Origin of the sequence: Bacteroides sp. 2201st1_D9_2201SCRN_220225 (assembly GCF_040928965.1) — a bacterium.
Classification (GTDB): Bacteria; Bacteroidota; Bacteroidia; order Bacteroidales; family Bacteroidaceae; genus Bacteroides; species Bacteroides stercoris.
Genome location: NZ_JBCODG010000002.1, coordinates 1 through 57,671, shown reverse-complemented (window position 1 = coordinate 57,671; position 57,671 = coordinate 1). Strand labels below are relative to the sequence as shown.

The window sequence follows — 57,671 nt, the reverse complement described above, 5'->3', positions numbered from 1 at the left end:
GTAAATTCGGTAAGACGGAATCCGGCAATATATGGCTCGATCCCCGCTATACATCTCCTTATAAGTTCTACCAGTTCTGGCTGAACGTAAGCGATGCCGATGCAGCCCGCTACATCAAGATATTCACTTCTTTGTCCAGGGAAGAAATCGAGGCTCTGACGGCCGAGCACGAAGCAGCTCCGCACTTGCGTGTCCTGCAGAAGCGTCTGGCCAAGGAAGTCACCATTATGGTACACTCCGAAGAGGACTACAACGCGGCTGTCGATGCGTCCAACATTCTTTTCGGCAATGCCACATCGGAGGCGTTGAAAAAGCTGGACGAAGATACTTTGCTGGCAGTGTTTGAGGGTGTTCCTCAGTTTGAGGTATCCCGTGATGCGCTGGCTGCCGGTGTAAAGGCAGTTGATCTGTTCGTAGACAATGCGGCTGTATTTGCATCGAAAGGCGAAATGCGCAAGCTGGTGCAGGGCGGCGGCGTCTCTTTGAACAAAGAAAAACTGGCTGCTTTCGATCAGGTTGTTACAACTGCTGATTTATTGGATGACAAGTATCTGCTGGTGCAACGCGGCAAGAAGAACTATTATCTGATTATTGCAAAATAATATAGGGATATGAAAAAATGTCCCGAAATATTTGCATATTTCGGGACATACTTCTATCTTTGCACCGCTTTTTAACAGAAAGCGCATATGTTTGGACTATGGTGTAATGGTAGCACAACAGGTTTTGGTTCTGTTTGTCCAAGTTCGAATCTTGGTAGTCCAACGAAAAAAGCTCCGACAGTCGATGATTGTCGGAGCTTTTTTCATTAGTATATGAGTTGTGCCAATATAGTGGCACAACTTTGTCTATTATATGGCACGGGTTTGCCATATAGATGGCACGGTTGGCAACTATAGGATTCTCTTTTATTTTTTCTTTTGATTTATTCATTCAATATTAGGACATTTCTGATGATTTTTCCTTTCTTTGTACAATATTGATAGATAATTAGGACAAAAAAGCAATGTTTTGCCGTTTTCTTTTGCTACATTTGCAATCGTGTACGTAAACGACGTACCGCTGGCTGTTAATTTTGAAAATTAAAGAAAGGTAATATAATCATGAGAACGAACTATGAGATCCGCTACGCTGCGCATCCGGAAGATGCGAAAAGTTATGATACGAAAAGAATTCGTCGTGATTTCCTTATAGAGAAAGTATTCTCCCCGAATGAAGTGAATATGGTATATTCCATGTACGACCGTATGGTGGTAGGTGGTGCCATGCCGGTGGGTGAGGTGTTGCAACTGGAGGCTATCGACCCGTTGAAAGCCCCTTATTTCCTGACCCGCCGCGAGATGGGTATTTTCAATGTAGGCGGACCGGGCGTGGTCAGAGCCGGCGACGCTGTGTTTGAAATGGATTATAAAGAAGCCCTCTACCTGGGTTCGGGCGACCGTGAAGTTACTTTTGAGAGCAAGGACGAGGCTCATCCGGCCAAGTTCTATTTTAATTCCGTAACGGCTCATCGCAACTATCCCGACAAGAAAGTGACGAAGAGAGATGCGGTAGTGGCTGAGATGGGTTCTTTGGAAGGCTCCAACCACCGTAATATCAACAAGATGCTGGTAAATCAGGTGCTGCCGACCTGCCAATTGCAAATGGGCATGACGGAACTTGCTCCGGGCAGTGTGTGGAATACAATGCCGGCACACGTCCACAGCCGCCGTATGGAAGCTTATTTTTACTTTGAGATTCCGGAAGACCATGCTATCTGCCACTTTATGGGCGAGGTGGACGAAACCCGCCATGTGTGGATGAAGGGCGACCAGGCTGTCCTTTCTCCCGAATGGTCTATCCACTCTGCCGCAGCTACGCACAATTATACCTTTATATGGGGGATGGGCGGCGAGAATCTGGATTACGGCGACCAGGATTTCTCCTTGATTACCGATTTGAAATAACACTATTTTTTCAACCTAAAATAAATAAACATCATGAATCAGTATTTGAATTTTTCTCTGGAAGGTAAAGTAGCCCTCGTAACAGGTGCTTCTTACGGTATCGGTTTTGCCATTGCTTCGGCTTTTGCAGAACAAGGTGCGAAAATCTGTTTCAACGACATCAACCAGGAGCTGGTAGACAAAGGTATGGCTGCTTATGCCGAAAAGGGTATCAAGGCACATGGTTATGTATGCGACGTAACCGATGAACCGGCTGTTCAGGCTATGGTGGCTACTATCGAAAAAGAAGTGGGCTCTGTTGATATTCTGGTTAACAACGCAGGTATCATCCGCCGTATCCCTATGCACGAAATGGAAGCTGCCGATTTCCGTCGCGTTATCGACATCGACCTGAATGCTCCGTTCATCGTTTCTAAGGCTGTTCTGCCTGCAATGATGAAGAAGGGTCACGGTAAGATCATCAACATCTGCTCCATGATGTCCGAACTGGGTCGTGAGACTGTATCTGCATACGCTGCCGCTAAGGGTGGTTTGAAGATGCTGACTCGTAACATCTGCTCCGAATACGGTGGATACAACATCCAATGTAATGGTATCGGCCCGGGTTACATCGCTACTCCGCAGACTGCTCCGTTGCGTGAAAAACAAGCTGACGGCAGCCGTCACCCGTTCGATTCATTCATTTGCGCTAAGACTCCGGCCGGTCGTTGGTTGGATCCGCAAGAACTCACAGGTCCTGCTGTGTTCTTGGCATCTGAGGCTTCCAACGCAGTGAACGGACATATTCTGTACGTTGACGGCGGTATCTTGGCTTACATCGGAAAACAACCGAAATAACAGGTAATAAGGTAGTGAGGCGGTAAGTGATAGAGGATATTGCTTTACCGCCTTATTTTTTATAATAAGGTTGCTTCATCACCTGCTGCATTATCGCATTACCATCCTGTTACATTACCACTTTATCACATTATTTATTCACTATGAAGAAACTTCTTTTATTAGGTATGACGGCCTTGTTTTGCTTCGCTTGCAACGACAGCAGGACGGTGACCGTTACGGTAACCAATCCGTTGGCCATGGAGCGCTCCAATGAAATGGTAGAGGTGTCTATGGAAACTGTTACAGACCGCCTGGGCTTGGCGGACACGGCACAGATTGTAGTATTGAATGCCGACGGGCAGCAAGTGCCTTATCAGATTACGTACGACGGCAAGGTTATATTCCCGGCTGCGATAGCTGCTGGCGGCACCGCTACGTACACCATACAAACCGGTACGCCTGAGGCTTTTGATGTAAAGGCCTGCGGCAGATGCTATCCCGAACGTATGGATGATATGGCTTGGGAGAATGATTTGGTGGCTTTCCGCGCTTACGGTCCTGCTTTGCAGGCTAAAGGAGAGCGTGGTTTCGGTTATGACCTGTTTACGAAGTATAACACTACCGAACCGATGCTGGAGGCCATGTACGCCAAAGAACTGGACAAGGAAACGCTTGCCAAGATTGCCGAACTGAAAAAGACCGACCCGAAGGCTGCTGCCGAGTTAAGCCGCGAGCGTTCTTATCACATCGACCACGGTTATGGGATGGACTGCTATGCGGTAGGTCCTACATTGGGAGCCGGTGTAGCCGCACTGATGGTAAACGATACGATTATCTATCCGTGGTGCTATAAGAACCAGGAGATTCTGGATAACGGCCCGTTACGTTTTACGGTGAAGCTGGAGTTTACTCCGCTGACTGTAAAGGGAGATTCGACCGTGGTAGAAACACGTTTGATTACACTTGATGCCGGCTCGCATTTGAACAAGACTGCCGTATCGTACAGTAATCTGAAAGAAACATTGCCTATCGTTGCAGGCATCGTATTGCATGAACCCGATGGAGCTGTCGTTGCCGATGCTGCTAACGGTTACATTACTTATGTAGACCCTACGACCGGTCCCGATAACGGTAAAATCTTTATGGGTGCTGCGGTTCCCGCTGTTGTCAAAGATGCGAAAACCGTACTTTTCTCTGAAAAGGAAAAGAAAGAACGCAACAATGCCGACGGTCATGTACTTGCTGTAAGCGACTACGAACCGGGTTCGGAATATGTATATTATTGGGGATTTGCATGGGATAAGGCAGATATCAAGACTGCCGATGCCTGGAACCGATATATGGCTGATTTCGCTCAGAAAGTGCGTAATCCGCTGACGGTAAAAGTAAACTGAAAAGAGTAGAGAGTTGAAAGTCAGGCTGCGCAATTGTGCTGCATGAAAACTTTCAACTCTCAACTTTATAACTCTATAATTCTATAACAGTCTGAACTCGTATCCCTCTTCTTTCAGAAATTCTATTGCCCGTGGCAGTGCATATTGCAGGTTGCCGTTGTTCCAGGACTTTAAGGAATCGTGAAATGTGATGATGGAGCCGTTGCGGGCGTATCTCATTACATTGGCAAGCACCTGTGGTCCGCGAAGTTTCTTACTGTAGTCACGGGTTACCAAATCCCACATTATTATCTTATAACGGCGTTTCAGTATCATGTACTGCGTCCATCCCATGTGGCCGTGCGGAGGGCGGAACAGGTCTGTTTTCATTACCTCGTTGGCTTTCTCGGCATTTGCCAGATAATCTTTGAAGTTGTATTCAAATCCTCTGAGATGGTTAAAGGTATGGTTACCGATGCGGTGTCCCCGCTCCACAACCATTTGGAATTCATCAGGGTGCTTACGGATATTGTCACCTACCATAAAGAAGGTGGCTTTTATGTCGTATTTGTCAAGCAAGTCGAGTACCCACGGAGTAACTTCGGGGATAGGTCCGTCATCGAAAGTCAGATAGACGGCTCTCTCGTCCGGGTCCATTCGCCATACGGCGCTGGGATATAACTTACGAACAAACTCGGGTGGCTGTTCTATAAACACGGTTAATCGGTGGTTAACGGTTATTGACTGATGCCGGGCATCCGGTGGCGAATGGGCAGGTTTACCGGCAGGATGTACCTGCGGTAATCCGCTCATTCGCTACCGTGTACCGGCATTATTTTTTTTCCATTTTTTGTAATCTTTCGTATCTTTCCGCATACAAGTTGTACAACTCTTCTACCTTCGGAGCGTAGATTTCCGCCAGTTTGGAATTGTATTTCCTCATAATCTTCACTTCAGCATCGAGCACTGCCCAGTGATATTCAAATTCACGGGTAGAGATGGAGAAGCGGTTGTCGTCCATGCTCAGATACCAGGTGAGGTATTCCACGGCTTTGTCGGCAAGGGCTTTCATCATGTCGTCGGCTTTTGTAGAATCGCCCAACTGGTAGTATGCTTCGGCCATCTGTACGGCGCCGTTCTGCCAGTCGTATGGCACGTTGAAGGCGGGAATCATCTTCTCGGCATAGTCCAGTGCGGCTTTAGCCTTATCCTTCTTGCCTTCGCGTATCAACTGCTGTGCAAGCTGGGAGAAGATACGGCGATGCGAGTGGCACATGCGCATGGCATTCTCATCAATGTAGATGCCCGGTTTGTCGATGCCGCCGAACTTGAACTTGTGCATCAGGTTGTCGTACATCTTTTCGCTGTCTATTTTCACACCCAGCTTATCGGTATCGAACGGAGTGAAACGGTAGGTGAGACCCTCCTGAATGAAGTGGTTGCCCATGTTCAGTTGGTTCTCCGGCCCTACGCTGACTGCGATGTAGATAGGACGCTCCCAATTGGCTTCCGCCAGCATTTCGAGCATCATCAGCTCACTCTTGTAGAGGGCGCGTTTGCCTTTCAGCGAGATGTGCATGTAGTCGGGGATGGAATCGCCCGGTATCATCATTCCGCTGCGGCGTACGGCTTCCTTATCCACTTTCATCACGATGCTGTCGGTAGGAATTACCTTCAGGTCCTCGTTCTTGCTGCGTATCCAGTATTTCAGTATGTTCTTGAGTTCGTAAGGATTCTCGCCGAATTCTTTCTTCACGTTTACCAGTGCTTCGGTGTTGCCGCTCAGGGCTTGTTTCTCTGCTTCGGCATACAGGGCATCGATGCTCTTCTTGTATTCGGGACGTACCGGAACATATTCGTTGGTACCTTCTACATACTCCATACGGTCCCACGTGATAGGCAGGGAAGGAGAGTCGTAGGCGGGACGCTTCATCTGGTCGATGTACCAGTCGGTCTGCAGGTAGCTGAGGTTGCAGGTACGGGCGTCGGTACGGAAGCCTTCCGTCTCTTGGTTGTACCACAGGGGGAAGGTATCGTTATCGCCGTTGGTGTATATAATCGGATTACCCGTTTCCTGCAATGACATCAGGTAGTTCTGCCCGAAATCGCGTGCCACATAACGGCCGCTGCGGTCATGGTCGTCCCACGTCTGGCTTGCCATCTGTATGGGAACGAAAAGGCAGGCCACTGAAACGATAGCGGCGGCGGGAAGTTCCTTCATCTTGGCATAATGCTGCAACAGGCGGATAATGCCTGCCACGCCCATACCAATCCAGATGGCGAAAGCATAGAACGAACCTGCATATGCGTAGTCGCGTTCGCGCGGCTGGCTCGGTGTCTGGTTCAGGTAGAGCACAATCGCTATACCGGTCATGAAGAAGAGGAAGAACACTACCCAGAACTGCTGGATACCCTTCTGTCCGCGATAGGCCTGCCACAACAGACCGATAATTCCGAGCAGCAACGGCAGGCAGTAGAATACGTTATGACCCTTGTTCTCTTTCAGCTCTTTCGGCAGCAAGTCCTGATTGCCTACAAGCATATTGTCGATAAACTTGATACCGGTAATCCAGTTGCCGTGTTCTATTTCTCCGCTACCCTGCAAGTCGTTCTGGCGTCCGGCGAAGTTCCACATGAAATAGCGCCAGTACATCCAGTTGAGCTGGTAGGAGAAGAAGAACTTAATGTTTTCCCACTGCGTAGGCATAGTCACCATAATCATTTCGCCGCATTTGTCGTAGGGTACGTCATATCCCTTGATGTCCTGCCATGCCTTATATTGGTTGGCATGAGCGCTGCTGTACATACGGGGGAAGAGCATATTCTGCGCATACTCGTATTCGATGCGTCCGGGGATTTCGATGTAGCTGTCTTTCTCGTCGTCAGTGGCCTTTTCCTTACGGATGTATTTGGTTCCGTTGTAGGAGATGCGCGGTTCGCAATATCCGTCTTTTACATCCAGGGCTACCTGTGAGGAGTAAGCCGGACCGTAGAACAGCGGGCGTGTACCGTACTGTTCGCGTCCCAGGTATTCGCCCAATGTGAAGATATCTTCCGGAGAATTCTGGTCCATCGGCGTATTGGCGGTGGAGCGGATTACGATAAGCGCGTAGGATGAATATCCGATAACAATCATCATGGTGCACAACAGTGATGTGTTCAGTGTGCGTGCCGATACGCGGTATCTCTCCTTAATCTTCTCCTGCGTGCCCGGTTTGAGATAGAGCCACAGCAACGCGATAACGATAATGCCGATAACGACGGAACTGCCGCCATGACCATAGAAAGGAATACCCAGCATGGCTATGGTCAGTATGAACGAGAGTGCCATACGCGACTTGCTCTTTTCATTGTAGCTTTCGTATACACCCCAGATGAGGCAAGCCGCCAGCAAGATGATATATACGATGACACCGCTGTTGAAAGACATGCCGAGCGTGTTGACAAAGAACAGCTCGAACCAGCCGCCCACTTTTACGATGCCCGGTACGATACCGTACAGCACAACCGCTACCAGCACCATAGATGCGAGAAGTGCTAACAGCGAACCTTTTGCGTTGGCATTGGGCACTTTCTTATAGTAGTATACCAGCACGATAGCCGGAAGACAGAGCAGGTTCAGCAAGTGAACACCGATACTCAATCCGGTGAGATAGGCGATAAGAATCAGCCAGCGGTCGGAATGCGGCTCGTCCGCCACATCTTCCCATTTCAATATCAGCCAGAACACTACTGCCGTGAACAGTGAGGAGAAAGCATACACCTCACCCTCTACGGCGCTGAACCAGAACGTATCACTGAATGTGTATGCCAATGCACCCACCAGACCGCTGCTCATGACAGTAATCAGTTGTCCTTTGGTGATGTTGTTTTCATCGGTAATAACCAGTTTGCGTACCAGGTGAGTGATGCTCCAGAATAAGAACAGGATACAAGCGCCGCTCATCAGTGCACTCATGTAGTTCACCATCTTGGCAACGGTAGAGGCATCGGAAGCAAACTGAGAAAACAGATTGGCTACTAACATAAAGAACGGTGCACCGGGCGGGTGTCCTACTTCCAGCTTATAGCCGGTGGTAATGAACTCCGGGCAGTCCCAAAAACTTGCAGTCGGCTCAATAGTCATGCAATAAACCGTTGCTGCAATGATAAAGGTAATCCAACCAATCAGGTTGTTTACGGTTTTGTACTGTTTCATTCGGATGAAATTCGTTATGGTTTTATTTTAATTTCGGCATATATGGGCGCAAAGATAATGATTTCAGTTCTAAATAAGTGACAATAAGGCGGATTATTAGGATTGGTTTAGAGATATAGGGGGAATTTTAAAATTGGAACTGATTGTAGTTTAGGGAAAATTGCACATTTAATTTAGATGAGGTGGAAATATATTAGAGAAAAAGTCAAGATTTGGACTATTAAGTGTTTTAATTGTGAAAATTGATGATAGAACAAGAAAAGAATAGAACATCAAATTATTGGATGACAGTTTTGTATATATTATATTTATAGTCTTTTGATTTCTCTATTGTCTCTTTTTTGCGTATTTTTGTATTCATATAAAATATAAAAAACTAATGAAAAACCGAATCATATTTTTATTGTTTTCATTCTTAAATATTCTTTCGGCAAATGCAGAGTATTTTCGTAATCTAAGTTTGCAAAATGGATTATCTCAACCGTCTGTTCTGAGTATAGCACAAGATGGTTTGGGAAGAATGTGGTTTGGAACTCAGGAAGGCATTAATATGTATGATGGAGAACAAATTACTTATGTAAAAGGTAATATAACTAACATACAAGGTGATAGCCTTTGGATAGGAAATTATATTTCTTTTATTGTACATGATGATGAAGGTAATATTTTTTTCATAGCAGATAATAATTTATTTGGTTATAATATTTTTTATTCTGATTATAAACAATATACGAAAGGTAATGTGACTACAGCTTTGGCTGCTTGTAGAAATGAAATTTGGTATACTTGTAATGACTCTCTTTTTTCTTATGATTGCCAAAAGAAACAGTTGCAGTTTGTTTTGAGGTTGCCTTCTCATACAGTAAATACATTGACGGTTAGTGATACCAATATTTATGTCGGCATGGTGGATGGGCTTTGTATTATTCCTCGTAAGTCTTTAGGATTATCCCATTTTATGTTGAGTGGTATAGATATATATAGTATTTTCGAAGCTTCGAATCAAGAGGTCTGGATTGGTACACGTATGCAGGGATTGTATCGTTTAAAAAATGATGTATTGCAAAAGGTACCTCACACTCCTACTAGTAATATCGGAATCCGTAATCCGCAGGTACGAGCTTTTGTGGAGGATAATGAACATAATATTTGGTTTGGTACTTTTGCAGGTTTACAAAAATATGATATTCAAAAGCAGACTTATACATTAATACAGATTCCCCAATATGTAGGAGGATTGAATCATCCTTCTATTTTCTCTCTTTATAAGGATCAGCAAGGAACTATTTGGATAGGGAGTTATTATGGAGGAGTTAATTACTTCAGTCCGGATCGTAATGGTGTTGTGCATTATGATTATCAGGCTGGCAATCGTTCTAATCTTTATTATTCTTACATAGGTGAGATGGTCGAAGATAAACATGGTAACCTTTGGATAAGTACAGATGGTGGAGGTATTAGCTGCGTTAATGAGAATTGGGAGTTAATACATCAATTTACTGCAGGTCATCAGAACTCTATTCCATATAATAATATCAAAAGTATTTGTTATGATGAGAAAAACGATTACTTATATATAGGGACCCATTTAGGTGGATTATCCCGTTATGACATCCAAAAGAATCAGTTTTATAATTATCAAGAACATAGTTCAAGAGGGAATCTGGCTCCACATAATTTTATTTATCAAGTAAAAATGTGGAATGGAAAACTTTATCTTTCTTCTCGTGAAGGTATTTTCTTACTTGATCCTGTGAGTAATCTTTTTACTTTTTTATTCAAACCCGATTCTTACTGTACAAACTTCGATATTGATGATGCTGGAAATTTATATGTTAATCAATCAGATGAGATTATAATTGTTTCTTTATATGATTTATCACAAAAAAGATCTGTTCCCATACAAAAAATGGGTTATCAAGGCGGAATAGCACGTATTCTTGCTGTGAAAGATGGTGCTTATGTTTGTACTTTAGGAAGTGGATTGTTGTTTTATAACAGACATACAAAGAAAATTATTGCTTATAATACATCAAACAGTGAATTATCCAGTAATTACTGTTATAATATGAAGAAAACCACTGATAATAAATTTATTCTTACTGGTGACCAAGGAATTACTCTATTTAATTCGTTAGAACAGACTTTTATAAGGTTGGTACAGAAAGAAATTTATCTTAAAGCACCTGTAATTCGTGATTGTGGCATTTATGTGTCTTCTGCTAATAGGATTTATATTGGTGATACAAAAGGTGTAACGTTGTTGAGTGAAGAAGAATTTCAAACGTCTCAAGTAGAAATTAATTCTCTTTATTTTTCTACTCTTTATATCGATAATGAACTAATACTTCCTTCTCCTAAAGAGAAGGTATTAACTGCTGCACTACCTTTCGTAAAAGAATTAAATTTGGGTTCAGACCAAAGCAATTTACTTGTCAGATTTGCCCGTTCTGATTATCGGAATGAGCATGCCCAACAAGGGTTTGAGTATAAACTGGATGGTTTGGATAAAACATGGACTTATACTTCTGTTTCAGAAGCTAGATATACAAATCTTGATCCTGGCACTTATACTCTATATGTGCGTATGGCACATGCTTCTAACCTGTCTCCAATCAGTTTGATTATTCATATTGCTACTCCTTGGTACTTGACTTGGTGGGCATGGATGTTTTATTTGATTACAATAGGTTCTGTCATTGCGTATTATGCGTGGAATCGAATAACCAAATTGGCTTTAGCACAATCGTTGGAAAAAGAGCGTATGGAAAAGCAGCATATTGAAGAGCTGAATCATGCCAAATTGGTCTTTTTTACTAATGTAAGTCATGAATTTCGTACTCCGTTGACATTAATTGTTAGCCATATAGATACTTTATTACAAAATCAATTGTTATCTCCACAGGTATATAATAAGATATTGAAGATAAAGCGGAGTGCTCAGCAAATGACAAACCTTGTATCTGAACTTTTGGATTTCAGACGCTTTACACTGAATTGTTTTAAGTTGCAGATAAGGAAACAAGATATAGGTAAATTTCTAAAGGAGATATACCTTTCGTTCAGTGATTATGCCCATCAATCCGATATTCACTATAATTTTATTTGTAATCCGGTAGAAATAATCTGTTGGTTTGATGCAAAACAATTGGAAAAAGTCTTTTTCAATCTCCTTTCAAATGCATTTAAATATACTCCTAAAGGTGGGGAGATAGGAATGACAATAGCAACGGATAGCGGAAGCGTAAAAATACAGATTTACGATACCGGTTGTGGCATTCCTGCTTCTGATTCAATTCATATCTTTGATCGATTCTATCAAGGAGAAAATCAGAAGGGAACCGAACAATCACCAGGAACAGGTATTGGATTGGCCCTTACAAAAAGTATAGTAGAAAAACATCATGGTACAATCAGCGTGAAAAGTGAAGTTGGTAAGGGAAGTATTTTTACAGTTACTTTATCGCTTAATATGAATGTTTATCAGAATGATGAACATGTTCAGTTTATGGATAATACTCCAGAAATTATTACTTCTGAATTACCATCGAAAGACGTGGTTGAATATCAGGTTAATACATCAATGCCAGAGGATAATTTATTGCATGAATCAGAGCGGGGGGATGGACGTAAGCTTCTTTTAGTAGAAGATAACAATGAGTTATTGCATATTTTGCAACAGCTCTTTGAGCCATTTTATCAAGTTTATTTAGCGAATAATGGTAAAGAAGGGCTTTCATTAGCTTATGAATATAAACCGGATTTAATCATATCGGATATTATGATGCCTGAAATGAGTGGTACTGAAATGTGTTTGCAGATAAAAAATCACATTGATTTGTGCCATATTCCAATTATTCTGTTAACAGCACTTAATACTACAGAGCAGAATATAGAGGGGTTAAATCGTGGTGCTGATGATTATATAAGTAAGCCTTTTAATGCACAGTTGCTTTTAGCAAGGGCCAATAATTTGGTAAGGAATCGTTTGTTGATACAGCATCAACTTCAAAAACAACCTTTGTCTGAAATTGATTTGACTAGTATAAATCCGCTTGATCAGGAAATATTGCGTAAAACTTCTCAAATAATAGAAGAACACATGGATGATCCAGACTTTAATATACCGGAATTATGCAAAGGGATAGGCATCGGGCGTTCATTGCTGTATTCCAAGTTTAAAGCATTGACTGGTATGACACCTAATAACTTTGTATTGAATTATCGTTTGAAATATGCAGCAACCCTTCTCCGACAATACCCGAATTTGCCCATATCTGAAGCGAGCGATAGGACTGGTTTCAGTTCTCCGGTATACTTCAGCCGTTGTTTTAAGAACCAATATGGATGTACCCCGCAGAATTATCAGAAAAGAGTTGTAGCAAATGAATCTTAGTTGTTATTCTTGTATATATCCGGCTGCTTGAGCAATTTTTGCAGGGATCTGTGTATTATCTATTCTATCTTGAAATAGTTCAGCTCCTACTCCGATTGCAAAAACAGGAACATAGCCTGCTGAATGTCCACCACTAATCCAACCTATTTGGGCAATTTCATTAATGATACGTTTGGCTTCTGCTGCGATAGGTTCGTCTTGGGAGTATTCGCTTTTTTCCAAATTAATTTTTTGATGTTGCAGGCTTTCATTATAAGTGGCTTTTAAGCGAGCTTCTTGTTTTTCTGTCAATTTTACTTTATCCCAAAATCCAAAATTTTCTTTTAGTGCTTGTTGGATAGCTTCCCAACTTACTTGATTATTGGTTCTTGTACGCATTTTATTTACAATTCTTGTAAAGCCGTTTTCACTTACTTTTTGATTTTTCAGAACTTGTAAGTTAAGGTTATAAGAACCTGTTCCTAGGACAAAACCACCGGTTTCATGGTCAGCAGTTACCACAATAAGGGTTTCATTAGGATGTTGTAAATAAAATTCATAAGCTATCTTGATAGCATTATCAAAATCTATGATTTCATGAAAGGTAGTTGCAGCATCATTGCTGTGGCAAGCCCAATCTATTCTTCCTCCTTCTACCATAAGGAAAAAACCTTTTGATATATCTTTGGATAAGAAATTGATGGCAGAGCGGGTAATATCTTGAAGTGTCATATCTCCCTTTTGACGGTCGATGGCATAAGGTATAGCAGCTATTTCATGTTTTGAAGCCTCTTCTGTTTGAAATAAAATCATTTTTCTAGTTTTTTTGCTCTTTTTCAAGTACTCTTTATAGCCACGAGCAATGATGTAACCATTTTTGTCGGCCATTGTATATAGGTTTTCAGCTGAAGGATTTTTAGGATTTGTGCTTTCTTTGAAGTCGGAACCTGCATAGAAATCAAACCCAGCTTTATATAAATCTTTACCAATCTCATGATAGAGTGTACGTGTGGCTGCATGTGCGTAGAAGGCGCTTGGGGTAGCATGGTTTACAGTTACACTGGTAGCTATACCTACTCGACACCCTTTGTTTCTAGCCCATACGGCTATACTGTTTATGGGAGTTTTCTGATCCTTTAATACGCCAATTGCACTATTTTGGGTTTTGTGTCCAGTTGCTAGTGCGGTACCGGCAGCTGCGGAATCAGTTACACGGTTGCTCGCTGAATAGGTGGTTGCAATAGTAGAGTAGGGAAATTGGGTAAATAATAAAGGGGAGATTCCCGTTTTTTTCTTTAGTTCAGCACGGTATATTTCTGTACCTTGTACTTGGTTAATTCCCATGCCATCACCGATGAAATAAAATACATATTTGGCTTGTTGTGCATAAATACTAACCGACCAGACCAATAGGATAGATAAGAGTAAATGTTTTCTCATGGTATTTTTTTGATATAATGTTTTTATTGTTAATTACGTAGAGAGTGATGTCCGTCAATAGGGAAAGATTTGCCACTCCATGCTTTTCGAGAAGTCCAGTCAGCAGCTGGTTCACTCCAAAATGGGTGGTTGGCGGGCAAGGCTAATGGCATAAAAACAAGCGATGTCATATACAAGCTTCCATTGTTGGTATAATAATTTGCCAATTCTGGTTGATGACCGACAAATCCTAATTTGAGAAAACTTTTGTCATCAAAATTACCTTCTATAGAGAACATATTATTCATGACACAAGTTAATGCACTTCGGACTTGTCCATTGCATAGTACTTTGGGTAATCCGTATTTCCAGGCAGCAAGTGACAGTGATTGAAAGGCTCCCAATCGATATACTACAGAACGTCCGAAGGCTGGGTATGTGCCTTCTGGTGAGATAAGTCTTTCAATAAAGATATTGAATCTTTGCATGCGTTGAATTGCAAGTTTGGGACTGATGGGAGTAGGGAAGCCCTTTGCTTGACAAATTTCCAGTATTTCCACAAACATAGGATGCATTACATAGGAATTATAATAGTCTAAAGCAAATTCTGGACCGTCAGAATACCAGCCGTCGCTAAGATACCATTCGTTGAGTTTATTCATGGCTACTGTGAGTGCAAAATGATCGGCCTCTTCATCTATGAAAAGTAGAAATGCTTCTGTCATAGCGCGAAATAAGAGCCAGTTATTATATGCCGGACGAATTGTGCGCAATTTTTTGAAGCGCTCGATATAGCGTTGTTGGGTTATTTTGTCCAGTTGTTCCCAAGTTGCTTGAGGAGCACGGAGAAAGCTTTCGGCAATATAGGCGGCGTCCACTAATATTTGGGTAGGACCTTCCCATAAAAGATAGTCTGGGCTTTCGGGATTTACAGCGTTTTTGTATGATTGGAGTGCCCATTTATGTAATTGACTGCGTTGCTTCCCTTCAGGTGTATTGTCATCAGATAGAGATAACCAAGGAGAAATTCCAGCCATCAAACGTCCGAAAGCTTCCATATAACTAACCCGTTTATCTCGTCCATCCCAAGTAGGACTAAGTTCTAACTGCATGTTTTTTTGTAATTCACCTTTGCTCATATTTTCTAGAATTGGTTGTGCTATTTTATAGCAAAGGTCACTCCATTGTTTCCTTTCGTTTATTGGTTGTTTTACTTTTTCTCCAGCAAATGCATTTTCAGACAGATAAAAAGAAAGGATAATTAAAAAAATAATTTTTGTTTTCATATTTCTATTAAAGATTTGATAAGTGTTGGCTGCTTTTGATATCTTCTAAAATTCTATTCAAATTCAGTTTTATAAATCGGATAGATTTAACACTGCAATATTAATTCATTTAGAAAAAAATGGATTGTACAATAATACAGAATATATGGGATTATTGTCGGACTGATTATTTTGATAGACTAAAAGTCTAAGTCTTTCTATTTTATGGTGGGAGTATTTAATGGTAGCAGGAGTGAAATCTGTATGACATGGAAATAGCAATGTAACATGAACTATGAAAATCTTCCTGAATTCTATTAAAAATGTCCATGGATAATTTTAATAGTGACTTTGGATAATTTGCATAATGAATATAAAGTAAAAAGATGTAAACTTGCAACGTTAAAAACAACAAATCTTTAAAATACTTATGAAAATGAATGTTAAACACTACGGCTCTCTTTCTAAAAGAATAGTATTGGGAGCATCCTTGGTCTTACTTGCTACTGGATCGTTATGGGCAGTAGAAACTGGATCTGTTTCTATATCACCCCATGCGGATATAGTAGAAAATATTATGCAGCAAAAGACAATCAAAGGTGCTGTCTTAGATGTATTTGGTGAACCGATTATTGGTGCTAATGTGATAGTAAAAGGCACAGTAAATGGCGTGATAACGGATATAGATGGAAACTTTACCCTTGTTGGTGTATCTACAGGTGATATACTTTTGATTTCATATATTGGATATATATCTCAGGAGATTAAAATTTCTGCTAATATTACAGATTTAAAAATAACTCTGAAAGAGGATGCACAAGCTTTGGATGAAGTTGTAGTTGTGGGCTATGGGTCGGAAAAGAAAGTAAATTTGACTGGTTCTGTAAATAATATTAATGTAGCAGATCTGGCGGAAAGCCGTCCGATTACGGATGTGTCACAAGGTTTGGCAGGTATGGCTGCCGGTGTGCAAGTAACTTCTAGTTCTAACAAACCGGGTGAAAATACTGCATCTATTATGGTTCGTGGTCAAGGAACATTGAATAATTCGGCTCCTTTGGTTATTATTGATGGAGTAGAAGGTTCTCTGAGTAGTGTTCAGCCCCAAGATATTGAAAGTCTTTCTGTTTTAAAAGATGCAGCTTCTGCTGCTATCTATGGTTCAAGAGCTGCTAATGGTGTTATCTTGATTACTACACGTACAGGTAAGCAAGGAAAGGTAAAGGTGGAATATAATGGTTATATTTCATGGGAATCTGTGGGGAAAACTTTTGACCTGGTTTCTAATTATGCGGATTATATGGAGTTAATAAATGAGGGACTTACTAATTCTAATCTTCCAACCACATATTCTACCAACTCTATAGACTTATGGCGTCAAAATGAAGGGAAAGATGCTTTGAAGTATCCGAATACAAATTTAATGGATGCTATGTTCGAGACTTCATTGAGTCATAATCATAACGTTTCTATTAGTGGTGGTTCAGATAAAATTCGTTTTTATACATCATTTGGCTTTTTAGATAATCCGGGAGTTATGGAGAACTCTGGTTATAAAAAATCACAGGCACGCATAAATTTAGATATGGATGTGGCTTCTTGGTTAAAATTGGGAGCTAATATAAATGGATATGTAGCTTTTACAGAACCTGGTACAGATAAGATGGAGGACATCTTTACATATGCTGCAGCTACTTCTCCTGGTATGGTATTCCGCGCATCTGATGGTAGATTTGGAGCTACTAACAATGGTGAAGATGATCCTCAGAATGCGGCCAACAATCCTCTATATCGTTTATATAAAACAGATGGCGAAAATCAAGACAGATACTTGAAGGCACGTTTTTATGGAACTTTAGTCCCGCTAAAAGGTTTGACATTAACGGGTTCATTTAACTATATGCTTCGTAATAAAACAAGTGATTCCAAGCCTGTTTTTATTGAACAATGGAATTTTCAGAATGAAACAGTGACTTCTACCGGAATAGGCAAAACTTCCTTTATGGATAGTGATTATAAATGGAATAATTATCTGATGGATGTAACTGCTACCTATCAGAATAAAGTTTCAAAGCTTGACTATAGTATAATGGCGGGAGCTAGTCAGGAACTTTTTCGCTATAAATGGTTCAAGACAACAAAACAAGATTTGATTGATCCGGGATTAGGTGCACTTGATGGAGCTGTTGGTGCAGCTACATCTTCTGGTAATATGGTAGAGTGGGTGATGCGCTCTTATTTTGGGCGTATTAAATTGAATTGGGATAATAAATATTTGGTTGAAGCAAACTTTCGTGCTGATGGTTCTTCGCGTTTCTTAAAAGGGAATCGTTGAGGATATTTCCCTTCAGCTTCTGCAGCATGGAGAATTAGTGAGGAACCTTTTATTAAAGATTTTGCAGAAAAAATAGCGTTAAGCAATCTTAAGTTACGTGCTTCTTATGGTATGTTAGGTAATAACACATTGAGAGCTATCAATTCAGATATTGAAGGTAATTATGATGCACAGGCTTTGTATGGTGCATCCAATTATGTTTTGAATAGCAATGTTATTACAGGTTTGGCTATGTTGGCTATTCCTAATGCTAATCTGACTTGGGAGAAAACTAAGATATTTAATGCCGGAATAGATTTTAGTTTTTTTGCGAATCGCTTAAGTGGTACTTTAGAGTATTTTCATAAGAAGACAGAAGATATTTTAATTGATCTTCCAGCTCCATTGGTAAATGGTAATGCGTCTATTCCTAGGCAAAATGCGGGTGTTGTAGTAAACAAAGGCGTGGAAGTCAGTTTAGGTTGGCATGACCAAATCAAAGATTTCTCGTATTTTATAAATGGGAATGTAACATTCATCAAGAATAAGGTTACTAAATTTAAAGGAAATGAGAGTGCTATTACGAATGCTGATATGATTAAGGAAGGTCATCCTATAAATGTGCAATATGGTTATGTTGTAGATCGTATTGTGCAGACTGAAGAAGACTTAGCTTATATTCAACAGCTGATAGATAATACTCCGATTGATCCAGCTACGGGGAAAGTCAAGAAAACTTTTCCTTCTAATACGCCGGAACTGGGAGACTTGCTTTATAAGGATATTAATGGCGATGGTGTTATTAATGATGATGACCGTACAGTGATAGGCAATGGTGCTACTCCAAAATGTACTTTTGGATTAAATTTAGGTGGTGCTTATAAAGGATTTGATTTCTCTGTTCTTTTGCAAGGAGTTACTGGAGTGGAAACTTATTGGCTAGATAATTATTTCCGTCCTTCTGTTCGTCATAGTTATCAGTTAAATAAGGAGATTGCCGATGGGCGTTGGCATGAAGGTATAATGCCAGGAACTGCTAAGTATCCTCGTCTTTTAGAGTTTAACGATAACCGGAATACTTTGATCAGCGATTTTTGGATTCAGAATAGGTCTTTCCTTAAAATCAAGAATATTCAATTGGGATACAGCTTTTCAAAATCTGCATTCCCTTCTTTACCAGTCGAACGTATCCGCATCTATGGCAGTTTAGAAAACTTCTTTACGTTTACAAAGTATGACGGTTTGGATCCTGAAGTAGATGGTGTTGATTATCCGGCAATGAAACAAGCTGTTATTGGTATTAATCTTTCATTTTAAATTAATGCTTTATGAAAAAATATAAATTATTGGCAGGTATATTATTAGCATCTTTAAGCTTGAACAGTTGTTATGATTTGGATAGATATCCATCCGATCAAGTGAGTGATGGAATTTTTTGGAAATCAGAGACGCATGCCAAACAAGGCATGATGGGGGTATATGCAGCAATGCAGGTAGATGATGCTTTTGGGTTGAAGTTTACTTTTGATAGTATGTCCGATATTGGTACTGGTTTTGGTAACGAGGCATACAGTGATGTTATCACAGGTATTTACAATGAACGTTCCAGTTTTGTGGAGAAAAAGTGGCAGTCACTTTTTGATGGTGTAATGAGAGCCAACTTGGTTATACGGAAAATAGCCGAAATAGAAAGTATGAGCGAAAGTCAGAAAGAGCAGTATGTGGCTGAGGCTAAGTTTATGCGTGCTCTGTTTTATTTTGAATTATACAATTTTTATGGAGCTTTGCCTTTATATGACGAGTCTGTTAATTTGAGTACAGACTATAACAATATGAAGAAACCTAGAAGTACAGAAGCAGATGTCTTAAAATTTATTCTTGATGATTTGGATTTTGCTATTACTCATAATTTACCGGTACATTGGGATGTAAGTGAGTATGGACGGGCTACTTTGGGAGCAGCTTATGCCTTGCGTGGAAAAGTGTATTTATATATGAAAGAGTATACAAAGGCAGTCGCTGATTTTGAAGAGATTATTTTGGATAAATCTGGTAAAGGGTATAATTATTCTTTATATGAGGATTATTCCAAATTGTTTACTCCTGAAGGAGATGAGAGCAATGAAATGATTTTCGCAATCCAAAACTCAGGTGGAGTAGGTAAGGATTATGGAATGCCGATTGCTTTTTATATGGGAAACCGCGCTACTTATGGCAGTGATTGGGCTTCTGCATTGCCTTCTACTAAACTAGTGGATATGTATGAATATCAAGATGGACGCCCTTTTGATTGGGAAGAAATTATTCCGGGTTTCACAACTAGTATAGAGGTAAAGGATAAAACTTATGTTTGTACACTGACTAAAGGAGGTAAGGCTATTGAAGCATATCCAGAAAATAGGGATAAGTTACTTGCTATGTATAAACAGCGTGATCCTAGGATGATGCAAACTATTATAATGCCTTATACTACTTATGATGGCTGGGTGAATGAGGCTCCGAAAACTTGTGAATTTGTGATTGCTCGTAATGAAACCCCTAATGAAGTAAATGGTTTTATTCGGGTAGGAACTAATAGAAGAGAGTCTTATATATTTAGAAAATTTGTTCCAGTAGGTAATATGAATGGAGAAATTAATAACCGCGAAGATACACCTATTAATTTTCCGTTGATTCGTTTAGCTGATGTATATTTGATGTATGCCGAATGCAAGAATGAATTAGATGATCAGACTACAGCTGTTGAGTACATCAATAAAGTACGCCAAAGACCTTCTACTAATATGCCTGCTATCAATAGTGGTGCTACTTGGCTAAAAGCAACAACAAAATCGGAAGTTTTTGAACGCATTAAACACGAGAGAGCTGTTGAGCTTATTGCTGAAGGTCATCGTTGGTTCGACCTTCGCCGTTGGAATATTGCTAAAGATGTACTTCCAGGAGATGTATATGGAGCGACTGGACGAAGAATGATGACTCGTACATTTCTTGATAGAGATATGTTGTGGCCTATACCTGGAGTCGAAATCGAGAGAAATCTTGCTCTGAAGCCAAATAATCCGGGATGGGATTGATAACCTAATTTAGTATTATTAAAATAATAATCTTTATGAAAAAGCAGAGCTTTATATTGAGCATGATATTGGGATTTATACTTTTCTCGTCATGCTCCTCTGATTTGCTGAATGTTAATAATGAGGTTCCGTTGACAAAGAGCAATTTTTGTCCTTATGCTTTGGGAGATGAAATGATATTAGGTGCACATAAATGTAATGATATTGTAAAGTTACGAGATGCTATTGATTATGGAATTACTAACTTTGAAGTAGATATTCATGTTTCTCGAGAAAATGGCAACCCTGTACTGATGATTGGGCATGAATTAGAAACTTCAACGGGAAAAACTTTTGAGGAATATATGGATGATCTTCTTCAGATGAAACCAGATTTTAATTTCTTGTGGCTTGATTTTAAAGATTTGAGTACCGATGAAAATGAAAAAATCATTCGTGAGACTTTATACCGTTTAGATAGTAAATATGACATTAAAGATCGTGTTTTGGTTGAAAGTCGTTATATCACTCATTTAACCTCATTTGCCAATGATGGATGGAATGTTAGTTTTTACTCGACTTGGAACAGCTTGGTAGGAAAAACAGAACAGCAACAAAGAGAGATTTGTGAAAATTGGTTGCAGTCTATGCAAGAGAATAATGTAGATGGGATAAGTTTTGATTCAGATGTTTATGAAGTTATAAAAGCTAATTTTGAGAATGCGCAAGTTAATAATAGGCCAGTAAAACAGTATGCCTGGAATTATAGGATATATTATAATGAGCCTGATATTCAGGAAAAGATAAAGAAATATAGCCATTTGGCCGTGCTTATTATAGGTTTCCCTAATGAAGAGATTCCAAAACTTGTGTTGGATGTGCAATTTGCAGATAGTGGTGTAGCGACAAATAAAGGTAAGGTTCTTTCTTCTTTACCAGTGGTTCAAGGTACAACAAATGCAATCGTAACCCGTTGGAATACTCTATATGCAAAATACGAAGCTGTTTTTGACGGAACTAATTTTTTTTATGTTCCATACACTAAAGAAGATGCTATTGGAAATGCAATGCAAGGAATGTTTTCAATGGAGATCTTATTTTCTCCTGATGGAGGAGTCAATCCATTCTCTTCGATGGAAAGTGGTGGATTAGGATATGAAATGACCAGTGATAATAAACTTGCATTCTACTATAGGGCAAATAATAAATGGGTGTTACCAAACAATAATTTTCAAATACCAATACAAGTGGGGCAGAATGCATATTATCACGCTGTTGTAACATATAATAAAACCACTTTTAGGATGTACCTTAACGGCAATAAGGTGAAAGAAATGAAAGTTTCTGGCTCATTTAATTTCCCCCAAAAAAATCAGGCACCGGATTATTTGATGGGAATTGGCGGAGATTATCGTGATGTGGTAATTCCTTCTATTCAAAATTCTTTTATTGGGAAAATTGTATATGCCAGATTGTATAAAGGAGTTTTGAGTGAATCGGATGTGAAAAAAATGAATTAATCAGATTGAGAGAGAAAAGTATAAGGTCTTTTTATATATTTTCTCTGTTTATGCGAGTGAAGAATCTGTAAACATTCAAGCTTTGTCTGCAGATTCTTCATTTCGTTTAGAATATTGTTGCTTTTTCGCAACAGATTTTTCCTTTGTTTTATGTAAAATGATTCGTTATGGATAGATTTATCAGGTTATTTATATATCTATGTTTTGTAGGAAGCGGTATAGTAGCACAAAATACTTCTCCGGTTATCAGGTTCGGATTATTTGCCGATACTCAATATGGAGATTGTCCACCAGGGAATACTCGATTTTATAGACAAGCATTGCAAAAATTGGATACTTGCATTGACTGTTTTAATCAACAAAATGTTCAGTTTACTGTTAATTTGGGAGATATTATTGATAGGAAGAATATGGATTTAGATTCGATAAAGTTCTATCTATCACACCTTGACAATGAAATTTATCATATTACAGGCAATCATGACTATAAGGAAGTGACAGATGATGCTATACTTTATGAACAGTTAGATATGCCATCAGCGTACTATTCTTTCAAAAAGCAGAATTGGGTATTCATTATGCTGAATACCAATGAAGTTTCGGCTTATGCCAATGTAAAAGGCACTGAAAAAGAGCAGGAATTAGCTGAGATGTTAGAGCATATAAAACAAATTGGAGGAAAGCAGGCTCATCGGTGGAATGGGGGAATCAGTAAAAAACAGATGACATGGCTCAATAACTTATTGGCTGAATGTGAAGAAAAAGGTTATAATGCCTTGATTTTTACACATCATCCCCTTTATCCCCAAAGTGAATTTACAGCTTTGAACAATATGGAAATACTGGATACAATTTCAAAATATTCTTGTGTAAAGGCAGTTTTTTCCGGACATCACCATGCTGGTGCATTTGGTTATTATAAAGGAATTCCGATGATAACACAAGAAGGGATGATTGAGACGAAAACTCAGAATGCATATTCTATTGTAGATATTACGGAGGATTCCATTCTTGTAAAAGGGCATGGAAGGGCTTCGTCACGTTCATTCAGATATTCGTCATTGCCTTATTGGAAAGATGTACTGGTTACTTCTGTGAATACAGAAAGTCCTCGCACTTCTTTTATGACATACTCTGACCGTTTACAAGCGTTAACAGGAAAATTTGAAAATAGTCCATATTATAAGCTTTTGAATGGCATTTGGGATTTTTATTATGTAGAATCTTATAAAGACCTTCCTGAAGATATAACTGATGTTTCAACTTCCATTACAAATTGGCATAAGATTAAAGTGCCGGGGAATTGGGAAATTCAAGGGTATGGTACAGCAATTTATACTAATCAATGTTATGAATTCCAACCTAGTAACCCGCAACCTCCGCTATTGCCCGAACAGAATCCAGTAGGTGTTTACCGTAAGGAATTTACTATACCTGCCGGTTGGGATGGACGTGACATCTACTTACACATAGCTGGTGCGAAATCTGGCTGTTATGTGTATATTAATGGTGAGGAAGTTGGTTATAATGAAGATTCTAAAAATCCAGCTGAATATTTGGTTAATAATTTTTTACGGCCAGGGAAAAATATACTTATATTAAAGATTTATCGCTGGAGTACTGGCTCTTATTTGGAATGTCAGGACTTTTGGCGTCTAAGTGGAATTGAACGGGACGTTTTTTTGTATTCACAACCTAAAGCATCAATTAAGGATTTTCGAATAACTTCTACATTGGATGATAGCTATAAGAATGGTATTTTTAAGGTAGCTATTGATATGAAGAATCATAAGGATAGTACTGTTGCATTGAAAGTTTGTTATGAGTTGATTGGAGCGTTAAACAAAATTGTTGCTTCAGGTGAAACAAAATTACTCTTGCCTTCTGGTAGAATAAAAACTGTTACTTTTGAACGACAACTACAGGATGTGCAGACTTGGACTTCGGAATCTCCTAATTTATATAAATTGATAATGACTATTCAAGAAAATGGAGAATCTACTGAGGTAGTTCCTTTTAATGTTGGTTTTCGTCGTATTGAAATAAAAAGAATAGAACAGAAAGCTGAAAATGGAAAAAATTACACTGTTTTGTTGATTAATGGGCAGCCTTTGAAACTGAAAGGAGTGAATATTCATGAGCATAATCCAGAAACAGGTCATTATCTAACGGAAGATTTGATGCGTAAAGATTTTGAACTTATGAAGCGTGCCAATATTAATACTGTACGTTTGTGCCATTATCCACAGGATCGTCGTTTTTATGAATTGTGTGATAAATATGGTTTTTATATATATGATGAAGCTAATATTGAAAGTCATGGTATGCGTTATGATTTACGTAAAGGCGGTACTTTGGGTAATAATCCTGAATGGTTAAAACCACATATGTATCGTACGGTTAATATGTTTGAGCGTAATAAGAATTATCCTTCTCTTACTTTCTGGTCTTTAGGTAATGAAGGCGGGAATGGATATAATTTTTATCAGACTTATTTGTGGATAAAACAGGCTGATAAAAATATAATGAATCGTCCTGTAAATTACGAACGTGCGCAGTGGGAATGGAACACAGACATGTATGTTCCGCAATATCCTACTGCCATTTGGTTAGAAAATATAGGGAAAGAAGGGAGTGATCGCCCGGTTGTTCCTTCAGAATATGCCCATGCAATGGGGAATTCTACGGGTAGTCTTTGGGAACAATGGAAAGCTATTTATAAATATCCAAATTTGCAAGGCGGATATATTTGGGATTGGGTAGATCAAGGTATTCTGACCCAAGATGTAAATGGCTGCCAGTTTTGGGCTTATGGGGGAGATTTTGGGAACAATATGCCGAGTGATGGAAATTTTTGTTGTAATGGTATTGTCAGCCCAGATCGTACTCCTCATCCGGCTTATTGTGAGGTAAAGTATGTACATCAGAATGTAGCTTTTGAGGCAATTAATTTGGCTTTTGGTAAATTTCGAATATGGAACCGTTTTTATTTTACTAACTTGAAAAAATATCAAATTAATTATTGGATAAAAGAAAATGCTAAGATAGTTCGTTCTGGTAAGTTGTATTTAGACATCGCTCCTCAAAAAAGTAAATTATTAAATGTGGATGTAAGTGGCTTGAAACCGAGGAGTGGCGTAGAATATTTTGTGGAGTTCAGTGTAACAACTATTGAACCAGAGGCTTTACTTCCTATAGGTTATGAGATTGCTAAGGAGCAGTTTCGCCTTCCCATAAATCCATTACCTCAAGTTTTCAAAATGGATGGTCCTACTTTAACCTGTAGAAAGGATAGCTGTTTTGTGGCTGTTGAATCTTCTAAAGTTCGTTTTATATTCAATTTAAAGAATGGCTTGGTTACTTCTTATAAAGTGAACGGTGTAGAATATTTTAAGGATGGTTTTGGCTTTCAGCCAAATTTTTGGCGTGCTCCTAATGATAATGATTATGGTAACCAAATGCCTGAGCGCTTACAGATATGGAAACAAGCTAGTAAAAACTTCAAAGTTGCAGCTACTGATATTAATATGGAAGGGGAGGCTGCTGTTGTGGCTGCTACTTACTTGTTACCAGCCGGGAATCAGTATAATGTTATTTATCGCATTTATCCATCAGGTGTAGTAAAAGCAAATTATACTTTTACGGCGACGGATATGAAAGCAAAGAAGGCAGATGTTTCTGAAGAAACTTTAGCGGCAACTTTTACTCCAGGGAATGAAGATATTCATAAAAGACCATTGTTTTTAACTGTGCCACGTATAGGAATGCGTTTTCGTATTCCTATAGAAATGAATCGGATTACTTACTTTGGGCGCGGGCCAGAAGAAAACTATATTGATCGTAATGCCGGTGCATTTGTAGGTCTTTATAGAAATACTGCAAATGGCATGTATTTTCCATATGTGCGGCCACAAGAAAATGGTCATCATACAGATACACGTTGGTTAACCTTAACGGAAAAGAATGGTAAGGGATTAACAATATATGCAGATAGCCTTATGGGATTTAATGCTTTATGTAATTCTGTAGAGGATTTTGATGGAGAGGAAACTACTCAACGAGATTATCAGTGGCTTAATCGTAATGAAGAAGAACTAAAGCATGATATCATAGCTGCTAAAAATGTGAGACCACGGCAGACTCATATTAATGATATAGTGCCAAGAAATTTTATAGAAGTATGTATTGATATGAAACAAATGGGAGTAGGCGGGTATGATAGTTGGGGAGCTATGCCTGACTTGCAGTATCTCATTCCTGCTAATAGGGATTATCAATGGGGAATTACCATTGTACCAATTTAAGTTAAGGGAATACCAGCCTTAATTTAGATAATGAATATTTTGAGTATAAGATTATATTAGTAATTTATTGATATTTATTATTTTAAATGATTATCCTGTGAAATTCTGACTGTTTGCAGAATATATTATTGGAGTATAACGTTTTGGAAGAAAAGATAAGCTTCTTCCAAAACGTTTGTAAGAATATGCTATGTAACGATGTATCCAAGACATTATATAATGTTTTTCTGCAGTTCATTTGTTTTTGATATCGAAGGTAACTTTATTAGATATGAGTTTTATGGTTTGGTTGAGTTGTCCAATATTTTATGTTAGTTATTGATATTTATCAAATGGTAGGTACCCAATAAAAAATATTGTTAGCTTTCTATAGACAGATATGAGGGGTATCAATGGTGATGATGTTCCCCCAATACCCGGTGCGGCAATGTTCCATGTCCCAGCAGTTCTATGGGGCAGTTGAAATTGCGTTCCAGCCATTCGCCGGTAATGCCGGTATCGGGGTGGTAGTCCAGTGTTTCGTTGACACAGGCAATGGATTTCACCTGCTGCAATACCGTACCTATGTCGTGGCTGACGAGTATGATGGCGCAATCCTTGTTGATTTCTGCCAACAATTGGTATAGGCGTGCTTCAAACCGTTTATCAATATAGGTACTGGGTTCGTCGAGGATTACCACTTCGGGATCCGAAATAATGGCACGTCCCAGCAAGGCGCGTTGAAGCTGTCCGCCGCTCAATGCACCGATAGCCCGTTCTTCCAGTCCTTCCAGTCCCATGCGTACAATGACTTGATGTGTCTTTTCTTTATGTTCTTTCGTAAAACGCGAAATAAGTGACTTCTTGCTGCTGAGCCCTGACAGAATCACCTCTTCGACGGTGATAGGGAACTTGCGGTCTATGCTGTTGTATTGAGGCAGATAGCCCATGGTGAGCTGTAAGTTGCCTGCCGTGCGGGAAGAGGTGAAAGATATTTCACCGGAAAGCGGTTTGAGCAATCCTAAAATACATTTGATAAGAGTGGTCTTGCCACCTCCGTTCGGACCGATGATACCCAGAAAATCCCGGTCGTAAACGGTGAGGTTTACATCGCGAAGTACTGTACGGCCGTCGTATCCGGCATTGAGGTTTTTGATTTCAATAATAGGTTTCATTGCTTCATTCTTGGTTCTTCATTGGGTTCAGCGCTTGGGCTATATTCAGCATTTCCGTTTCCCAATCGTAAGATAAGGGATTGATGTCAACAACCCGGGTTCCGGTTTGTTGGGCGATGAGTTCGGCATTGCGGCGGTCAAATTCCGGCTGTACGAAGATGACATGTACATTTTCGCTGCTGCAGGTATCAATCAAGGCTTTCAGATGTGCAGGAGACGGTTCTTTGCCACCGGCTTCGATGGGAATCTGATGCAATCCGTAGTCGCGGGCGAAATAAGAGAGTGCCGGGTGGTAAATCATAAAGGCATGGTCTGCGCCGGGGGGCGCCAGCGTTTGCCGTATGAGGCTGTCGGTATGTTCTATCTTCCGGCAAAGAGTATTATAGCGTTCCAGATAAAAATCTTCGTTGCCTTTGTCGATATTGCGTAAGGCACTTAAGATATTGCCTGCGATGATTTGGGCGTTGACGGCCGAGTTCCATATATGGGGCTCCACACCGATGGCGTGTTGGTGCTCTTTTTCGTTGGCTGCGTGATGATGAACATGCGTGTTGTCATAAATCAGATCCACACCTTGCGACATATCGAAGAATTGCAGGTGAGGAGCGTTGTCTGTCAGCTTGTCAGTCCAAGTCTGCTCGAAACCGATATAGCCGATGCGGAAGTAAGCCTTACTGCGTGCAAGCTCTACGAGCTGTTGAGGCGTAGGGTCATAGGTTTCCGGACTTGTGCCCTTGGGAACCATGCTGACTACCGTAAAGCGGTCGCCGGCAATGGCTTCGGTGAGGTACCGCAGAGGCTCGAGGGTAACGGTGATAACCGGTTTTCCTTCGCTCCTATTGTTGGTTTTGCTTCCGGGTTTGCAGGAAGCTATCAGTATAGTTGCAAGTAGTAGAAAGTATATCTTTTTCATTTATTCTATCTATGGTTTTTTGTATATGTGGCTCTGTGGGGCCGTTACTTTGTTTGTTTTTTGTGTATGGCTCATTCCTTTGTTTTGGATGCCCGCAGTATTTCGCGTTTACCACCCGGCGGACCGGGAAGACGCTCTACCCTAAATCCGATGGCTTGCAAAAGCCTGCGGATAACGCCTTTTGCACAATATGTGGTCAGTATGCCGTTGTTGTTCATGGCGGCATATATGTGCCGGAAAAGCTCTTCGCTCCACATTTCCGGCTGTTTTTCGGGAGCAAAGGCATCGAAATAGACAAGGTCGAAATAGTGATTAGTGGTTAGCGATGAGTGATGAACAGGTAATCTGTCACTCATCGCTGACTGCTTGTCGCTCATCACTTTATTTACGTCTCCTTGTATCTTGTGTAACGTGAAGTACGGTGTAATGTTCACGTCTTTGTGCCAGGGTGCCGTGTGTAATTCCTTAAACAGGGGATTGTCGCTATAATGTAAAACATCCACCTCTTCCCATGACAGAGGATAAAGTTCGATACCGGTATAGTGAACCGGCCTTTGCTCCAGTCCGGCTGTTTCCAGTGTGAGCAGAGCGTTCAGTCCCGTGCCGAAACCTATTTCAAGGATATGCGGCAAGGTAGCGGCGGAGGCTTTTAGTCCCATGTCGATGAAAATATGTTGCGATTCTGTGCGCGCTCCTTTTACCGAGTGATAATGCTCATTCAACTCCGGCACAAACAATGTGGTGCTTCCGTCTTCCGTCTGTTCTATAATCCGTTCCATACCCGCTAATCACTAAATATTAATTACCAACCGCTAAACACTCATCACCGACAAAGCGCCTTGAAGAGCCGATAACATAACGATGTACCGTATCAGTTTTCCTGTAAACATGGAAAGGGAAGTCAGCATTACGTTGCTGCGCATAAATCCCAGTGCTATGGCAATGGCTTCTCCTATAAAGGGCAGAAAGGCAAAGAAAGCCATGAGCGCTCCTTTACCTTGCAGGAAACGCTGCATTTTGTCTATTTTTTCTTGCTTCACTTTGAAATATTTTTCTATCCAGTCCGTCTTGCCGAGATGTCCCATGTAATAGCAGGTCATGCCGCCCATTGTGTTTCCCAGTGTGGCGGCAAGAACACAGATGGCAGGGTTCAAGCCTACCTTGACGAGTGCCAGCATCACCAGCTCGGAACTGAACGGAATGATGCTTCCCGCCAATAAGGCCGAGATAAAGAGCCCTGCATATCCCCAGTCTATCAGGAGTTGTATGAGTGTATCTATAAAAGCGTCCATAGATTGAATCCGAATAAAGTAAATAATCCGACCAGCATAATGATGAAGAACAGGTTGGAACTCCGGCTGTTGGTCAGTACGAATAAGTGTCCTATCAGAATACTGGTGCCGATTAGCAGCAGAGAGAACAGATGGGGATACAGAGCGGGTTGCAGTCCTATATAGACGAAAATACAGAAGTTCAGGAATATCAGGAAGTGCAGATAGCTGCGCGTACGTATCTTGTCCTCATATCCGGCTATTAAACAATGGCTTGAACTGACCATATATAAAAGGAGTATATACCCGATTGTCGCCAATTCCCAAGGCCGGAAACCAAATAGGATAGAGCGGAAATTCACCAGTTCCAGGAATGGCTGGTAGAATAAATCCATGTGTCCGGATAGATAGGCATAGCCCAATAGAAACCAATAAGGTACGCTCCAGCCGATAAGCGAAGCGAAAAAACTCTTGGGGTGCAGGGACTGGAAGCTATACGCGCCTATCCAAAATACGGGAACAAAGAATATCAGTTGCGGAAAAAGCAGACTCCCCATTCCTATAAATACGAATGCGTGAAACAGATAGCTTGCAGATTTGGATTGCTGATAGCTCTTGAACAGGAAATACAGAGCAATGAGAAAAGTGACCGCTACCAAATCTCCTGCATACAGTATGTGCATGGTAGGGCAAACGGAAATCAGCAGGAAATAAATGGCTGTCTGTACTGAGGCCCGCATGCGGATGATGGCAAAGGCGTTGTTCAGCCCGATAAGAAAATACCCTATGACGGAGTACAGGATGAAGCTGAAAAGACGAGTGCCCCACGTTGGAATACATGAGCTATAGAATATGTCCCATAGGGGGTAATTGCCTTTCCGTATCTCCAAATCGGGCAACAGAATAGCGCTCAGTATCCAGCAGGCTACTGATATAAGGATGGCGGCGGGAAGCGTAAATCGTCCCGCCGTAACCCGATTTTGGAATCTTTGGCTTCTCATTGACTGTTAAAGGTCGAATCCGATATCGCGACGGAAGTATTTGCCTTCAAAACTTAACATGTCGGCCACTTTATAACTCTTTTTCAAAGCCTCTTCTTTTGTCTCTCCATAGGAGCAGACAGCTATGACGCGTCCGCCGTTGGTGACGATATGCCCGTCTTTTACGGCGGTACCGGCATGGAACAGAATGCTGTCCGTGGTTTCTGCCAAGTCAAAGCCGCTCATGGGATAGCCTTTCTGATACGTTTCGGGGTACCCGCCACTGACCAGCATTACGCAGGCAGCCGTGCGCGTGTCGAGTTCCATTGCCTTGGTGTCGAGGTTTACCTTGTGCACGCCTTCGAAAAGCTCTACAATGTCGCTCTTGATGCGCAGCATGACACTTTCGGTTTCCGGGTCGCCCATACGTACATTATATTCGATAACCATAGGCTCGTTCTGTACATTGATAAGTCCCAGGAAAATGAAACCTTTGTACAGAATGCCTTCTTCGCGCAGTCCGTTGATGGTAGGCTCTATGATGCGTTTGCGCACCTTTTCCATAAATACCTCATCGGCAAACGGAACGGGTGTTACGCTACCCATACCGCCAGTGTTCAATCCCTTATCACCTTCTCCGATACGTTTATAGTCTTTGGCTACAGGCAGCACCTTATAGTGCTCACCATCGCTCAGGACAAATACCGAGCACTCTATCCCGCTGAGGAATTCTTCGATAACCACTGTTGCGCTGGCATCACCGAACATACCGCTAAGCATCTCTTTCAGCTCTTTCCGGGCTTCTTCCAGAGTCGGAAGAATCAGCACGCCTTTACCGGCGCACAGGCCATCGGCTTTCAGAACGTAGGGAGCGGTGAGCGTTTCGAGAAAAGCAAGTCCTTCTTCGAGTGTTGCAGCAGTCACGCTTTTATAGCGGGCGGTAGGGATGTGATGGCGCAGCATGAATTCCTTGGCAAATTCTTTGCTGCCTTCCAATTGCGCACCTTTTGCAGAAGGACCGATGACAGCAATGTGCTGTGTAGCGGCATCTTCTTTGAAGAAGTCGAAAATGCCCTGTACCAACGGGTCTTCGGGACCCACTACAATCATGTCAATCTTATGTTCAAGGGCAAAAGCCTTGAGGGCGGGGAAGTCCGTAGCTTTGATGGCTACATTTTCGCCCACTGCACTTGTTCCCGCGTTGCCGGGAGCGATATACAGTTTCTCTATTTTGGGGCTTTGTGCAATTTTCCAAGCCAAAGCGTGTTCACGGCCACCTGAGCCAAGCAATAATACTTTCATTTTATGGATACGTTTAATTGTTTACTGTTGAAAATGTGTCCGGTTTATAAATAATCCTCGAAATATCGGGTTATCTTTTCGTGCAGATGTACGCGGTCGCGTCCCAAAACGTTGTGTTTATGTCCGGGATAGATAAACAGATCGGGATAGGTGCGTGCATCTACACATGCTTTCATGAAAGAAAGCGTATGCTGGGGCACGCAGGTGTCGTCGTGGTCATCGTGGATAATGAGCAGATGTCCTTTCAGTTGCCCTGCGAGGTTCTTCAAGTCGCACTGTTCATAACCTTCGGGGTTTGTCTGCGGGGTGTCCATATAGCGCTCGCCATACATTATCTCATAATATTTCCAGTCGATGACCGGTCCGCCGGCCACGCCTACTTTGAAAATCTCCGGATAGCGCAGCATGAGTGCGGTAGTCATGTGTCCGCCGAAACTCCAGCCGTGAACGCCGATGCGGCTGCTGTCTATGTAAGGCAGGCTTTTCAGGTAGTCCACTCCTTTTACCTGGTCTTTGCCCTCTTCAATACCTAAGTGTCTGAAGGTGATGTTTTCGAACTCCAGCCCCCGGTTACTGCTACCGCGGTTGTCGAGCGTGAACATGATATAACCCTTATTGGCCATATAGATGTCCCAGCCGCGTGCGTCATTCATCCAGCCGTTGGTAATCATCTGGGCATGAGGACCGCCATATACATAGACGATTGCAGGATATTTCTTATTCGGGTCGAAGTCGGCAGGCTTTACAAGGCGGTAATATAAGTCGGTCTTGCCGTCGGCAGCCTTTATTGTACCGGTTTCTATGGCAGGCATGACAAAGCCTTCATAAGGATTCTTCGCAGTGAGCAAAGAGACACTTTTCTTGTTTTGGGTATTGGTTATCTCTATTTTGCGGGGAGTATCCGGAGTTGAATACCGGTCGATAATATAATTGCCCGAAGCGGAAAGTATTCCGTTGTGTACTCCCTTGCTGTTGTCCAATGGAGTACGTTTGCCGGTATTGACATTGACCTTGTACAGGTTGCTTTGCAAAGGAGATACTTCCGTAGAAGCGATGATAACTTCTTTCTTTCTGGCATTGAATCCTAAAATGTTCTGTACCAGCCACTCCCCTTTTGTCAGTTGCTTGATGAGCTTGCCGTCCGTATTATAGAGATACAGATGGTTGTAGCCGTCTTTCTGGCTCTGGTAGATAAATTGAGTATGATCCCAAGGCAGGAACAGGATGGGTTGTTGAGGCTCCACATATTTGGGATGCGTTTCTTCGATAAGTGTGGACATCAGTTCGCCGGTCTCGCTGTTGTATCGGCAAAGTTTTGCATGATTCTGGTCACGGTTCAGCTCTATGAGATAAAGACTCTTTCCGTCGGGCGCCCAACTGATATTGGTGAAATAACGGTTGGTAGGATCGCCGGTATTCAAGTAAACGGTTTTTTGAGTGTCCGGATTATAGATACCTACGGTAACCTGATGGCTGAGCATCCCTGCCATCGGATAACGTATCTTGTCCACCAGCGCTATTCTGGGAGTAATATCCACCAGCGGATAGGGAGTTACCATGCTTTCGTTCATGCGGTAAAAGGCCAGCAGATTTCCTTGAGGACTCCAGAAGGTGCCCTTGCCGATTCCGAATTCATTGCGGTGTGCGCTCTGCCCGCATACAATTCCTTCGGGTTCTTCGGTTACGGCTTTGTTGTCCACGAAGAGGTTATTCTTAACGGTATAGGCTATGTGTCCGCCTTCCGGGGTATAGTCAATGTTTGCACCGTTTCTTTCTCCGGCCTGCGGCAGACCTTTGACGAATTCATCTTTCTCGAAATCATAAACGATGTATCTCGCAGGCAATTTGATAAGCATATACGGTTTGTCCGGCCATGGAAACTCGGTATTGTAGAAATGCTGTACTTTATTTCCCTTATGGCCGGGTGTTGCGGTTGTTTCCGTAGGAGTTATCAGTGAGTTGAGTACTTTATTTACCTTTTCCCGGGTTGTGAGCAATGTCTCCTTCCCGTTTTTGGGATTGACGGCAAACAAAGAGTCGATGCCGGGTTTTATACATACGTCACCCCACCACTGCAAACCCGGCAGGTTCTCAGCGATACGATAGGTTGCGCCACCGGGAAGAAGGTCTTCCAGAGTGGGCATTTTCAAGTCTTGTGCCATAAGCTCCATTGAAGATAAAGCAGGTGTTGCCAGTAGCAATACCATGATTGCCTTACCGATTCTCTTTATGTTCATAGCTTTTAATTTTAACGGTTTCAGTCGTTATTCCGTTCGTTGTTCCGTTTCCGAAACTCTCCCGGTTTACGTTCTTTATTAAATTCTCGCTCTCTGTCAAATTCTCGCTTCGGTTTCCATTCTCCGTCTGCCGGTTTTCTGTATTCACGAGGCTTGAACTCCCGTTTATCATCCGATTTGAATTCTCTTCTCTCTCTCGGCTTGAATTCCCTTTTCTCTCCGGATTTAAACTCTCTTCTTTCTCCGGTCTTGAATTCTCTTTTTTCTCTTGCAGCGTAAGGTCTATACTCTTTATTACCCTCTTCGCTTTCCTGCTTTTTGAATTCTTTGTATTTTCCGTCGAAGATTTCGTATTTACGGAACTCACATTCCAGAGCACCGTTGAACAGAGGTATCTTGGCAGTAGGTTTCAATCCGATTTGATCGAAGCATTCTTCACGATAAGAAAGTATCCACGCGGTGTTGCCTGTAAACGCGTGTTTCAGCCGTTCGCCAATCATAGAGTATAAGCCCAGCAGGTCGTTGGTAGATATACGCTCTCCATAAGGCGGGTTGGTAATGATAACAGCCTTTTCCTTAGGTTGCTCAAACTGCTGGAAAGGTTGCAACTTCAGCGTTACGTCTTTGGATACGCCTGCTGCCTTGATGTTATGGGTTGCGATTTCGTTGGCTTTCGGGTTGTTGTCGTATCCGTATATCTTATGAGCGAATTCACGTTCCTGGCTGTCATCGTTATAAATCTTATCGAACAGCTCCTGGTCGAAATCAATCCATTTTTCAAAAGCAAACTCCTTACGGAATACGCCCGGTGCGATATTCCTGGCTATCAAGGCAGCTTCGATGGGGATTGTTCCCGAGCCGCACATCGGGTCTATCAGGTCACATTCTCCGTGCCAACCGCTCATTAATATCATGCCGGCTGCCAAAACCTCATTCAGAGGAGCTTCCACGGCTTCCTGACGATAACCGCGGCGGTGCAGAGACTCGCCGGATGAATCGAGAGAAAGAGTGCATTTGGTTTCTGCAATGTGAATGTTCAATAATACATCCGGCTTGCTGATGCGTACGGACGGGCGTTTGTCGTATGCATCCCGGAAATAGTCCACAATGGCATCCTTCACTTTGTAGGAAACAAATTTGGAATGGCGGAATTCCTCGCTGAACACAACTGCGTCTACGGCGAAAGTTTTATCTATATCCAGATAATCTTCCCAGTGGATTGCCTTGATCTGTTCATACACCTCATCGGCATTTTTCGCTACAAACTGTTTGATAGGTTTCAGGATGCGGATAGCGGTCCGCAGGCAGAAATTCGCCTTGTACATCATTTCCTTGTCGCCGCGGAATGATACCATACGACGTCCTATCTGTATCTCGTCTGCACCCAAAGAGGTCAGTTCCTGTGCCAATGTTTCTTCCAGTCCCTGGAAAGTTTTGGCAATCATTTCGAATGATTGTTCGCTCATCTACTTATTTATGATTTATAATTTATGATTTATTCCGGTATGATTTCATTTTTACTATTACGCATATGATATGGATTATAATTCTGAAATCATAAAATCTCTTACTTTTTTGCTTTGGTTTGTACTATTCTTGCGCCTGCGGGCACATCTTCCGTTACCCAGATGTTGCCGCCTACGGTAGCGTCTTTTCCAATGGTGATACGCCCTAATATGGTGGCATTGGAATAGACAATGACATTATCTTCCAGTATGGGATGGCGGGGTATGCCTTTGATGGGTTTACCGTCCTGGTCCAGCGGGAAACTTTTGGCTCCGAGGGTTACACCCTGGTATAGTTTTACGTTCTTGCCGATGATGCAAGTCTCGCCGATTACCACACCTGTACCGTGGTCTATCGTGAAATAACCGCCTATGGCAGCTCCCGGATGAATATCGATACCGGTTTCGCTATGGGCCATTTCGGTGATGATACGCGGAATGAGAGGCACGCCGAGTACCAACAGTTCGTGTGCTATGCGGTAATTGCTGATAGCGCGTATGGCCGGATAGCAACTGATAACCTCGCCAAACGAATGTGCGGCAGGGTCGCCGTTGTAAGCGGCTTCAACATCCGTAGCCAGTATGCGACGCAGTTCAGGTAAATGGCTGATGAACCGGGCGGCAATTGATGCGGCCTCCTCACGTTGAAGTTCGGTACAGCAACTGCATTCGTCATCACTGCCGAAACAGAGTCCTGCCAATATTTGCTCGGTCAGCAGGTCGAACAGTCTTTCTACATTGACTCCGATATGGTAAGTTACCGTACGGCTGTTGACCGTTGAATTTCCAAAATATCCGGGGAAGATAATGGCACGTGCAAGTTCGATAATATCGCACAATGCCTTAGCTGAAGGCAATGGATTGCCGTCCGTGTGCTGGTGAAACAGTCCTTTGTAGGATTCGCTTTCCGATAGCTCATCGACTGCCTGTGTCAGGATGTGAGTAAAATTAAGTGGACTCATTATGATATCCTTTATTAATAAAGTGGCTACAAAGGTATAAAATACTCACCAATTTTCCTACATATCCCTCATTTATAGTATGGATTTACCACATTTATGGTATTTTGAATGAACGGACTCCGCCGTACTTTTGTCTTATTGATAATTCACTGTAAGATATGAAAAAAATAGCACAACGCCTGACTGATTTAGTTGGCAATACTCCTTTGTTGGAGTTGAACAATTATGGTAAAAACAAGAACTTGAAAGCTCGTGTCATCGTCAAACTGGAATACTTTAATCCTGCGGGCAGCGTAAAGGACCGTGTTGCGCTGGCTATGATAGAAGATGCGGAAACGAAAGGGCTGTTGAAGCCCGGTGCAACGGTTATTGAGCCGACCAGTGGGAATACCGGGGTAGGGCTTGCCTTTGTGGCAGCTTCCAAAGGCTATAAATTGATTTTGACTATGCCGGATACCATGAGTACGGAACGTCGCAATCTGCTGAAAGCCCTTGGTGCGGAACTTGTTTTGACGCCCGGTGCAGACGGTATGAAAGGTGCTATAGCCCGTGCCGAAGAGTTGCAGGCAAGCACTCCCGGTTCACTGATTTTGCAGCAGTTTAATAATCGGGCTAACCCTGCCGTTCATGAGCGCACTACCGGACAGGAAATCTGGCAGGATACGGACGGGAAGGTCGATATATTCGTGGCCGGTGTAGGGACTGGCGGAACGGTGAGCGGCGTGGGTGCGGCTTTGAAGAAACATAACTCCCGGATACAAGTGGTAGCCGTAGAACCGGAAGATTCTCCGGTATTGTCAGGCGGAAAACCGGGCCCGCATAAGATTCAGGGTATCGGTGCAGGTTTTGTTCCGAAAAACTATAATAGTGCCGTGGTAGACGGAATTTTGCAGGTATCCAATGATGACGCTATCCGTACCGGGCGGGAACTGGCGAAATACGAAGGCCTGTTGGTGGGGATTTCTTCGGGAGCGGCTGTCAGTGCTGCAATCCGGTTGGCGCAGTTGCCGGAGAATGAGGGTAAAAACATAGTAGTGTTGCTCCCTGATACGGGAGAACGCTATTTGTCGACGCTGTTGTATGCCTTTGAGGAATATCCCTTATGATGAGTTATGTGCTCAGTCCTATACAGAGACTACCTATGTGACTGAAGTATTCTGAGTATAGGACTGGGATACCTTGAATATGCAGGTTAGTGGCAATCAAACTTCGGGCAAAGTTTTTTGTAGAGATTATTTCAATTCACTCGGCCTCAGCCCGAACGATTTGCAGCTTATTTCATCTACTTTCACTTCCCATATTTTCACATTGCGTACAGCCGGTTCGGCGTAGCTACATGCATTGTCCGTATATTGCTTCATAAGCAGGTCGAGTATCCGTCGCTTTTCATCCATATCTTCTATGAAACGCACTTTGCCTTTACAGATAACGCTGCGGGATTTCATGCTGTAACTGCAAGCTATCTGTTTATGCATATACACCAGTTCGTGCCCTTCACAGAAGGTGATGCAGACCTGCGGATGCCGTGCCACCATTTCTACTTTACTTCCTTCGGGGCCCGAATGCAGATAAATAGTATCATTTTCCCAGGCAAAGTTCATAGGTATTACATACGGATTACCCTCTCCGTCGATAATCCCGACCGTACAATAAGGGCATTTACGGATGATATCTTCTATTTGCGAGCGGTTTGTAATAGTAATTGTCTTCATGTATGTGTAGGTAAGCTTTTGTAACTGACAATGATAATTCCGCCTATTCAACCAGTGCAAAGTCCAACTGCTTTTTCTCCAGGTTGGCGCGTGCCACCTTGATGGTGATAGCGTCGCCGAGGCTGTATGTGCGTTTCTTCCGTCGTCCGCGCAGGCAATAATTCTTTTCGTCGAACTCGTAGTAATCATCATCGAGGTCGCGGATAGGTATCATTCCTTCACATTTATTCTCGTTCAGCTCAACGTACAGTCCCCATTCGGTAACACCGGAAATAACGCCGTCGTAAGTCTGTCCCAGGCGTTCCGTCATGTATTCCACCTGTTTGTACTTGATAGAGGCGCGTTCCGCATTGGCAGCTATCTGTTCCATGCTGCTGGAATGCTCGCAGAGGGCTTCGTATTTCTGTTCGGAAACGCTTCGTCCGCCTAAATCCAGGTATTTGGTCAGCAACCGGTGCACCAGCATGTCCGGATAGCGTCGGATGGGAGAAGTGAAATGGGTGTAATAATCGAATGCCAATCCGTAGTGACCGATGTTGTGCACGGAATAGCGTGCTTTCTGCATGGCACGGATGGATACGGTTTCAATAAGGTTCTCCTCTTTCTTTCCCTGAATATCATCCAGCAGATGGTTGATGGATTTGGATACATCCGTTTTGGTTCCGCCGGTGCGCAGTTTGTAGCCGAAGCGGGCGATGAACTGTGCCAGGTTATCCAACTTTTCAGGGTCCGGAAGGTCGTGAATACGATAGGGGAATACTTTCGGCTTTTTGTTTTTGGGTACACGTCCTATTTTTTCCGCCACAGTGCGGTTGGCGAGTAGCATGAACTCTTCTACCAGTTTGTTGGCGTCTTTGGATTCCTTGAAATATACGCTGACAGGCTTGCCCTGCTCGTCAATCTCAAATTTCACCTCATAGCGGTCGAAGTTGATGGCGCCGGCGGTAAACCGTTTTTCACGCAATATCTTGGCAAGCGAGTCCAGTTTGAGGATTTCTTCCTTAAAGTCTCCCTCTTTGGTTTCGATAATCTGCTGCGCCTCTTCGTAGGTGAAGCGGCGGTCGGACTTGATAACCGTATGCACAATGCGCGAGTTCTTTACTTCTCCCTTGTCCGTCATCTCGAAGATGGCAGAGTAGGCCAGTTTCTCTTCATCGGGGCGCAGGGAACAGATGAAGTTACACAACCGTTCGGGCAGCATCGGGATGGTGCGGTCTACGAGGTAAACGGATGTGGCGCGTTTCTCGGCTTCTTTGTCGATGATGCTGCCTTCCGTTACGTAGTGCGTCACGTCGGCAATGTGTACGCCCACTTCCCAAAGATTGTCCTTCAGTTTGCGGATGGACAAGGCATCGTCAAAGTCCTTAGCGTCTTTGGGGTCTATGGTAAAGGTGGTTACATTGCGGAAATCCTCACGTTTGGCATATTCTTCTGCGGGAATTTCGGCAGGTATCCTGTCTGCGGCTTTTTCCACGGATGCGGGGTAAACATACGGCAATCCGAATTCGGCCAGGATGGCGTGCATCTCGGTGGTGTTATCTCCGGCTTTCCCCAGAATGTCGATAACCTGACCGATAGGATTCTTTGCCTTGTCAGGCCATTCCACCACTTTGACGATGGCCTTGTCGCCTGTCTTTCCACCTTTCAGTTTCTCTTTGGGGATAAAGATATCATTGGCCAGCGTGCGGTTTTCCGTAACAAGGAAAGCATATGATTTGGCAACTTCCAATGTTCCTACGAAGGTATCGTTGGCGCGTTCCAGTATCTCGATGACTTCGCCTTCGGCTTCGCGTCCGCGGCGTTTGGCATAAAAGGCGATACGCACTTTATCGCCCGTCATGGCGTGTGCCGAGTTCCGTTCGGCAATGAAGATGGGGTCGCCGCCTCCTTCGGGTATGAATGAGTTCTTTCCGTTGCTCTTGCGTTGGAAAGTGCCGGTCATCTCCACACCATGATTGTTCAGTTTGTATTTATGCTTGTCCACTTCGGTGATGTAATCGTCATCCGACAGTTCGGACAGTATATCCATACACAGCATTTTCAGCGGGTGTGTAGTGAGATGCAGTTGTTCGAAAATGTATTTCAGGGACAGTACTTCGTCTTGTTTTACGTGGAAGAAGTCCAATAGTGCTTTGACGAGCTCTTTCTTCTTCATTCGCTTGCCGGCTTTTTTCTCTTTCTTTTCCTTTTTTGTCTTAGCCATAATCTGATGTCTTTTTATCTTTCTTGCAAAGTAAACAAATAAATGTATTCACTCGTTCACTCCGGCTTCAAAATCTTTCTGTCTTACTGAAAATTATAAGAGAACGACCGGTCATAACGGATTTATGTACTATATTTGCAACAACTTAGAAAAACGTCATGGAAGTACAATCTATGGATAAGGAAGAGGTTGCGAGGGAAAAAGGCATTTACCGCGTAACGATTGTGGGGAGCGTAGTGAACTTCCTGCTGCTTCTGTTCAAGTTCTTTGCGGGCATCATGGGGCATAGTGCCGCCATGCTGGCGGATGCCGTACATTCGTTATCGGACTTTGTTACAGACATCATTGTCATTGTTTTTGTGCGTATCTCTTCCAAGCCGGAAGATGAGGGACACGACTACGGACATGGTAAATACGAGACTTTGGCAACAGCCATTATCGGCATAATATTGCTCGGCGTCGGTTTTGGGATTTTCTGGAATGGCGCTTCATCTATCTATCGGTTTCTTCACGGTGGTTCTTTGCAGGAACCGGGAATGCTGGCACTGATAGCGGCATTGGTGTCCGTTGCCTTTAAGGAAGCGCTTTATCGTTATACGGTGTTTAAGGGGAAGAGGTTGAATTCTCAGGCAGTGGTGGCCAATGCGTGGCATCATCGCAGTGATGCTCTTTCTTCCATAGGAACTGCCATAGGTATCGGCGGGGCTATTCTTTTGGGAAATCATTGGCGGGTGCTCGACCCGATAGCCGCGGTTGTCGTCAGTTTCTTCATCATGAAGGTGGCCGTAAAGTTATTGATTCCTTGCGTAGATGAGTTGCTGGAGAAATCGCTGCCCGCCGATGTGGAAAATGAAATTCAGAAGATTATCCTTTCTTTTCCCGGAGTAAGTTCGCCTCACCATTTGCGCACCCGCCGTATCGGGAATTATTACGCGATAGAGGTGCATGTGCGCATGGATGGAAAAATAACACTGGAAGAAGCACACCGTACGGCAACGGCCATTGAGAATACCTTGAAGGAACAGTTCGGTAAAGGCACTCATGTAGGTATTCATGTAGAGCCGGTGAAATGATGAGGCCGTACAGTAGGGGCGGAATGGTGAAGTAACGGGATACCGGGAGAAAATAATTCATAATTTATAAAATTCATAATTCATAACGTGGAATCGGTTTTAGTAACAGGAGCAAGCGGGTTTATCGGGAGTTTCATCGTGGAAGAGGCGTTGAGGCGGGGATTCGGCGTATGGGCAGGCATCCGTTCGTCCAGCAACCGGGAGTATTTGCAGGACAAGAAGATACATTTTCTTGAACTCGACTTTGCGCATCCCGGTGAGCTTTGTGCGCAACTTTCCGGTCATAAGGAACTGTATGGTAAGTTCGATTACATTATCCACTGTGCCGGAGCTACAAAATGTGTAGATAAGAACGACTTCGAACGTGTGAACTACCGGCAGACCAAATGTTTTGTAGACACGTTGCGGGAGTTGGACATGATTCCCAGGCAGTTTGTCTTTATCAGTACCTTGAGCGTATTCGGTCCGATACGTGAAAAGACCTATACTCCGATTACGGAAAAGGATACCCCTGTGCCCAATACCGCCTATGGCCTTAGCAAACTGAAAGCGGAGAGGTATCTGCAAAGCATACCGGATTTTCCTTATGTCATCTATCGTCCTACGGGTGTGTACGGACCGCGCGAGAAGGATTACTTCCTGATGGCAAAGTCTATCCGTCGGCACACGGACTTCTCCGTGGGTTTCCGCCGGCAGGATTTGACGTTTGTTTACGTCAAGGATATCGTGCAGGCTGTTTTCCTGGGGATAGAGAAACAAATATCCCGCCGCACCTATTTTCTGGCAGACGGCAAGGTGTACCGGAGCCGTGCTTTTTCCGACCTGATACGGAAAGAACTGGGGAATCCGTTTGTAATTCGTCTGAGATGTCCGTTAATTATATTGAAAGTTGTATCTTTGCTCGCCGAATATTGGGCGAAACACCGGAATACCACCAGTACGCTCAATTCGGACAAGTATAGAATAATGAAACAACGCAACTGGCAATGCGATATAACTCCGACTGTCGAGGAATTGGGCTACAGTCCCGAATATGACCTGGAACGGGGAGTGAAGGAAACGATTGCCTGGTATAAAGATAAAGGATGGCTTTAGACTTATTCAAGAGAGTAGAAACCCGTAAAGGGCTTTTTGCGGTAGAGAAGATTACGCTGATATATAATCTGCTGACTTCCATACTCATACTGTTTCTTTTCCAAGAAATGGATCATCCGGTGCAGATGCTTGCAGACCGCGCTGTGATTGCAGGCATGACGTTTTTGCTGATGTATCTTTACCGGCTTGCGCCCTGCAAGTTTTCCGCCTTCATCCGCATCGTTATCCAGATGTCGTTGCTCTCCTACTGGTATCCCGACACATTCGAGTTCAACCGTATCTTCCCCAACCTGGACCATGTTTTCGCTTCGGTCGAGCAATGGATATTCGGCGGACAGCCTGCCGTATGGTTCTGTCTGCGTTTTCCGCAGATGTGGGTGAGCGAACCGTTCAATATGGGTTATTTCTTCTACTATCCGATGATACTTCTGGTAGTGGTGTGGTATTTTCTCTACCGCTTCGACCTTTTTGAGAAAGTGTCGTTCGTGATAGTCACCGCTTTCTTCATCTACTACCTGATATATATCTTCGTGCCGGTGGCAGGGCCGCAGTTCTATTTTCCGGCTATCGGCGGGGATAACGTGGGGCAGGGGATATTCCCGGCTATCGGCGATTACTTCAACCACAACCAGGAGCTGCTGCCCGGTCCGGGATATGAACACGGATTCTTTTATAATCTGGTGGAAAGCTCGCAGCAAGTGGGCGAGCGTCCGACGGCGGCATTCCCCAGTTCGCATGTCGGCATGTCCACCATCCTGATGATTATGGCATGGCGGGGCAGCAGGCGTTTGTTTGCCTGCCTGCTTCCTTTTTATCTGCTGCTGTGCGGGGCTACGGTGTACATACAGGCGCATTACCTGATTGATGCCATTGTGGGCTTTTTCTCTGCCATTGTGCTCTATGTGGTGGCAACGTGGATGTTCAAGCGGTGGTTTGCGCAGCCGATGTTCAAATGATGCCAGTCCCTGACTCATTGTCTTTCACTCCCTGACTGAATGAGGTTCGCTCGGCGGATGATTGCCGACCCATAGAAAAGCAGGGCACTCTTTTGGTTGGGGTTGTAAGATAATTTAAACTATATCAGTTTTTCTATTTCGTTGAAGATACGGTACAGTTCCTCTTTTGTCTCTGCCCGCAACATGGCGATGCGCGTTTCCCGGAAGTTAGGGATACCCTTGAACAGCGGGCTTGCTGCCAAGTGGCGACGTACGTGCAGGATACCTCTCCGTTCGTCCAGCAGTTTTACGCTGTCTTCCACTTCCTGCCGGAGTACATTCAGTTTCCATTCGGAACTGAGGGGCGGTATCTCTTCACCCGTCTCCAGATAATGTTTCACTTCCTTGAATATCCAAGGGCGGCCGAAGCTGGCGCGGCCTATCATAACGGCGTCCACCCCGTAGCGGTCGAAGCACTCTTTGGCCCTTTGAGGGGTGGTGACGTCACCGTTGCCGATGATGGGGATGTGCATGCGCGGATTGTTTTTGACTTCACCAATCAGTGTCCAGTCTGCTTCACCCGTATACATTTGGGCGCGGGTGCGGCCGTGAATGGTAAGGGCGGCAATGCCGCAGTCCTGCAGTTGTTCTGCCAAATCTACGATAATCTTGCTGCCGGCATCCCAGCCGAGACGGGTTTTTACGGTCACGGGTATCTTTACGGCATCTGCCACGGCACGGGTTATCTCCAGCATCTTGGGGATATTCTGCAACATTCCCGCACCGGCTCCTTTGCCGGCCACACGTTTTACGGGGCAGCCGAAATTGATGTCCAGTATGTCCGGGCGCGCCTGCTCCACGATACGTGCCGCCTCTACCATAGTGTCCGTATCTTTGCCGTATATCTGTATGGCTACGGGGCGCTCTTCGTCACTGATGTTCAGCTTCTGTTCGGTCTTGCTGACGGAACGTATCAGCGCGTCGCTCGACACAAACTCGGTGTACACCATATCCGCTCCGAAACCTTTGCACATCAGTCGGAAAGCGGGGTCGGTCACATCTTCCATGGGGGCAAGCAATATGGGGTGCTTGCCGAGGTCTATATCTTTAATCTTCATAATCTGACGGGATTTGCCTGCAAAAGTACGGAAAAAGCCTGTTTCATTCGCTATGCAGGAGTGAAATCCTTGAAAGAATATACAGCTTCTTCCTTAAATCTGTATATTTGCACTATTCATTCACTTAACAACAGAAATAATTATGAAAAAGAGTTTGCTTTCAGTCGCATTGTGCGTGATGACACTGCTCATCGGCATTTCCCCTGTTTCTGCACAAGGGCAGAATAAGGAATATCAGGAAACGTTGCATAAAATGCTGTTGCTTTCCGGCGGTCTGGCCACTGTGGATACGATGGTTCCGCAGATAATCGGCATGATGAAGCAGCAGTCCCCCTCTGTATCGGAGGCCACGTGGAACGCAGTAATGGAAAAGGCAAAGCAGTTTTTCAGCGATAATCTGGTGAAGGTGTATGTGCCCATCTATCAGAAACACCTGACATTGGACGACCTGAAGAAGATTGTAGCCTTCTACGAATCTCCGGTGGGCAAGAAGCTGGGAGCGGCTACTCCAGCCATTACAATGGAAGGGATGACGGCAGGCCAACAGCTTGGCATGGAACTTGTGACACTGATTCAACGGGAATTAGATGCGCACGGTAATAAATAATTGCATCATTAAATTTCATATTGGATGAATTCTACTACTTTGAACGATTTTGAAATCATGGCTCCGGTAGGCTCGCGCGAGTCTCTTGCCGCAGCTATCCAGGCGGGTGCGGACTCTATTTACTTCGGTATCGAAAACCTGAATATGCGTGCCCGTTCCGCCAATACCTTTACCATTAACGATTTGCGGGAGATTGCCCAAACCTGTGATGAGCATGGTATGAAAAGTTACCTTACGGTAAATACCATTATCTACGATAACGATATCTCCCTGATGCGAACCATTGTGGATGCGGCAAAAGCGGCAGGTATCTCGGCGGTGATTGCAGCCGATGTGGCTGTGATGAGCTACGCCCGGCAGATAGGACAGGAGGTGCATCTGTCCACGCAACTGAATATTTCGAATGTGGAGGCTTTGCGTTTCTATGCCCAATTTGCCGATGTGGTGGTGCTGGCGCGCGAACTGAATCTGGAGCAGGTGGCGGAAATCTACCGTCATATCTGTGAAGAGAATATCTGCGGACCGAGCGGTGAGCGGATACGTATCGAGATGTTCTGCCACGGCGCTTTGTGCATGGCGGTATCGGGCAAGTGCTATCTTTCGCTGCACGAGATGAACCATTCGGCCAACCGGGGAGCCTGTATGCAGGTATGCCGCCGCTCGTATACGGTGCGCGACAAGGAAACGGATGTGGAACTGGATATAGACAACCAGTACATTATGTCGCCCAAAGACCTGAAAACCATTCATTTCATGAACAAAATGCTAGATGCAGGCGTGCGTGTGTTCAAGATTGAAGGACGCGCCCGCGGTCCCGAGTATGTGCGTACGGTGGTGGAATGTTATAAGGAGGCCATTCGCTCCTATGTGGAAGGCACGTTTACCGACGAAAAGATAGCTGCCTGGGACGAGCGCCTGAAAACCGTGTTTAACCGTGGTTTCTGGGACGGCTATTATCTGGGGCAGCGCTTGGGCGAATGGACCCGGAACTACGGTTCTGCCGCTACCGAACGTAAGATTTATGTCGGCAAGGGTATCCGTTACTTCTCGAATATCGGCGTGGCGGAGTTCTTGGTGGAAGCCGCCGAAATCAATGTCGGCGACAAGCTGCTGATAACGGGACCGACAACGGGAGCCGTATTCACTACATTGGAAGAAGCGCGCGTGGATCTGAAACCCGTGCAGACGGTGAAAAAAGGGCAGCATTTCTCGATGAAAGCGGATAAAATACGTCCCAGCGACAAACTCTACAAACTGGTTTCCGTAGAGGAGCTCAAGCGGTTCAAAGGTTTGGATATCGAGAATAAACGCGGTTAATTATCAAATGGTAAATTGTTAAATTGCAGGTATTATAATGAACTATATTTATGAACTGAAAATGAAGGTCCGCGACTATGAATGCGACCTTCAGGGTATTGTCAACAATGCCAACTACCAGCATTATCTGGAGCATACGCGGCACGAGTTCCTGTTGAGTACGGGTGTCAGCTTTGCCGCACTCCACGAACAGGGGGTAGATCCAGTGGTAGCACGCATCAATATGGCTTTCAAGACACCGTTGAAAAGCGGTGATGAGTTCGTATCGAAGCTGGCAATGAAGAAAGAAGGCATCAAGTATGTATTCTACCAGGATATTTTCAGGGCAAGTGACAATAAAGTGGCCATCAAGGCAGTGGTTGAAACGGTATGTGTGGTAAACGGACGTTTAAGCGACAGCGAGTTATTCGATAACGTCTTTGCCCCCTACCTCGACCATGAATAAGGACGAACGTCTTTGCAGTATAGCTCTTACGCTCTGTCCCGGTATAGGACATATCGGGGCAAAGCGTTTAATAGATGCCATAGGTAGCGCCGTTGACGTTTTCGGGTATCGTAAGGAATTGCCGGAACGTCTGCCCGGCGTGAATTCCTCGATAATTACGGCTCTTGACTGTCCTGCCGCTTTTCTTCGTGCCGAACGTGAAATGGAGTTTGTGGAAAAGAACCGCCTGACTTGTCTTACTTTGCGGGATGAGGCCTATCCTTCCCGTCTGCGGGAATGTGAGGATGCGCCGATTGTCATGTTTTTCAAGGGAAACACTGATTTTAACCGTTTACATGTTATCAATATGGTAGGTACGCGCCGTGCAACGGAGTACGGCAAACGGTTTTGTGCGGATTTTGTGCACGATTTGTCCGTGCTTCTCCCTGATGCCCTGATAGTGAGCGGTCTCGCCTACGGCATTGATATTCATGCACATCGTGCCGCCCTGGCCGATAATATGTCTACTGTTGCCGTTCTGGCTCACGGTTTGGACCGTATCTATCCTTCTGTACATCGTAAGACGGCTGTCGATATGTTGGTCAACGGCGGTTTGCTTACCGAGTTCTTATCCGAAACTACTCCGGACAGGCATAACTTTGTCAGCCGTAACCGTATTGTGGCAGGTATGTGCGATGCGACGATTGTTGTGGAATCTGCCGCTAAAGGCGGTTCTTTGATTACAGCGGATTTGGCCGACGGCTATCACCGTGATTGCTTTGCCGTGCCCGGGCGGGTGACGGATGCCGCTTCTATCGGCTGCAACCGGTTGATACGGGATAATAAGGCTGCGCTTGTACAGAGTGCCGAAGAGTTCGTAAAAACAATGGGGTGGGCGAATGCAGAGCCTGCTGCCAAAGCAGCCGGTATCCAGCGCAATCTGTTTCCGGAACTGACGGATGAGGAGGAGCTGGTGGTGCGTATACTGACTCATCAGGGAGACTTGCATATCAATGCGCTGGTAGTGGAGGCGGACATACCCGTAAACCGTATGAGCGCCTTGCTTTTCGAACTGGAGATGAAAGGGGTGGTAAAGGCATTGGTTGGAGGAGTATATTGCTTATTGGCATAAAAAAAGGAGTACCGCTGTACTCCAACCTTTGTTAACCTTAAATCTAATACTATGAAAAAAATCACGTAACAAATGTATAGCTTCTTCACATATTTCCCAAATATTTACTCTTTTCCTGAATTTCTTTTAGTTTTCTTTTGCGAATATTTACTGTTTTCGTGCACGCTTGGACATCTTGACTTAAATAAAGTGTATATAATGACTATATGATAACTGTCGGATAAGCGAGGCTTGCTGTTGGGGCTTTTCGTGGAATATTCCGGTTCTTTGTCTGTATTGGAAGTAGCATAAGTTGCAAAAAACTTCCAATCGTTTCACAGAATCTTCCAAGTTGCTAAATGAGTTGGTTTTTCTGTATCTTCTTTAATTTTAATGGTTTATTTTTGGCTTTGTACAAAGCAAAGTTATGGTGAACCGTATCTATATAGTAACTCTTATAATACTCTTTTTTTTATCAGTGGGAAGAGCATCTGTACGGGCTGACATATTGATGGTTGTAAACAGTGTAATGCTGGACTCGGTTATAAAACCGGACGAATGGAGAGAAGTATATCGGTGGGTACTCGCTGATAAGAATGTGCCGGACAGGAAAGAGGTTTTGATGTTAATCCGGTATCATTATGGGAATTTCGGCAAATTGACGGAACTGTTGTTCTATCTGAACGAAGGCAAGGCCTGTAAATATCTGTTGCAGTTTGTTTTTCCGCGGATAGGCAGCTATACGGTACATTCGAAGGAGTTTCCTATTGCCGGAATACGGATGCCGGAGAAGGCACTGCCGGTAATGTCTGCCGGTAGAGGAGAACTGGTTTCGACTGCGTTCTCTGAGAAAAGAAAAAGGCTGGGACCATCACATAAGGTTATGGTAGCTCTGAAGAATAATATGATATATGATTTGGCGTTGGCTCCGAATGTGGAAGTTGAGTTTTCGACAGGAAAGAGGTGGTCTTTGAATACTGAATATAAATGTCCTTGGTGGTTGAACAGTCGGAACGGCTTTTGTTATCAGCTTCTTTCGGGAGGTGTGGAAGTACGCTGTTGGCTGGGCAACAGAAATCTGTGTAACAGATTGACAGGGTATTTCCTGGGGCTATATACCGAGGGAGGAGTATATGATTTTCAGTTGAAAGAAGAGAGTGGCATTCGCGGTAAGTATTATATGACTTCGGGTCTGTCCTGCGGATATGCACGCAGAATAACCGGGCACCTTGCAATCGAGTGCAGTTTGGGAATAGGTTATTTGACAACGGAATACTGTAAATATACCTCTTATCAAGGGGAATTAGTCCGAACTAATGGAGGACACTTTCATTTTGTGGGTCCTACAAAGGTAGCGGTCTCTTTAGTATGGCATATAACGGCAGGACAATGAATGTGGTGGAAAATATCAGATATAATGTACCGTTGCCTCTGTTCTGTCTGTTGATAATCCTGTCAGGGTGCAATTTCGGAGGTGCTGGACGATTATCCTGTCAGTGGCGTACAGATAACGCTGGACTGGACGGGAGTTGCGGAGAATTTGCCGGAGACCGTGCGGGTAATATTTTATCCGAAAGATGCCGAGGGGCGGAAAGTAGACGGTTATTTGCCGGCTGCCGGCGGGGAAATGAAAGTACCGCCCGGCCATTATGCAATGATAGTTTACAACTATAGTACGGAATGTGTCTGCATAGAAGGCGATGAGTGCTATGGTACTATCAGGGCATATACGGAACGGTGTATTGGAATGGATGCCGGAGAGGATATGATTTGGTCGCCGGACGATTTCTACGTTGTGGCGTTGGATGATGTGGAAATAGCAAAAAGCGAAGCGGCTATGGTGATGAAACTGAAACCGGAACGGGTAGTAAGCAGTTATTCGTTTGCCGTGAAGGTGGATGGTGTAGAAAATATATCGGCTGTTGTGTGCTGCGTCAGCGGGTTGAATGGCGGTTACTTTCTCGGTAGAAGGCTGTGTACACTTGCAGAAGTGCCCGTTTATGTGGAGAATGATTGTAAAAACGGACTGTTGCAGGGGCATTTTTCGCATTTCAGGCTTCCGAAAAGTGCGGATACGCGGGGCGATAGTCCGGTAGTGTTGACCATCAGGATTATTAAGGTGGATAAGCAGGTGCAGGAGATTCTGGTTGATATCAAAAAGCTGATAACACCTCCGACCTCCGGTGAGGAAGAAGAAATACAGCCTGCTCCTGATGGGGAAATACATATTGAGGTGCCTGTTCCCGATGGACAGATTACGGTAGAGGTGGATAAGGAAGAAGATGGAAATAGCGGTATCGGAGGTGATATAGGTGATTGGGATGATGAAACGAATGTGGATATAATCGTGTAGAAACAAGATAAGCAATTAATATATTAACTAAAAAACAGATGGTTATGAGAAAAATTTTATTGGTGGCTTTAACAGCCGCAGCAATGGTAAGTTGCTCTGAAAATGAAGGGTTTGAGAATGAAAGTACAATGAACCGGATTAAATTCGGGACAGTGGTGAAGACCGGAACAAAGACATTGGTTGCCACTACTGAGAATTTCAGTAAGTTTACTGTAAGCGCTTATAAAACAACAGATGACATGGGGGGAACTGTACAGTTGAATACGGGTTTTATGGATGATATAGAAGTTGATAAATCAAGCGGGGAATGGAAGTATAAGGGCGACTACTACTGGCCTGCCTCCGGTAAATTGCAATTTTTTGCTACCTCACCGGCGCAAACTTTGGATATTACTACCGCTGCCGGTTATCCGAAATTCGAGTATGCGGTGAAGGCGGTTGACAGTCAGGAAGATTTGGTTGCTGCCAACGTAATAAATCAGGTAAAGTCTGAGTCAGCCATTTCTCTTCCTTTCCAGCATCTTCTGACGCAGGTGAACTTTACAATCAAGGGTGATGTTGCCGATTTTATTTATACCGTATCGAAATTGGTGATTAAAGGTGCAAAGGATAGGCTACTTTTACTTTTGACGGAAGCAGCACCGTGGGGGCTTGGAGTAACCTGGCAGAGTCTGCTTCGGGTGTGACATACGAATACACCGGCACTCCCGTATCCATTACTCCGACTGCTGCAGAACCTGATGCTTTTACTGCTTTTGAGACTTCCGGTAATGCCTTGTTTATGCTGATGCCTCAAGACGACCTGACAGGCGTTACTTTGGAGATTACCTATACTGCTGCACCGAAAGATAAATCAAGTGAGTATACCTGGAATGATACTAAGGTCGTTAACCTTACAGGCAGTTGGGGCATGGGCAAGAATATTCGGTATACATTGACGCTGACCAACAATGCTACTCCTATTAAGTTTACTCCGAATGTTGGCATATGGACCAATGAGGACGGAACATTCACCGGGCTATAAGAGCTTGATATAAGAGTCCTGTTGATTTCATAATATTTTGATTCTTCCCCGAAAACGTTTTTAAAGTTTTCGGGGAATATGTTTTTTTGTTGGCTGCTAATGTTTATTTTTGCCAAAGCAAACAAACAAAACATTCTATCCTGTCATGTACGACTCTCCCGCTTGTGAAGCGGTTAACGCCGATTGCCTGAAATGCCCCAAGGCTGTGGACAATCTTATCTTATACGCCTCTCATAGTAGAGGGTTTCACTTTATTATGCCCAAGTGCGATAACAATATCATTATGTTTCTTTTAAAAGGTGAGGCTCTTGTCAACAGTGAAGAATATGCAGGCGTGACGTTGCATGCCGGTGAGTTTATTCTGCAGGCTGTCGGTTCAGAATACGAAGTGCTTGCCATGACCGATGTAGAGTGTGTATGCTACCGTTTTTCCCAGCCGGAATCTTTTTGTGAGGGACGCTTTCAGCATATCGTAAAAGACGTGGTTCCACCTCTTATCTTTTTTCCGTTGAAAATATGTTCTGAACTGAATTTTTTCTTGGAAGCTTCGAAGTCTTATCTGGTTGAGGGGAAAATTTGTAGGGAGCTACTGCAATTTAAGCAGAAAGAACTTGCGTTTATCCTGTGGCGTTACTATTCGGATTATGAGCTTTCCATGTTGGTGCATACGTTATCGAAATACACGGATAGTTTTCAGTATTTCGTACTTAAGAATCATGATAAGGTCAAGACGGTTGAAGAATTTGCCGAATTAGGGGGATATACAGTGACGACTTTCCGCCGTATCTTTACTTCTGTATTCCATCAGCCTGTGTACGAGTGGATGCAGGAACGCAGAAAAGAAGGCATTCTTTATGAACTTCGGCATACAAACTTTACAATCTCTGAAATTTGTTATAAATATGGCTTTGAATCTTTATCTCATTTCTCTAATTTCTGCAAGAAGAATTTTGGGTTGTCTCCCCGTAATTTGAGGAAAGAGGTTGAGAAGCCATCTTTATCTGCACCCCAGGATTCTATGTTTTTGTCTGTTTAACCTGCTTGGGATATCAAGCAGGTTCCATAATTTCTTATCATAAAAAAAACTCCTCTACCGGTTTTCCCGATAGAAGAGTTCTTGTGATATTAATCAAATGCAGAAAGTACGGTTAGTCTTTCAATTTTGCGGTAATGAAGTCGCGGTTCAGACGTGCGATGTTGCTGATAGAGACATTCTTCGGACATTCGGCCTCACAAGCACGGGTGTTTGTACAGTTACCGAAACCGAGTTCGTCCATTTTGCTCAACATGGCTTTGGCACGGCGCAATGCTTCCGGTTTGCCTTGAGGAAGCAGGTTCAACTGGCTTACCTTAGCGGAAACGAACAACATGGCGGAACCGTTCTTACAAGCGGCTACACAAGCACCGCAACCGATACAGGAAGCGGCATCCATGGCTTCATCGGCGATAGGCTTCGGAATCAGGATAGCGTTGGCATCCTGAGGAGCACCTGTACGTACGCTGACATAACCGCCTGCCTGCATAATCTTGTCGTATGCAGTACGGTCTACCATCAAGTCTTTGATTACCGGGAAGCCGGCAGAACGCCAGGGTTCTACGGTAATGGTGTCGCCGTCGTTGAAGCGGCGCATATAGATTTGGCAGGTAGTGGCTCCTGTTGCAGGACCGTGCGGATGTCCGTTGATGTAAAGAGAACACATACCGCAGATACCTTCGCGGCAGTCATGGTCGAATACAACCGGTTCTTTACCTTCACTGATGAGCTGTTCGTTCAGAATATCCAGCATTTCGAGGAATGAGGTATCGCCCGGAATATCTTTCATTTGGTATGTTTCAAAAGCGCCTTTTGCTTTCGGACCCTTCTGGCGCCATACCTTGAGCGTAAATGATATATTTTTATCCATTTTCTTTAATTCTTTAAATGTTCAACTTCCCGATTAGCTCTTGTAGTTACGAGTCTGTACCTTGATTGCTTCGTATACCAGAGGTTCTTTCAGCAATACCGGTTCTTTTTCGTCTGAACCCTGGTATTCCCAGCAGGCAACGTAGAAGTAGTTTTCGTCATCGCGCTTGGCTTCGCCTTCTTCTGTCTGGTACTCTTCGCGGAAGTGACCGCCGCAGCTTTCGTTACGGTTCAAGGCATCGTATGCTACGAGTTCGCCCATTGTGATGAAGTCGTACAGACGGATAGCCTTGTCGAGTTCGACGTTCATGCCTTCTTTCTCGCCGGGGATGAACAGCTCCTTCTCGAATTCCTTGCGGATTTCCTTCAGTCTCTTCAAGCCTTCTTTCAAGCCCTCTGCAGTACGTCCCATACCTACATATTCCCACATTACGTGGCCCAGTTCCTTATGGATAGAGTCTACAGACTTCTTACCCTTGATGTTCATCATCCAGTCGATTTTGTCCTGAATGGCTTTTTCTGCCGCTGCGAACTCAGGCAGGTCGGTAGAGAAGCGGGGAACGGTAATTTGGTCGGCCAGGTAGTTCTGGATAGTATAAGGCAATACGAAGTAACCGTCTGCCAGACCCTGCATCAATGCGGAAGCACCGAGGCGGTTGGCGCCGTGGTCCGAGAAGTTACATTCACCGATGGCGAACAGGCCCTTGATAGAAGTCATCAGTTCGTAGTCTACCCAAATACCACCCATTGTATAGTGGATAGCCGGATAAATCATCATCGGGTTTTCGTACGGGCTGACATCTGTGATTTCTTCGTACATGTCGAAGAGGTTGCCGTAACGCTGTGCAACCACATCTTTGCCCAAACGGTTGATAGCTTCGGAGAAGTCGAGGAATACGGCAAGACCTGTATTGTTCACGCCATAACCCTTGTCGCAACGTTCTTTGGCAGCACGGCTGGCAACGTCACGCGGAACGAGGTTACCGAATGCCGGATAACGGCGCTCCAGGTAGTAGTCGCGGTCTTCTTCGGGAATATCTTTTCCTTGCAGCGTACCTTCCTGCAACTTCTTGGCATCTTCCAGTTTCTTCGGAACCCAGATACGTCCGTCGTTACGCAAAGATTCGGACATCAAAGTCAGTTTGGATTGCTTGTCGCCGTGAACGGGGATACAAGTCGGGTGAATCTGTACGTAAGCGGGGTTGGCAAACCAGGCTCCTTTACGGTAGCAGGCCATGGCAGCGGAACAGTTGCAAGCCATTGCATTGGTAGAGAGGAAGTATGCGTTGCCATAACCGCCGGTAGCGATAACCACAGCGTGAGCGGCAAAACGTTCCAGCTTACCTGTTACGAGATTCTTGGCGATGATACCGCGGGCACGTCCGTCGATGATGACAACGTCTTCCATTTCATAACGCGTGTACAGTTTTACCGTACCCACGTTTACCTGACGGCTCAGTGCGGAGTAAGCTCCCAGCAGCAATTGCTGTCCTGTCTGTCCTTTGGCATAGAATGTACGTGATACCTGTGCACCACCGAATGAACGGTTGTCGAGCAAGCCGCCGTATTCGCGTGCAAAAGGAACACCTTGTGCAACACACTGGTCGATGATGTTATTGGAAACCTCGGCCAGACGGTAAACGTTTGCTTCGCGGGCACGATAGTCACCACCTTTTACCGTATCGTAGAACAGACGGTAAACGGAGTCGCCGTCGTTCTGGTAATTCTTTGCAGCATTGATACCACCTTGCGCAGCGATAGAGTGTGCGCGGCGCGGAGAGTCCTGAATGCAGAAGTTGAACACTCTGAAACCCATTTCACCGAGAGAAGCGGCAGCGGAAGCGCCGGCAAGTCCGGTTCCTACTACGATGATGTCCAAACGGCGTTTGTTGGCAGGGTTTACTAATTTTTGGTGAGCTTTATAGTTGGTCCATTTCTCAGCCACCGGTCCTTCCGGTATTTTAGAATCTATCTTAGTCATAATGCTATTACAATTTAATCATTTACAATAATTTATCAGCAAGCGCCGCTGCACATCAGTGATTTGATGAAGAATACGACAACTACCAGAGCGAAGCATACAACAACGATAGTGGAGTAGATGTTGGAGATACATTTCCAACGGTTGATCCATACTTTGTTGTTCCAGCCCAAAGACTGCATGGAGCTCCAGAAACCGTGAGTCAGGTGGAACCACAATGCACCCAGCCAAATGAGGTAAAGCACTACGAATACCGGGTTGGAGAAGGTGTTCTGAATGTGATAGACACCGTTGGCAGCGTAAGCCAGCGTGAGCATGTCGGCATGTGCGCCCATGTTGTGCATCAGTTCGGGGAGCTGCATCTTTGCCCAGAAGTTAACCAGGTGCAGGCCGAGACCTACGATTACCACGATACCCAGTACGAGCATGTTTTGAGAGGCCCATTCCACGGTTTTAGGCTTGTCTACTACTGCATAACGCTCGTTACCGCGCGCTTTGCGGTTTTGCATCGTCAGCCAGAAAGCGTAGATGATGTGGATGATGAACAGGGCAGCCAGACCTACGGTAGCTACCAGCGCGTACCAGTTTGCTCCCAAGAACTCACAAACCATGTTATAGCCATTGGCCGAAACCAATGCAACAAGGTTCATCGCCATGTGAAATGTCAGAAACAGGATAAGGGCGATACCGGTAACACTCATCACCACTTTCCTTCCTACAGATGAATTACTTAACCACATAAATGATTGAATTTAAATTATTTAATAGTTAGAAAATATATTCTTAAAAGCTCGTCAGACTAATATCCTGCAAAAATAGAGGAAATACCTTGATTAAACAAGGAATTAAAGAAATTATTCCGTAATGAGCGGGTAGCAAGATTGCCGGGCGAATCAGCGGTGTCATTCGTCCTCTTGTTCCTTGTTATGTTCTTTACAGATAATAGTTATGTTTTCGCCGTTGGCAGTACGTTTGCGCAGAGCGCGCGGGGTGTCGCCGAAAGAGTCTTTGCAGAAATGGGCAAAGTGTGATAATGAATCGAATCCGTATCGGGTGCTGATTGTGGAGATACGTTGCTTGGTGTGTTGCAGGTCGTTTAAAATGCCCTCGCGTTTTTTGTCCAAAATCCATTCGTATACAGGTACGCCATACATATTCTTGAATAATCGGCGGAAAGTGGTTGTGGTATATCCGCCAAGGTGGGCAAACTCTTCTACGTTTTTCACTTTATCGTAGTTCTGCATGACGAAATAGTGGAAACTTTCTGTATATGTACTGATTGGATAGAAAAAAGTGGAGACTTGCTGGATTGGGTAGTAGCAAGTCAGGATATAAATTATTTCCTGGCATTTAACGTCAAGATACCTGCTGCACGTGTTCGGCTGCTCCCTGAAATATTCCGTTAAATCTCCGAATAATCTTTCCAGTTTAGGAATGATGGGCAAGGGAGTATAGGTCAGAGGGGCATAAGCCCTTTCAAGTATGTCTTTGTAGCGTTCTTCACAGAGGAGAGGAAGTTCGGTGAATCGATAGGTAAAATATTCAACATCGGTTAGCGCCAGCAATTCTACTTTGGAGCCGATAGCTTGCAAGATACATTGGCGGGCCTGCAGAGTAGTACCGGGATATTCCTCGCTATTGACAAGCAACTCGCCTTTCAATATAAATATTATACAATTTTGTGTACACTTTTCGGCAGGGAAATGCTGTCCTTTAGGATATTGGCTATATATCAATACTCCTTGGGATGTTTTAGGACATAGCGCACAATCAATTTGCCGAGAGCAACAACTATTTAATGCCATGAATAGATATGTGAATTGTATTAAGAGGAGTTCTATAAATTAAAATATTGTAGTACAGTTGTTTATATGGTTCCAAGAGCGTAAATTTGCAGAAAATAAG

Annotated in this window: 41 protein-coding genes, 1 tRNA gene and 2 pseudogenes (1 of these 44 running past the window's edge); 24 read left to right on the top strand and 20 right to left on the bottom strand. The window is 43.6% G+C overall.

Features of this window, described 5'->3' with window-relative positions:
- From tyrS to AB5903_RS00900, 5 genes are all read left to right on the top strand, one after another.
- Window positions 1-602, top strand: the end of a protein-coding gene (gene tyrS, locus AB5903_RS00920; RefSeq protein WP_005655672.1) for a tyrosine--tRNA ligase. It extends 691 nt beyond the left edge of the window; 602 of the gene's 1,293 nt are visible here — the last part of the coding sequence; its start codon lies beyond the left edge, outside the window; the stop codon is at window positions 600-602.
- Window positions 603-694: 92 nt separating this feature from the next.
- A tRNA-Gln gene (locus tag AB5903_RS00915) sits at window positions 695-765 on the top strand.
- A gap of 338 nt (window positions 766-1,103) precedes the next feature.
- Window positions 1,104-1,946 (top strand): 5-dehydro-4-deoxy-D-glucuronate isomerase, encoded by an 843-nt coding sequence (kduI, locus tag AB5903_RS00910; protein WP_005655670.1) that lies wholly within the window; start codon window positions 1,104-1,106, stop codon window positions 1,944-1,946.
- A gap of 33 nt (window positions 1,947-1,979) precedes the next feature.
- The gene (locus tag AB5903_RS00905) at window positions 1,980-2,783 is read left to right on the top strand and encodes a gluconate 5-dehydrogenase (protein WP_005655668.1); all 804 of its coding nucleotides are present in this window, start codon (window positions 1,980-1,982) and stop codon (window positions 2,781-2,783) included.
- 143 nt (window positions 2,784-2,926) lie between these two features.
- Window positions 2,927-4,159 (top strand): DUF4861 domain-containing protein, encoded by a 1,233-nt coding sequence (locus tag AB5903_RS00900; RefSeq protein WP_118086471.1) that lies wholly within the window; start codon window positions 2,927-2,929, stop codon window positions 4,157-4,159.
- An 81-nt stretch (window positions 4,160-4,240) separates the two neighbouring features.
- On the opposite strand, the gene AB5903_RS00895 is transcribed toward AB5903_RS00900, so the two are convergent.
- Together AB5903_RS00895 and AB5903_RS00890 are read right to left on the bottom strand one after the other, a co-directional pair.
- Window positions 4,241-4,855 carry a polysaccharide deacetylase family protein gene (locus AB5903_RS00895; RefSeq protein WP_117667069.1) on the bottom strand — a complete coding sequence of 205 codons (615 nt, stop codon included), beginning with the start codon at window positions 4,853-4,855 and terminating at the stop codon, window positions 4,241-4,243.
- A 115-nt stretch (window positions 4,856-4,970) separates the two neighbouring features.
- Window positions 4,971-8,336 (bottom strand): DUF2723 domain-containing protein, encoded by a 3,366-nt coding sequence (locus AB5903_RS00890; protein ID WP_272709712.1) that lies wholly within the window; start codon window positions 8,334-8,336, stop codon window positions 4,971-4,973.
- 379 nt (window positions 8,337-8,715) lie between these two features.
- On the opposite strand from AB5903_RS00890, the gene AB5903_RS00885 reads away from it, so the two are divergent.
- Complete coding sequence (locus tag AB5903_RS00885) at window positions 8,716-12,732, top strand: ATP-binding protein (RefSeq protein WP_368117594.1); 4,017 nt, start codon at window positions 8,716-8,718, stop codon at window positions 12,730-12,732.
- 3 nt (window positions 12,733-12,735) lie between these two features.
- Here AB5903_RS00885 and AB5903_RS00880 read toward each other — a convergent pair whose 3' ends face one another.
- Together AB5903_RS00880 and AB5903_RS00875 are read right to left on the bottom strand one after the other, a co-directional pair.
- Window positions 12,736-14,151, bottom strand: coding sequence for an alkaline phosphatase (locus AB5903_RS00880; protein ID WP_368117593.1), 1,416 nt, complete (start codon window positions 14,149-14,151; stop codon window positions 12,736-12,738).
- Between the two features lie 29 nt (window positions 14,152-14,180).
- Window positions 14,181-15,416 carry a DUF2264 domain-containing protein gene (locus tag AB5903_RS00875; protein ID WP_272709714.1) on the bottom strand — a complete coding sequence of 412 codons (1,236 nt, stop codon included), beginning with the start codon at window positions 15,414-15,416 and terminating at the stop codon, window positions 14,181-14,183.
- A 409-nt stretch (window positions 15,417-15,825) separates the two neighbouring features.
- On the opposite strand from AB5903_RS00875, the pseudogene AB5903_RS00870 reads away from it, so the two are divergent.
- The 5 genes and pseudogenes from AB5903_RS00870 (at window position 15,826) to AB5903_RS00850 (ending at window position 26,586) form a co-directional block, all read left to right on the top strand.
- A pseudogene (locus tag AB5903_RS00870) lies at window positions 15,826-19,026 on the top strand (SusC/RagA family TonB-linked outer membrane protein).
- A gap of 11 nt (window positions 19,027-19,037) precedes the next feature.
- Window positions 19,038-20,783 carry a RagB/SusD family nutrient uptake outer membrane protein gene (locus tag AB5903_RS00865; RefSeq protein WP_272709716.1) on the top strand — a complete coding sequence of 582 codons (1,746 nt, stop codon included), beginning with the start codon at window positions 19,038-19,040 and terminating at the stop codon, window positions 20,781-20,783.
- Between the two features lie 35 nt (window positions 20,784-20,818).
- The gene (locus tag AB5903_RS00860; protein ID WP_272709717.1) at window positions 20,819-22,282 is read left to right on the top strand and encodes a LamG-like jellyroll fold domain-containing protein; all 1,464 of its coding nucleotides are present in this window, start codon (window positions 20,819-20,821) and stop codon (window positions 22,280-22,282) included.
- A gap of 167 nt (window positions 22,283-22,449) precedes the next feature.
- Window positions 22,450-23,172, top strand: a pseudogene (locus AB5903_RS00855) (metallophosphoesterase); the annotation flags it as partial.
- Between the two features lie 117 nt (window positions 23,173-23,289).
- The gene (locus AB5903_RS00850; RefSeq protein ID WP_336314125.1) at window positions 23,290-26,586 is read left to right on the top strand and encodes a glycoside hydrolase family 2 TIM barrel-domain containing protein; all 3,297 of its coding nucleotides are present in this window, start codon (window positions 23,290-23,292) and stop codon (window positions 26,584-26,586) included.
- Between the two features lie 389 nt (window positions 26,587-26,975).
- On the opposite strand, the gene AB5903_RS00845 is transcribed toward AB5903_RS00850, so the two are convergent.
- The 9 genes from AB5903_RS00845 to AB5903_RS00805 form a co-directional block, all read right to left on the bottom strand.
- Window positions 26,976-27,740, bottom strand: coding sequence for a metal ABC transporter ATP-binding protein (locus tag AB5903_RS00845; protein WP_272709719.1), 765 nt, complete (start codon window positions 27,738-27,740; stop codon window positions 26,976-26,978).
- A gap of 4 nt (window positions 27,741-27,744) precedes the next feature.
- Window positions 27,745-28,653 (bottom strand): metal ABC transporter solute-binding protein, Zn/Mn family, encoded by a 909-nt coding sequence (locus tag AB5903_RS00840; protein ID WP_022104253.1) that lies wholly within the window; start codon window positions 28,651-28,653, stop codon window positions 27,745-27,747.
- A 71-nt stretch (window positions 28,654-28,724) separates the two neighbouring features.
- Window positions 28,725-29,432 carry a tRNA (5-methylaminomethyl-2-thiouridine)(34)-methyltransferase MnmD gene (gene mnmD / locus AB5903_RS00835; RefSeq protein ID WP_005655653.1) on the bottom strand — a complete coding sequence of 236 codons (708 nt, stop codon included), beginning with the start codon at window positions 29,430-29,432 and terminating at the stop codon, window positions 28,725-28,727.
- A 33-nt stretch (window positions 29,433-29,465) separates the two neighbouring features.
- The gene (locus AB5903_RS00830; RefSeq protein ID WP_005655651.1) at window positions 29,466-29,945 is read right to left on the bottom strand and encodes a YqaA family protein; all 480 of its coding nucleotides are present in this window, start codon (window positions 29,943-29,945) and stop codon (window positions 29,466-29,468) included.
- A complete protein-coding gene (locus tag AB5903_RS00825; protein ID WP_005655649.1) occupies window positions 29,930-30,925 on the bottom strand; it encodes a hypothetical protein in 996 nt (331 codons plus the stop codon). The genes AB5903_RS00830 and AB5903_RS00825 overlap by 16 nt, the downstream gene beginning before the upstream one ends.
- Before the next feature lie 6 nt (window positions 30,926-30,931).
- Window positions 30,932-32,206 carry a phosphoribosylamine--glycine ligase gene (gene purD, locus AB5903_RS00820; RefSeq protein ID WP_005655647.1) on the bottom strand — a complete coding sequence of 425 codons (1,275 nt, stop codon included), beginning with the start codon at window positions 32,204-32,206 and terminating at the stop codon, window positions 30,932-30,934.
- 44 nt (window positions 32,207-32,250) lie between these two features.
- Complete coding sequence (locus tag AB5903_RS00815) at window positions 32,251-34,443, bottom strand: S9 family peptidase (RefSeq protein ID WP_368117592.1); 2,193 nt, start codon at window positions 34,441-34,443, stop codon at window positions 32,251-32,253.
- Window positions 34,444-34,463: 20 nt separating this feature from the next.
- The gene (locus tag AB5903_RS00810; protein WP_005655642.1) at window positions 34,464-35,909 is read right to left on the bottom strand and encodes a class I SAM-dependent RNA methyltransferase; all 1,446 of its coding nucleotides are present in this window, start codon (window positions 35,907-35,909) and stop codon (window positions 34,464-34,466) included.
- A gap of 101 nt (window positions 35,910-36,010) precedes the next feature.
- Window positions 36,011-36,910: a serine O-acetyltransferase gene (locus AB5903_RS00805; RefSeq protein ID WP_005655640.1), complete on the bottom strand. Its 900-nt coding sequence runs from the start codon at window positions 36,908-36,910 to the stop codon at window positions 36,011-36,013.
- 158 nt (window positions 36,911-37,068) lie between these two features.
- On the opposite strand from AB5903_RS00805, the gene cysK reads away from it, so the two are divergent.
- The gene (gene cysK, locus AB5903_RS00800; protein WP_368117591.1) at window positions 37,069-38,016 is read left to right on the top strand and encodes a cysteine synthase A; all 948 of its coding nucleotides are present in this window, start codon (window positions 37,069-37,071) and stop codon (window positions 38,014-38,016) included.
- 126 nt (window positions 38,017-38,142) lie between these two features.
- Here the strand turns inward: cysK and AB5903_RS00795 are convergent, their stop codons facing one another.
- Window positions 38,143-38,622 carry a pyridoxamine 5'-phosphate oxidase family protein gene (locus AB5903_RS00795; protein WP_005655636.1) on the bottom strand — a complete coding sequence of 160 codons (480 nt, stop codon included), beginning with the start codon at window positions 38,620-38,622 and terminating at the stop codon, window positions 38,143-38,145.
- A gap of 43 nt (window positions 38,623-38,665) precedes the next feature.
- A complete protein-coding gene (rnr, locus tag AB5903_RS00790; RefSeq protein WP_117941561.1) occupies window positions 38,666-40,825 on the bottom strand; it encodes a ribonuclease R in 2,160 nt (719 codons plus the stop codon).
- Window positions 40,826-40,998: 173 nt separating this feature from the next.
- Here rnr and AB5903_RS00785 point away from each other — a divergent pair, with 173 nt between their 5' ends.
- The 3 genes from AB5903_RS00785 to AB5903_RS00775 all read left to right on the top strand — a co-directional run bounded on the left by AB5903_RS00785 (window position 40,999) and on the right by AB5903_RS00775 (window position 43,949).
- A complete protein-coding gene (locus tag AB5903_RS00785; RefSeq protein WP_117667071.1) occupies window positions 40,999-41,898 on the top strand; it encodes a cation diffusion facilitator family transporter in 900 nt (299 codons plus the stop codon).
- A gap of 87 nt (window positions 41,899-41,985) precedes the next feature.
- Window positions 41,986-42,993: an NAD(P)-dependent oxidoreductase gene (locus AB5903_RS00780; RefSeq protein ID WP_117941560.1), complete on the top strand. Its 1,008-nt coding sequence runs from the start codon at window positions 41,986-41,988 to the stop codon at window positions 42,991-42,993.
- A complete protein-coding gene (locus AB5903_RS00775) occupies window positions 42,984-43,949 on the top strand; it encodes a phosphatase PAP2 family protein (protein WP_005655628.1) in 966 nt (321 codons plus the stop codon). The genes AB5903_RS00780 and AB5903_RS00775 overlap by 10 nt, the downstream gene beginning before the upstream one ends.
- A gap of 119 nt (window positions 43,950-44,068) precedes the next feature.
- Here AB5903_RS00775 and dusB read toward each other — a convergent pair whose 3' ends face one another.
- Window positions 44,069-45,046 (bottom strand): tRNA dihydrouridine synthase DusB, encoded by a 978-nt coding sequence (dusB, locus tag AB5903_RS00770; RefSeq protein ID WP_005655626.1) that lies wholly within the window; start codon window positions 45,044-45,046, stop codon window positions 44,069-44,071.
- 142 nt (window positions 45,047-45,188) lie between these two features.
- Here dusB and AB5903_RS00765 point away from each other — a divergent pair, with 142 nt between their 5' ends.
- From AB5903_RS00765 to AB5903_RS00725, 9 genes are all read left to right on the top strand, one after another.
- A complete protein-coding gene (locus AB5903_RS00765) occupies window positions 45,189-45,653 on the top strand; it encodes a DUF2059 domain-containing protein (RefSeq protein WP_005655625.1) in 465 nt (154 codons plus the stop codon).
- Window positions 45,654-45,677: 24 nt separating this feature from the next.
- Window positions 45,678-46,970, top strand: a complete 1,293-nt coding sequence (locus AB5903_RS00760; RefSeq protein WP_005655623.1) for a peptidase U32 family protein — start codon at window positions 45,678-45,680, stop codon at window positions 46,968-46,970.
- Between the two features lie 37 nt (window positions 46,971-47,007).
- A complete protein-coding gene (locus AB5903_RS00755) occupies window positions 47,008-47,415 on the top strand; it encodes a thioesterase family protein (protein WP_005655620.1) in 408 nt (135 codons plus the stop codon).
- Window positions 47,408-48,526, top strand: coding sequence for a DNA-processing protein DprA (gene dprA / locus AB5903_RS00750; protein WP_272709724.1), 1,119 nt, complete (start codon window positions 47,408-47,410; stop codon window positions 48,524-48,526). The genes AB5903_RS00755 and dprA overlap by 8 nt, the downstream gene beginning before the upstream one ends.
- A gap of 406 nt (window positions 48,527-48,932) precedes the next feature.
- The gene (locus AB5903_RS00745) at window positions 48,933-49,898 is read left to right on the top strand and encodes a DUF3575 domain-containing protein (RefSeq protein ID WP_117667065.1); all 966 of its coding nucleotides are present in this window, start codon (window positions 48,933-48,935) and stop codon (window positions 49,896-49,898) included.
- 81 nt (window positions 49,899-49,979) lie between these two features.
- Window positions 49,980-50,858 (top strand): DUF5119 domain-containing protein, encoded by an 879-nt coding sequence (locus AB5903_RS00740; protein WP_272709725.1) that lies wholly within the window; start codon window positions 49,980-49,982, stop codon window positions 50,856-50,858.
- 44 nt (window positions 50,859-50,902) lie between these two features.
- On the top strand, window positions 50,903-51,544 hold the full coding sequence (locus tag AB5903_RS00735) for a fimbrillin family protein (protein WP_272709726.1): 642 nt from the start codon (window positions 50,903-50,905) through the stop codon (window positions 51,542-51,544).
- Window positions 51,541-51,882: a hypothetical protein gene (locus AB5903_RS00730; protein WP_368117590.1), complete on the top strand. Its 342-nt coding sequence runs from the start codon at window positions 51,541-51,543 to the stop codon at window positions 51,880-51,882. Before AB5903_RS00735 ends, AB5903_RS00730 begins: the two co-directional genes overlap by 4 nt.
- A gap of 145 nt (window positions 51,883-52,027) precedes the next feature.
- Complete coding sequence (locus AB5903_RS00725) at window positions 52,028-52,918, top strand: helix-turn-helix transcriptional regulator (protein ID WP_272709728.1); 891 nt, start codon at window positions 52,028-52,030, stop codon at window positions 52,916-52,918.
- 112 nt (window positions 52,919-53,030) lie between these two features.
- Here the strand turns inward: AB5903_RS00725 and AB5903_RS00720 are convergent, their stop codons facing one another.
- The 4 genes from AB5903_RS00720 to AB5903_RS00705 form a co-directional block, all read right to left on the bottom strand.
- Window positions 53,031-53,786, bottom strand: coding sequence for a succinate dehydrogenase/fumarate reductase iron-sulfur subunit (locus AB5903_RS00720; RefSeq protein WP_005655609.1), 756 nt, complete (start codon window positions 53,784-53,786; stop codon window positions 53,031-53,033).
- Between the two features lie 33 nt (window positions 53,787-53,819).
- Window positions 53,820-55,766, bottom strand: coding sequence for a fumarate reductase/succinate dehydrogenase flavoprotein subunit (locus AB5903_RS00715; protein ID WP_022103336.1), 1,947 nt, complete (start codon window positions 55,764-55,766; stop codon window positions 53,820-53,822).
- A gap of 35 nt (window positions 55,767-55,801) precedes the next feature.
- Window positions 55,802-56,506: a succinate dehydrogenase/fumarate reductase cytochrome b subunit gene (locus AB5903_RS00710; RefSeq protein ID WP_005655606.1), complete on the bottom strand. Its 705-nt coding sequence runs from the start codon at window positions 56,504-56,506 to the stop codon at window positions 55,802-55,804.
- Window positions 56,507-56,668: 162 nt separating this feature from the next.
- Window positions 56,669-57,571, bottom strand: a complete 903-nt coding sequence (locus AB5903_RS00705) for an AraC family transcriptional regulator (protein ID WP_081448468.1) — start codon at window positions 57,569-57,571, stop codon at window positions 56,669-56,671.
- Window positions 57,572-57,671: the final 100 nt, after the last annotated feature.

Bases quoted from the DNA above. Each gene is read 5' to 3' on its own strand.
- kduI (WP_005655670.1), top strand. From the start codon at position 1,104: ATGAGAACGAACTATGAGATCCGCTACGCTGCGCATCCGGAAGATGCG.
- AB5903_RS00905 (WP_005655668.1), top strand. From the start codon at position 1,980: ATGAATCAGTATTTGAATTTTTCTCTGGAAGGTAAAGTAGCCCTCGTA.
- AB5903_RS00900 (WP_118086471.1), top strand. From the start codon at position 2,927: ATGAAGAAACTTCTTTTATTAGGTATGACGGCCTTGTTTTGCTTCGCT.
- AB5903_RS00890 (WP_272709712.1), bottom strand. From the start codon at position 8,336: ATGAAACAGTACAAAACCGTAAACAACCTGATTGGTTGGATTACCTTT.
- AB5903_RS00885 (WP_368117594.1), top strand. From the start codon at position 8,716: ATGAAAAACCGAATCATATTTTTATTGTTTTCATTCTTAAATATTCTT.
- AB5903_RS00880 (WP_368117593.1), bottom strand. From the start codon at position 14,151: ATGAGAAAACATTTACTCTTATCTATCCTATTGGTCTGGTCGGTTAGT.
- AB5903_RS00875 (WP_272709714.1), bottom strand. From the start codon at position 15,416: ATGAAAACAAAAATTATTTTTTTAATTATCCTTTCTTTTTATCTGTCT.
- AB5903_RS00865 (WP_272709716.1), top strand. From the start codon at position 19,038: ATGAAAAAATATAAATTATTGGCAGGTATATTATTAGCATCTTTAAGC.
- AB5903_RS00860 (WP_272709717.1), top strand. From the start codon at position 20,819: ATGAAAAAGCAGAGCTTTATATTGAGCATGATATTGGGATTTATACTT.
- AB5903_RS00845 (WP_272709719.1), bottom strand. From the start codon at position 27,740: ATGAAACCTATTATTGAAATCAAAAACCTCAATGCCGGATACGACGGC.
- AB5903_RS00840 (WP_022104253.1), bottom strand. From the start codon at position 28,653: ATGAAAAAGATATACTTTCTACTACTTGCAACTATACTGATAGCTTCC.
- mnmD (WP_005655653.1), bottom strand. From the start codon at position 29,432: ATGGAACGGATTATAGAACAGACGGAAGACGGAAGCACCACATTGTTT.
- AB5903_RS00830 (WP_005655651.1), bottom strand. From the start codon at position 29,945: ATGGACGCTTTTATAGATACACTCATACAACTCCTGATAGACTGGGGA.
- AB5903_RS00825 (WP_005655649.1), bottom strand. From the start codon at position 30,925: ATGAGAAGCCAAAGATTCCAAAATCGGGTTACGGCGGGACGATTTACG.
- purD (WP_005655647.1), bottom strand. From the start codon at position 32,206: ATGAAAGTATTATTGCTTGGCTCAGGTGGCCGTGAACACGCTTTGGCT.
- AB5903_RS00815 (WP_368117592.1), bottom strand. From the start codon at position 34,443: ATGAACATAAAGAGAATCGGTAAGGCAATCATGGTATTGCTACTGGCA.
- AB5903_RS00810 (WP_005655642.1), bottom strand. From the start codon at position 35,909: ATGAGCGAACAATCATTCGAAATGATTGCCAAAACTTTCCAGGGACTG.
- AB5903_RS00805 (WP_005655640.1), bottom strand. From the start codon at position 36,910: ATGAGTCCACTTAATTTTACTCACATCCTGACACAGGCAGTCGATGAG.
- cysK (WP_368117591.1), top strand. From the start codon at position 37,069: ATGAAAAAAATAGCACAACGCCTGACTGATTTAGTTGGCAATACTCCT.
- AB5903_RS00795 (WP_005655636.1), bottom strand. From the start codon at position 38,622: ATGAAGACAATTACTATTACAAACCGCTCGCAAATAGAAGATATCATC.
- rnr (WP_117941561.1), bottom strand. From the start codon at position 40,825: ATGGCTAAGACAAAAAAGGAAAAGAAAGAGAAAAAAGCCGGCAAGCGA.
- AB5903_RS00785 (WP_117667071.1), top strand. From the start codon at position 40,999: ATGGATAAGGAAGAGGTTGCGAGGGAAAAAGGCATTTACCGCGTAACG.
- AB5903_RS00775 (WP_005655628.1), top strand. From the start codon at position 42,984: ATGGCTTTAGACTTATTCAAGAGAGTAGAAACCCGTAAAGGGCTTTTT.
- dusB (WP_005655626.1), bottom strand. From the start codon at position 45,046: ATGAAGATTAAAGATATAGACCTCGGCAAGCACCCCATATTGCTTGCC.
- AB5903_RS00765 (WP_005655625.1), top strand. From the start codon at position 45,189: ATGAAAAAGAGTTTGCTTTCAGTCGCATTGTGCGTGATGACACTGCTC.
- AB5903_RS00760 (WP_005655623.1), top strand. From the start codon at position 45,678: ATGAATTCTACTACTTTGAACGATTTTGAAATCATGGCTCCGGTAGGC.
- AB5903_RS00755 (WP_005655620.1), top strand. From the start codon at position 47,008: ATGAACTATATTTATGAACTGAAAATGAAGGTCCGCGACTATGAATGC.
- dprA (WP_272709724.1), top strand. From the start codon at position 47,408: ATGAATAAGGACGAACGTCTTTGCAGTATAGCTCTTACGCTCTGTCCC.
- AB5903_RS00745 (WP_117667065.1), top strand. From the start codon at position 48,933: ATGGTGAACCGTATCTATATAGTAACTCTTATAATACTCTTTTTTTTA.
- AB5903_RS00735 (WP_272709726.1), top strand. From the start codon at position 50,903: ATGAGAAAAATTTTATTGGTGGCTTTAACAGCCGCAGCAATGGTAAGT.
- AB5903_RS00725 (WP_272709728.1), top strand. From the start codon at position 52,028: ATGTACGACTCTCCCGCTTGTGAAGCGGTTAACGCCGATTGCCTGAAA.
- AB5903_RS00720 (WP_005655609.1), bottom strand. From the start codon at position 53,786: ATGGATAAAAATATATCATTTACGCTCAAGGTATGGCGCCAGAAGGGT.
- AB5903_RS00715 (WP_022103336.1), bottom strand. From the start codon at position 55,766: ATGACTAAGATAGATTCTAAAATACCGGAAGGACCGGTGGCTGAGAAA.
- AB5903_RS00710 (WP_005655606.1), bottom strand. From the start codon at position 56,506: ATGTGGTTAAGTAATTCATCTGTAGGAAGGAAAGTGGTGATGAGTGTT.
- AB5903_RS00705 (WP_081448468.1), bottom strand. From the start codon at position 57,571: ATGGCATTAAATAGTTGTTGCTCTCGGCAAATTGATTGTGCGCTATGT.